At 65.7% G+C, this 54,846-nt stretch carries 57 protein-coding genes and 5 tRNA genes (1 of these 62 only partly in view); 38 read left to right on the forward strand and 24 right to left on the reverse strand.

Annotated elements, in window-relative coordinates:
- Window positions 1-167 precede the first annotated feature (167 nt).
- Window positions 168-296, reverse strand: a complete 129-nt coding sequence (locus Pla123a_RS25185; protein ID WP_261342758.1) for a hypothetical protein — start codon at window positions 294-296, stop codon at window positions 168-170.
- A gap of 351 nt (window positions 297-647) precedes the next feature.
- On the opposite strand from Pla123a_RS25185, the gene Pla123a_RS17365 reads away from it, so the two are divergent.
- Genes Pla123a_RS17365 through Pla123a_RS17375 form a run of 3 tightly spaced genes read left to right on the forward strand, consistent with a single transcriptional unit; the run spans window position 648 to window position 4,192 of the window.
- Window positions 648-1,514, forward strand: a complete 867-nt coding sequence (locus Pla123a_RS17365; RefSeq protein WP_146589305.1) for a hypothetical protein — start codon at window positions 648-650, stop codon at window positions 1,512-1,514.
- Between the two features lie 3 nt (window positions 1,515-1,517).
- Window positions 1,518-2,597: a 3-oxoacyl-[acyl-carrier-protein] synthase III C-terminal domain-containing protein gene (locus tag Pla123a_RS17370; protein ID WP_146589306.1), complete on the forward strand. Its 1,080-nt coding sequence runs from the start codon at window positions 1,518-1,520 to the stop codon at window positions 2,595-2,597.
- Window positions 2,594-4,192 (forward strand): FAD/NAD(P)-binding protein, encoded by a 1,599-nt coding sequence (locus Pla123a_RS17375; protein WP_146589308.1) that lies wholly within the window; start codon window positions 2,594-2,596, stop codon window positions 4,190-4,192. Before Pla123a_RS17370 ends, Pla123a_RS17375 begins: the two co-directional genes overlap by 4 nt.
- On the opposite strand, the gene Pla123a_RS17380 is transcribed toward Pla123a_RS17375, so the two are convergent.
- The 21 genes from Pla123a_RS17380 to Pla123a_RS17480 all read right to left on the reverse strand — a co-directional run bounded on the left by Pla123a_RS17380 (window position 4,165) and on the right by Pla123a_RS17480 (window position 25,805).
- The gene (locus Pla123a_RS17380) at window positions 4,165-5,541 is read right to left on the reverse strand and encodes a cytochrome P450 (RefSeq protein WP_146589310.1); all 1,377 of its coding nucleotides are present in this window, start codon (window positions 5,539-5,541) and stop codon (window positions 4,165-4,167) included. The two genes, Pla123a_RS17375 and Pla123a_RS17380, sit on opposite strands and share 28 nt — an antisense overlap.
- 102 nt (window positions 5,542-5,643) lie before the next feature.
- The gene (fusA, locus tag Pla123a_RS17385) at window positions 5,644-7,782 is read right to left on the reverse strand and encodes an elongation factor G (protein WP_146589312.1); all 2,139 of its coding nucleotides are present in this window, start codon (window positions 7,780-7,782) and stop codon (window positions 5,644-5,646) included.
- Window positions 7,783-7,891: 109 nt separating this feature from the next.
- Window positions 7,892-8,917, reverse strand: coding sequence for a hypothetical protein (locus Pla123a_RS17390; RefSeq protein ID WP_146589314.1), 1,026 nt, complete (start codon window positions 8,915-8,917; stop codon window positions 7,892-7,894).
- A 115-nt stretch (window positions 8,918-9,032) separates the two neighbouring features.
- Window positions 9,033-9,500 (reverse strand): putative toxin-antitoxin system toxin component, PIN family, encoded by a 468-nt coding sequence (locus Pla123a_RS17395; protein ID WP_146589316.1) that lies wholly within the window; start codon window positions 9,498-9,500, stop codon window positions 9,033-9,035.
- Window positions 9,500-9,751, reverse strand: coding sequence for a hypothetical protein (locus Pla123a_RS17400; RefSeq protein WP_146589318.1), 252 nt, complete (start codon window positions 9,749-9,751; stop codon window positions 9,500-9,502). The genes Pla123a_RS17395 and Pla123a_RS17400 overlap by 1 nt, the downstream gene beginning before the upstream one ends.
- Before the next feature lie 134 nt (window positions 9,752-9,885).
- Window positions 9,886-10,356 (reverse strand): 30S ribosomal protein S7, encoded by a 471-nt coding sequence (gene rpsG, locus Pla123a_RS17405; RefSeq protein WP_146589320.1) that lies wholly within the window; start codon window positions 10,354-10,356, stop codon window positions 9,886-9,888.
- Between the two features lie 105 nt (window positions 10,357-10,461).
- Window positions 10,462-10,851, reverse strand: coding sequence for a 30S ribosomal protein S12 (gene rpsL / locus Pla123a_RS17410; RefSeq protein ID WP_146589322.1), 390 nt, complete (start codon window positions 10,849-10,851; stop codon window positions 10,462-10,464).
- A gap of 118 nt (window positions 10,852-10,969) precedes the next feature.
- Window positions 10,970-15,358 (reverse strand): DNA-directed RNA polymerase subunit beta', encoded by a 4,389-nt coding sequence (rpoC, locus tag Pla123a_RS17415; protein WP_146589324.1) that lies wholly within the window; start codon window positions 15,356-15,358, stop codon window positions 10,970-10,972.
- 69 nt (window positions 15,359-15,427) lie between these two features.
- Window positions 15,428-19,144, reverse strand: coding sequence for a DNA-directed RNA polymerase subunit beta (rpoB, locus tag Pla123a_RS17420; RefSeq protein ID WP_146589326.1), 3,717 nt, complete (start codon window positions 19,142-19,144; stop codon window positions 15,428-15,430).
- A gap of 467 nt (window positions 19,145-19,611) precedes the next feature.
- A complete protein-coding gene (gene rplL, locus Pla123a_RS17425; RefSeq protein WP_146589328.1) occupies window positions 19,612-20,028 on the reverse strand; it encodes a 50S ribosomal protein L7/L12 in 417 nt (138 codons plus the stop codon).
- 221 nt (window positions 20,029-20,249) lie between these two features.
- Complete coding sequence (gene rplJ / locus Pla123a_RS17430) at window positions 20,250-20,774, reverse strand: 50S ribosomal protein L10 (RefSeq protein WP_146589329.1); 525 nt, start codon at window positions 20,772-20,774, stop codon at window positions 20,250-20,252.
- A 69-nt stretch (window positions 20,775-20,843) separates the two neighbouring features.
- The gene (gene rplA, locus Pla123a_RS17435; RefSeq protein WP_146589331.1) at window positions 20,844-21,524 is read right to left on the reverse strand and encodes a 50S ribosomal protein L1; all 681 of its coding nucleotides are present in this window, start codon (window positions 21,522-21,524) and stop codon (window positions 20,844-20,846) included.
- A 202-nt stretch (window positions 21,525-21,726) separates the two neighbouring features.
- Window positions 21,727-22,152: a 50S ribosomal protein L11 gene (gene rplK, locus Pla123a_RS17440; protein WP_146589333.1), complete on the reverse strand. Its 426-nt coding sequence runs from the start codon at window positions 22,150-22,152 to the stop codon at window positions 21,727-21,729.
- A gap of 51 nt (window positions 22,153-22,203) precedes the next feature.
- Complete coding sequence (gene nusG / locus Pla123a_RS17445) at window positions 22,204-23,043, reverse strand: transcription termination/antitermination protein NusG (RefSeq protein WP_146589335.1); 840 nt, start codon at window positions 23,041-23,043, stop codon at window positions 22,204-22,206.
- Between the two features lie 60 nt (window positions 23,044-23,103).
- The gene (gene secE / locus Pla123a_RS17450; protein ID WP_231956527.1) at window positions 23,104-23,526 is read right to left on the reverse strand and encodes a preprotein translocase subunit SecE; all 423 of its coding nucleotides are present in this window, start codon (window positions 23,524-23,526) and stop codon (window positions 23,104-23,106) included.
- 206 nt (window positions 23,527-23,732) lie between these two features.
- Window positions 23,733-23,805: transfer RNA gene (locus tag Pla123a_RS17455), tRNA-Trp, on the reverse strand.
- Between the two features lie 83 nt (window positions 23,806-23,888).
- The gene (gene tuf / locus Pla123a_RS17460) at window positions 23,889-25,088 is read right to left on the reverse strand and encodes an elongation factor Tu (RefSeq protein ID WP_146589337.1); all 1,200 of its coding nucleotides are present in this window, start codon (window positions 25,086-25,088) and stop codon (window positions 23,889-23,891) included.
- A gap of 90 nt (window positions 25,089-25,178) precedes the next feature.
- Window positions 25,179-25,251, reverse strand: a tRNA-Thr gene (locus Pla123a_RS17465).
- Window positions 25,252-25,336: 85 nt separating this feature from the next.
- Window positions 25,337-25,407: transfer RNA gene (locus Pla123a_RS17470), tRNA-Gly, on the reverse strand.
- Window positions 25,408-25,500: 93 nt separating this feature from the next.
- A tRNA-Tyr gene (locus Pla123a_RS17475) sits at window positions 25,501-25,582 on the reverse strand.
- A gap of 150 nt (window positions 25,583-25,732) precedes the next feature.
- Window positions 25,733-25,805 (reverse strand) — tRNA-Thr (locus Pla123a_RS17480).
- A 752-nt stretch (window positions 25,806-26,557) separates the two neighbouring features.
- Between Pla123a_RS17480 and Pla123a_RS17485 the strand changes: the two genes are divergently transcribed.
- The 3 genes from Pla123a_RS17485 (at window position 26,558) to Pla123a_RS17495 (ending at window position 31,694) form a co-directional block, all read left to right on the forward strand.
- Window positions 26,558-29,650 (forward strand): vitamin B12-dependent ribonucleotide reductase, encoded by a 3,093-nt coding sequence (locus Pla123a_RS17485; RefSeq protein ID WP_391542698.1) that lies wholly within the window; start codon window positions 26,558-26,560, stop codon window positions 29,648-29,650.
- A 308-nt stretch (window positions 29,651-29,958) separates the two neighbouring features.
- A complete protein-coding gene (locus Pla123a_RS17490) occupies window positions 29,959-30,597 on the forward strand; it encodes a lamin tail domain-containing protein (RefSeq protein ID WP_197528071.1) in 639 nt (212 codons plus the stop codon).
- A gap of 362 nt (window positions 30,598-30,959) precedes the next feature.
- Window positions 30,960-31,694: a PEP-CTERM sorting domain-containing protein gene (locus Pla123a_RS17495; protein WP_197528072.1), complete on the forward strand. Its 735-nt coding sequence runs from the start codon at window positions 30,960-30,962 to the stop codon at window positions 31,692-31,694.
- Window positions 31,695-31,775: 81 nt separating this feature from the next.
- On the opposite strand, the gene Pla123a_RS17500 is transcribed toward Pla123a_RS17495, so the two are convergent.
- Both Pla123a_RS17500 and Pla123a_RS17505 read right to left on the reverse strand, forming a co-directional pair.
- Window positions 31,776-32,108: a hypothetical protein gene (locus Pla123a_RS17500; RefSeq protein ID WP_146589344.1), complete on the reverse strand. Its 333-nt coding sequence runs from the start codon at window positions 32,106-32,108 to the stop codon at window positions 31,776-31,778.
- A gap of 55 nt (window positions 32,109-32,163) precedes the next feature.
- The gene (locus Pla123a_RS17505) at window positions 32,164-33,447 is read right to left on the reverse strand and encodes an outer membrane protein assembly factor BamB family protein (RefSeq protein ID WP_197528073.1); all 1,284 of its coding nucleotides are present in this window, start codon (window positions 33,445-33,447) and stop codon (window positions 32,164-32,166) included.
- Window positions 33,448-33,828: 381 nt separating this feature from the next.
- Between Pla123a_RS17505 and rpsJ the strand changes: the two genes are divergently transcribed.
- From rpsJ to Pla123a_RS17665, 32 genes are all read left to right on the forward strand, one after another.
- Window positions 33,829-34,152 (forward strand): 30S ribosomal protein S10, encoded by a 324-nt coding sequence (gene rpsJ / locus Pla123a_RS17510; protein ID WP_146589348.1) that lies wholly within the window; start codon window positions 33,829-33,831, stop codon window positions 34,150-34,152.
- Window positions 34,153-34,511: 359 nt separating this feature from the next.
- Window positions 34,512-35,165 carry a 50S ribosomal protein L3 gene (rplC, locus tag Pla123a_RS17515; protein WP_231956528.1) on the forward strand — a complete coding sequence of 218 codons (654 nt, stop codon included), beginning with the start codon at window positions 34,512-34,514 and terminating at the stop codon, window positions 35,163-35,165.
- 75 nt (window positions 35,166-35,240) lie between these two features.
- A complete protein-coding gene (gene rplD / locus Pla123a_RS17520; protein WP_146589352.1) occupies window positions 35,241-35,906 on the forward strand; it encodes a 50S ribosomal protein L4 in 666 nt (221 codons plus the stop codon).
- A gap of 3 nt (window positions 35,907-35,909) precedes the next feature.
- The gene (gene rplW, locus Pla123a_RS17525; protein WP_146589354.1) at window positions 35,910-36,224 is read left to right on the forward strand and encodes a 50S ribosomal protein L23; all 315 of its coding nucleotides are present in this window, start codon (window positions 35,910-35,912) and stop codon (window positions 36,222-36,224) included.
- 101 nt (window positions 36,225-36,325) lie between these two features.
- Window positions 36,326-37,189, forward strand: a complete 864-nt coding sequence (gene rplB, locus Pla123a_RS17530) for a 50S ribosomal protein L2 (RefSeq protein ID WP_146589355.1) — start codon at window positions 36,326-36,328, stop codon at window positions 37,187-37,189.
- A 75-nt stretch (window positions 37,190-37,264) separates the two neighbouring features.
- Window positions 37,265-37,534 carry a 30S ribosomal protein S19 gene (rpsS, locus tag Pla123a_RS17535; protein ID WP_146589357.1) on the forward strand — a complete coding sequence of 90 codons (270 nt, stop codon included), beginning with the start codon at window positions 37,265-37,267 and terminating at the stop codon, window positions 37,532-37,534.
- 79 nt (window positions 37,535-37,613) lie between these two features.
- Window positions 37,614-37,937 (forward strand): 50S ribosomal protein L22, encoded by a 324-nt coding sequence (rplV, locus tag Pla123a_RS17540; RefSeq protein ID WP_146589359.1) that lies wholly within the window; start codon window positions 37,614-37,616, stop codon window positions 37,935-37,937.
- Between the two features lie 72 nt (window positions 37,938-38,009).
- On the forward strand, window positions 38,010-38,705 hold the full coding sequence (gene rpsC, locus Pla123a_RS17545) for a 30S ribosomal protein S3 (protein ID WP_146589360.1): 696 nt from the start codon (window positions 38,010-38,012) through the stop codon (window positions 38,703-38,705).
- Window positions 38,644-39,063 carry a 50S ribosomal protein L16 gene (gene rplP, locus Pla123a_RS17550; RefSeq protein WP_146589362.1) on the forward strand — a complete coding sequence of 140 codons (420 nt, stop codon included), beginning with the start codon at window positions 38,644-38,646 and terminating at the stop codon, window positions 39,061-39,063. The genes rpsC and rplP overlap by 62 nt, the downstream gene beginning before the upstream one ends.
- A 92-nt stretch (window positions 39,064-39,155) precedes the next feature.
- Window positions 39,156-39,383: a 50S ribosomal protein L29 gene (rpmC, locus tag Pla123a_RS17555; RefSeq protein WP_146589364.1), complete on the forward strand. Its 228-nt coding sequence runs from the start codon at window positions 39,156-39,158 to the stop codon at window positions 39,381-39,383.
- Window positions 39,384-39,434: 51 nt separating this feature from the next.
- A complete protein-coding gene (gene rpsQ, locus Pla123a_RS17560; RefSeq protein ID WP_146589366.1) occupies window positions 39,435-39,767 on the forward strand; it encodes a 30S ribosomal protein S17 in 333 nt (110 codons plus the stop codon).
- Window positions 39,768-39,848: 81 nt separating this feature from the next.
- Window positions 39,849-40,217, forward strand: a complete 369-nt coding sequence (gene rplN, locus Pla123a_RS17565) for a 50S ribosomal protein L14 (protein ID WP_146589368.1) — start codon at window positions 39,849-39,851, stop codon at window positions 40,215-40,217.
- Between the two features lie 84 nt (window positions 40,218-40,301).
- A complete protein-coding gene (rplX, locus tag Pla123a_RS17570; protein WP_146589370.1) occupies window positions 40,302-40,649 on the forward strand; it encodes a 50S ribosomal protein L24 in 348 nt (115 codons plus the stop codon).
- A 72-nt stretch (window positions 40,650-40,721) separates the two neighbouring features.
- A complete protein-coding gene (gene rplE / locus Pla123a_RS17575) occupies window positions 40,722-41,282 on the forward strand; it encodes a 50S ribosomal protein L5 (protein ID WP_146589372.1) in 561 nt (186 codons plus the stop codon).
- A 64-nt stretch (window positions 41,283-41,346) separates the two neighbouring features.
- The gene (locus tag Pla123a_RS17580) at window positions 41,347-41,532 is read left to right on the forward strand and encodes a type Z 30S ribosomal protein S14 (RefSeq protein ID WP_146563949.1); all 186 of its coding nucleotides are present in this window, start codon (window positions 41,347-41,349) and stop codon (window positions 41,530-41,532) included.
- Between the two features lie 139 nt (window positions 41,533-41,671).
- Complete coding sequence (gene rpsH / locus Pla123a_RS17585; protein ID WP_146589374.1) at window positions 41,672-42,073, forward strand: 30S ribosomal protein S8; 402 nt, start codon at window positions 41,672-41,674, stop codon at window positions 42,071-42,073.
- 97 nt (window positions 42,074-42,170) lie between these two features.
- Window positions 42,171-42,713 carry a 50S ribosomal protein L6 gene (rplF, locus tag Pla123a_RS17590; RefSeq protein ID WP_146589376.1) on the forward strand — a complete coding sequence of 181 codons (543 nt, stop codon included), beginning with the start codon at window positions 42,171-42,173 and terminating at the stop codon, window positions 42,711-42,713.
- A gap of 105 nt (window positions 42,714-42,818) precedes the next feature.
- Entirely contained in the window at window positions 42,819-43,187 is a 369-nt protein-coding gene (rplR, locus tag Pla123a_RS17595; RefSeq protein WP_146589378.1) for a 50S ribosomal protein L18, read from the forward strand.
- Between the two features lie 62 nt (window positions 43,188-43,249).
- Window positions 43,250-43,756: a 30S ribosomal protein S5 gene (rpsE, locus tag Pla123a_RS17600; RefSeq protein ID WP_146589380.1), complete on the forward strand. Its 507-nt coding sequence runs from the start codon at window positions 43,250-43,252 to the stop codon at window positions 43,754-43,756.
- Window positions 43,753-44,262 carry a 50S ribosomal protein L15 gene (gene rplO / locus Pla123a_RS17605; protein WP_146589383.1) on the forward strand — a complete coding sequence of 170 codons (510 nt, stop codon included), beginning with the start codon at window positions 43,753-43,755 and terminating at the stop codon, window positions 44,260-44,262. Before rpsE ends, rplO begins: the two co-directional genes overlap by 4 nt.
- Before the next feature lie 277 nt (window positions 44,263-44,539).
- Entirely contained in the window at window positions 44,540-45,916 is a 1,377-nt protein-coding gene (secY, locus tag Pla123a_RS17610) for a preprotein translocase subunit SecY (RefSeq protein ID WP_146589385.1), read from the forward strand.
- Between the two features lie 90 nt (window positions 45,917-46,006).
- On the forward strand, window positions 46,007-46,579 hold the full coding sequence (locus Pla123a_RS17615; RefSeq protein ID WP_146589387.1) for an adenylate kinase: 573 nt from the start codon (window positions 46,007-46,009) through the stop codon (window positions 46,577-46,579).
- A 67-nt stretch (window positions 46,580-46,646) separates the two neighbouring features.
- Complete coding sequence (gene map / locus Pla123a_RS17620; RefSeq protein WP_146589389.1) at window positions 46,647-47,504, forward strand: type I methionyl aminopeptidase; 858 nt, start codon at window positions 46,647-46,649, stop codon at window positions 47,502-47,504.
- Window positions 47,505-47,818: 314 nt separating this feature from the next.
- On the forward strand, window positions 47,819-47,932 hold the full coding sequence (gene rpmJ, locus Pla123a_RS17625; protein WP_146563932.1) for a 50S ribosomal protein L36: 114 nt from the start codon (window positions 47,819-47,821) through the stop codon (window positions 47,930-47,932).
- Between the two features lie 159 nt (window positions 47,933-48,091).
- Window positions 48,092-48,475 (forward strand): 30S ribosomal protein S13, encoded by a 384-nt coding sequence (rpsM, locus tag Pla123a_RS17630; RefSeq protein WP_146589390.1) that lies wholly within the window; start codon window positions 48,092-48,094, stop codon window positions 48,473-48,475.
- A gap of 110 nt (window positions 48,476-48,585) precedes the next feature.
- A complete protein-coding gene (rpsK, locus tag Pla123a_RS17635) occupies window positions 48,586-48,978 on the forward strand; it encodes a 30S ribosomal protein S11 (RefSeq protein ID WP_146589392.1) in 393 nt (130 codons plus the stop codon).
- 91 nt (window positions 48,979-49,069) lie between these two features.
- Window positions 49,070-49,696 carry a 30S ribosomal protein S4 gene (gene rpsD / locus Pla123a_RS17640; RefSeq protein WP_146589394.1) on the forward strand — a complete coding sequence of 209 codons (627 nt, stop codon included), beginning with the start codon at window positions 49,070-49,072 and terminating at the stop codon, window positions 49,694-49,696.
- Window positions 49,697-49,823: 127 nt separating this feature from the next.
- Window positions 49,824-50,822: a DNA-directed RNA polymerase subunit alpha gene (locus Pla123a_RS17645; RefSeq protein ID WP_146589397.1), complete on the forward strand. Its 999-nt coding sequence runs from the start codon at window positions 49,824-49,826 to the stop codon at window positions 50,820-50,822.
- Window positions 50,823-50,929: 107 nt separating this feature from the next.
- Entirely contained in the window at window positions 50,930-51,583 is a 654-nt protein-coding gene (locus Pla123a_RS17650; RefSeq protein ID WP_146589398.1) for a bL17 family ribosomal protein, read from the forward strand.
- A gap of 132 nt (window positions 51,584-51,715) precedes the next feature.
- Entirely contained in the window at window positions 51,716-52,291 is a 576-nt protein-coding gene (locus tag Pla123a_RS17655; RefSeq protein WP_146589400.1) for a hypothetical protein, read from the forward strand.
- A 94-nt stretch (window positions 52,292-52,385) separates the two neighbouring features.
- Window positions 52,386-53,252: a hypothetical protein gene (locus tag Pla123a_RS17660; protein WP_146589402.1), complete on the forward strand. Its 867-nt coding sequence runs from the start codon at window positions 52,386-52,388 to the stop codon at window positions 53,250-53,252.
- Window positions 53,253-53,467: 215 nt separating this feature from the next.
- Window positions 53,468-54,846, forward strand: partial view of a GGDEF domain-containing protein gene (locus tag Pla123a_RS17665; RefSeq protein WP_197528074.1) — the 5' portion only. 328 nt of this gene lie beyond the right edge of the window; the window shows 1,379 of its 1,707 coding nt (coding positions 1-1,379); its start codon is at window positions 53,468-53,470; the stop codon falls past the right edge of the window.

Below are 54,846 nucleotides of genomic sequence, written 5' to 3' on the forward strand. Positions count from 1 at the left end.
GACATACGCCACCTCTACCACACACAGCCGCAATAGCGCAAGTTAAAATCGTGTGAAGGATTTACCGGACGCTACTGGGCTCCGCCAGTGCGATAGGGAGTCGAACCTTGCCCTAGCGCCGCACTGGGCAGAGCCAGTGGCACACGAGGCGGGCTTAGAGTTGTGCCCTACCTCAGCAAGGCGCCTGGATCCAACCAGAACACGCGGAACGCATCCAGAAGCGGCTGGGCCTCGTGCCGGTCGTGCTGGGCAGAGTGCTCGCCGTTGATCACCATCAGCAAATCGTGCGCTGGCACCGACCGGTCGTGTCCGTCGAAGCTGCATTCGATCGCGAGGCGACGGCAGTTCGCGGAGGCTAGGCGGCGTGGCGTTGGGCGCCCGCTCGCAAGCGCCCGCTCGGGCCCCGCTCGCGGCGTGACCGCCGGCGTGGGCAATGGGCGCCAGGCGGCTTGGCGCTGAATGTACACGCCGCCCGAGCGGTTGGGCGTCGCTGGGGTCCTGCTTACGCCTAAGACCTTTTGCCACCATACTTTCCAGCGACACCCAGGCCACTGGCGCCGGATCTGCATTCGGGTCTATGCCCCCTGAACCACCAGACGTCTATGAACGCCGCCCCCCGCGAAGCTCCGAGTCACCGGTCGCAAGCGATGCATCAGTTCCCCTACTTCACCGACTACATCAACGGCGTCTTCGCCCGCGAGAAGAAGCAGTGGGATTTCTTGCTCGTCCGGCCGCTCTTGCTGGTGCTCTACTTCTTCGTGCGGTTTGTCAGCTTCCCGCTGAAGTTTGTGTTCCACCGGTTCCCGTTGGGGTTTGAGCCGTACCTGATTGATTTCTGCATGGCGTTCGGGATGAAGTACCTCGCCCGCGCCGACGCCGCGGAGCTGTTCATGCGGCACGTCCAGATCGAGCCGCTGCTGTACCAGCACATCCTGCGGCGCCGCGACGACCCGCCAGAAGCCAATGGGATCAAGCTGAACACGATCGACGGTGACTACAGCGTCGAGGACATCCGGACGGTGCTTCAGAACCGCCTGACCATCGGGCACGACCTCTTGTCCTACGAGGTGGTCGACCGGTTCGACAAGCAGACGTTCCTCGACAACCTCGACTACATCCGCTCCGTCCAGCCGGGCGACCACGAGCTGTGGAGCAAGGCCGTGCTGGAGACCAACCGGCGGCACTCGCTGCAGTGGTTCGGCCCCACCAATATCGTGATGCTCATCGTGCTGGCGATCACGGTGTTCGGCGACCTCCGAACCACCGTCACGGCGCTGAACTCGTTCGGGTCGGACTCCGTACTGCTGTGGTGCGTCAAACGCATCTACGCCGGCAACCAAGAGGTGCAGTCCGATCTCGATTTCTTCATGCAGGAGGTGTCCAACCGCGGCCACTACAATTCGAGCGCGTTCTTCTCCAACCCCAGCCAGTACCTCTACTACCACATCGTGTTCGACGAGGTGGTGTACGACCTGCTGCGTAGGGTTCCCCCGCCCCGCAGCGAGGCGACCTAGCCAATGCCCTGCTACATCACCCGCACCGCCTCGTTCCTGCCGAATGCGCCCGTCGACAACGACGGCATCCAACGCCGCCTCGGGGTGCTTGACGGCGAGGGCGAGGTCCGAGACGCCATCCTCGCGATGAACGGGATCCGGCGGCGGCACTACGCCCAGAACGATCACCAGGAGCCGACGCACGACGTCTACGCGTTGGGCGCCGAGGCGGTGAACCGGCTGGCGACCCGCGCCGACGCTACCCGCGCGACCTTCCTGTCCGCGGGGACGACGTTCGCCCCCCTCGCCGCGCCCGGGTACTCGTCGATACTCCACTCACGGCTGAGCGAGTGCGGCGTCCTGCCGAGCCCGGTCGAGATCAGCTCCCACGCCGGGATCTGCTCTTCGGCCTCCGCGGGGTTGGTGGCGGCGGCCCGGGCGGTGGCCAGCGGCGACCACCGCACCGCGCTGTGCGTCGGGGCGGAACACGCCTCGGAGGTCCTTAAGTCAACGGCGATCCGGCCGGTCGACGACCGCAACCAGCACGGGAACCTCCGGAATAGCCAGTGGTTCATGTCGGTGTTCCTGAGGTTCATGCTCTCCGACGGTGCCGGGGCGCTGCTGCTCGAGGACCAACCCAACCGCCAGGGACTTTCGCTGAAAATCAACTGGACCCACTCGCTATCGCTGGCCAACCAAGCCCCCCTGTGCATGAAGCTGGAGAACCACAACTCGCTGCTCAGCCAGGACGTTTCGGTCCTCTCCAGGCATCTGTTCCCGGCCGCCGAGGTCTTCCTGCGGGACGCGTTCCAGCAGCACGGGGACTCGATCGACTCGCACACGGTCGTGCTGCCGCACATGTCCTCCTTCTTCTTCCGACGCAAGATGGAACGGGTGATCGCCAACAGCGGCGAGGGCGCCCCCACGCCGTACTGGACTAACCTCGCCACCGCTGGCAACACCGGCGCCGCGAGCATCTTCGTCATGCTGGACGAATTCCTGAGCGAGGACCGCGTGGCCCCTGGCGATCGCGTGCTGCTGTTCGTGCCGGAATCGGGGCAGTTCAACTTCGTGCTGATCAGCCTCACGGCGGTGGCGCCATGACCGCCGGGCGGGGCCGGCTCGCGATCGTCGGCGCCGGGAGCAGCGGGCTGATCAGCCTCAAGCACGCCCTCGACGCGCTGCCCGAATGGGAGATCGAGTGCTTCGAAGAATCGGACACCGTGACTGGGGCGTGGGGCCGCCCGTACGACGGCTTCGTCTCGACGTCGACCAAGTACACCACGCAGTTCAGCTGCCTGCCCGTCTACGACGCGTCGGTCCAGCCCGACCGGGGCGAGAGCCGCAGCGAGTTCTTCCGCGACGGCGAGTACGGCGAGTACCTCAACCGGTTCGCCGAGCATTTTGATCTGCGGCGGCACATCAAGTTTCGCCGCCGCGTGCTCTCGGTCCGCCGCCCCCAGGACGCCACCGGGTGGGAGGTAACCTTCCAATCGGACCCAGCCGCTGAAACGCAGACCAGCCGGTTCGACGCCGTCATCCTCTGTACGGGCCTGGTGGCCGAGCCTCGATCGTCGGGCGACCATCCGCACGCCATCGACCCGAGGACGCTCTTCTCGCACGAACGCACGGCGTCGATCACCGGCAAGGCCGTGGCGGTCATCGGCGGCGGAGAAATGGCCGCCGACTTCGCCAACCGCTTCGCGCGGCCCGAGCTCGGCAATCGAGTGCTGCTGTCGCTCCGCTCGGGAGTCCGCGTGAGCCCGCGGTACCACCCGATACGCGGCGTGCCGTCCGACTTCCTGCGGAACCGGCTCATGCTGTCGATCCACGAAGACATCCGCAACCGGATCGGGAACTGGTTTGTCCGCACCCGCATCCGGCGACAGGAATGGCTGGAGTGGCTCTTCCCCGACGCCAAGTCTGCGGGCGCCGCTCACGATACGCAGGCCTACGCCCGCCGCAAGCAGTGGGGGGAGATCCTCAACCGCCGCGCCCAGCACAACCTGTTCGACATGTTTCACAACAAGAGCGACGACTTCCTCACCGCCGTCGCCGAGGATCGCCTGCGCATCGTCGGCCCACCGGTCGACTCGTCGTTGACCAAGTGGGAAGGGTTCGACGACGACGGTCCCCACCACTTCACGCCGGACGTCGTGGTCCCCGCGATTGGCTTCCGTTCCAGGCTCGGCGAGGTCCTGGGCGGCGGAGCCAGCGTACGCGACTTCTACCTCGGCTGCCGGCACGCCGAGCACGACGACCTGTTTCTTGTCGGGTTCGCCCGGCCGGTGATCGGCAACATCCCCTCGATTAGCGAGATCCAGGCCAGGTACGTCAGCAGCGTGATCGCCGGCCGGACGCCGCGCCCCGACAACCTCACCGAGCTCCATCGGGCGGACGTCGAAGCCCGCACCGCACGGTACCGCGGCGTCGACACCCGACTAATCTACCCCGTTGAGATGTTCCCCTACTGCGATCGCCTGGCGGCGGCGATGGGCGAGAGCCCACGGGCGGCGTCACTCGTGGACTGGTGGACCCAGAACACGGCCCCGGCCACGACGCTCGACTACCACTGCTTCGGTGAACAACGCGGCGCCCGCCCGCGGCCCCCTACCTACATGCCGACCGTGCTGATAGCGCTGCTCCTCGCCCTGAAGCCGGTCGATTGGACTTACCGGCTGCTGCTTGCCTGTCGCTGAGCGACCCGCACCCGCAGACCGTGCTTGGGCCGCATGGTCAGCAACGCCCGGACCTCGTGGCGGTGGCGCGGGTCGACCCGGATCCTGAGCTTCCGGGCCAGGGTCGCTAGCACGACCACCAGCTCTTGCATCGCAAAATGAACGCCAACGCAAACCCGTGGCCCGCCGCCGAACGGCACGTACGCGTAGGTCGAGCGGCGGTTCTCTTCCTTGCCGGGCGAGAACCGGTTGGGGTCGAAGACCTCTGGGTCGTTCCAGAACCCCGGGTGGCGGTGGAGCGCGTAGCGGCTGAACGCCACGGTGTCGCCCGCCCGCAACGTGGCGCCCCCGAGCTCGACCTCCCGCGTGACGTTTCGGTTCTCAAACCAGAACGGCGGGTGGAGCCTGAGGGTCTCGTCGATGACCATGCGGGTGTAGGTGAGGCGGGGCACGTCGGCCGACTCGATCGGCCTGTCGCCGAGGACCGTGTCGAGCTCTTCGAGCAGCCGTTGCTCGACCGCGGGGTTGCGGTCGAGCTCGTACCACGCCCACGTGAGCGCGACCGACGAGGTCTCGTGCCCGCCCACGATCATCCCCAGCACCTCGTCTCTGATCTCAGCGTCGCTCAGCGGCGCCGCCTCGCCGTCGGGCCCGCCCCCGCAGAGCAGCGATAGCAGGCCGCCCTCCGAGCCGTCACGGCGGTTGCTGTCGAGCATCCGCTGAATGAACCCGTGGAACTCTCGGACGGTCCGCTCGAGGCGTAGGTTGAGCGGCGAGGGGAACCAGGCGCTCCGGATCACCGGCAGCGGCGCCTTGGAGCTGAAGTGATCGATCGCGTGCGTCCAGCGTTGGACCGATTCCTGCGCCCCGTCGAACCCGTCCTGGAACAAACTCCGGCCAATGATCTCTAGAGTTAGGCGATCCATCTCCGGTGCGATATCGAACGACGCGTCGCGGCGGCAGAGCGGCAGCCAGCGGGCCGCCGCCTGCTCTGCCGCACGGACCATCAGCTCGCAGTAACCCTCGACCTGCCGCGGACCCAGCACTTTCTGGGCGGCGGCGCGGCGCCGCTTCCACGACTCGCCCTCGGCGACGACAAGTCCGCTCCCGAACGCGCGCCGGAACCGGTCGTAGAGCGGGCTGTTCTTGTCGAACGTGTCGTGGGCGCCCTGCAGCACCTGCTTCACGAGCGCAGGGTGGTTGACCAGGTAGAAAGAGATGGGGCCACGGTACTCAACGAAGTCTCCGTAGTCCTGGATGAGTCGCTCGAAGAACCGCTCGCGGCTGCCGGCCAGCATCCACAGCTTGTGGGACCACGGCGGCCGGGCGGGCGTTCCTGCAAACGGCGCTGGTTCCGGGTCTGAGGTCATTGGCTGCGGTAGTCCAGGCTAGGCATCGCGTAATCGAGATTGCCCCGCGGTGCGGCGGCGATCACCGTATGCCCCCTGAGGTCGGCCGGGCGATCGCGCCGGCTAATCCTCGCCCAGGAACACCTTGAGCACTTCCTCCGGCGCGGGGGCGTAGCCGCTGGGGGCCATCGAGCAGCTCGCGCGGCCCTGCGACAGCGAGCGCATCGCCGAGCTGTAGCCGAACAGGTTCGCCAGCGGGGCCTCGGCGTGCAGCACGGTGTCCGTGCCGCGGAGCTCGGTCTTGTGGATGATCGCGCGGCGCTGCTGCAGGTCGCCCACCAGGTCGCCGACGTGCTCCTCGGGCGTCGAGAGCTCCAGCCGCATGATCGGCTCTAGCAGGACAACGCCCGCCTCGCGGAGGCCCTTGTCCACCGCCAGGTTGGCGGCCGTGCGGAAGGCGATCTCGGTGGCGTCGGTCTCGTGGACGTCGCCGCCCAAGAGCGTGACCTTCAGCCGCATCAGGGGGAAGCCGAGCGTGCCGCTGCCGGCGATCGCCGACTCGAGCTCCTCGATCACCACGCAGAGGAACTCGTTCGGCAGGCCGTGGTTCGGGTCGATCGACACGGTGACCGGCGGCAGCTTGGCTGCGAGCGGGCCGCTGGGCGTGTACGGCTCGACCTTCAGACGCACCGCGGCGGTGTGCTGCGCGCCGTTGATCAGCCGGTTGCACTCGCCGGTCACCACGGCCGGGCCGGCGATGGTCTCGCGGTAGCTGACGCGCGGCTTGTGGACCTTGATCTTGAGGCCGAAGTCACGCTCCAGCCGGTGCTGGATGACCTCCAGGTGCAGCTCGCCCATGCCGCTGATCAGCGTCTGGCCGGTCTCCTCGTTGTCCTCGAAGCGGAAGGTGGGGTCCTGCTTCTTCAGCATCTCGAGCATCTGGCCGAGCTTCTTCTTCTCGGTGGAGTTCTCGGCCTCGACCGCGACGCTGATCACGGTCTCGGGGAACTCGATCGACTCCAGCACGATCGGCGCGCGGGTGTCGCACAGGGTGTCGCCCGTGACCGACTCCCGCAGGCCCAGCAGCGCGACGATGTCGCCGGCCTGGGCATGCTGCAGCTGCTCGTCCTTCTTGGTCGCGTGGATCCGCCACAGCTGCGAGACGTTCTCCTTGAAGTTCTTGCCGGCGTTGAGCACGCGGGAGTTCGGATTGATCTCGCCCGAGTAGACGCGGACCCAGTAGAGGTCGCCGGTCTTGAACGGGAGGATCTTGAACACCAGGCCGCAGAACGGCTCGGCCGGGTCGGGCTTGCGGACCAGCTTCTTGGGCGGGGTGTCCTCGGCGGCGCCCTTGCGCTTGCCGCCCTCGACCACCGGCTCGGTCCCGACGACCGGCGGCATCTCCAGCGGGTGCGGCAGGTACGCGGCGACCGCGTCGAGCACCTGCTGGACGCCGATGCCGTGCAGGGCCGAGCCGCACAGCACCGGCTGCACCTGCAGGTGGATGGTGGCCTCGCGGACCACTTTGTGGATCAGCGCCGCGGGGATCGGCTCCTCGGAGAGGGCCAGCTCCATCAGCTCGTTGCTGTAGTCGTAGAGGGTCTCGAGCAGCTTCTCGCGCCACAGCTGGGCCTCGGGCAGCAGCTCCTCGGGCACGTCCTCGGCGACGATCTCGCGGCCCTCCTTCCCCTCCGGGAACGTGAGCAGCTTCATCGTGACCAGGTCGACGATGCCGCGGAACGGGTCGGCCACGTGCTGCGGCCCCAGCCCGGCCGGGATCTGCAGCGCCAGCGGGTGGGCGCCCAGCCGGTTCTCGATCTCGTCGAACACGTTCTCGAAGTTGGCGCCCTCGCGGTCGAGCTTGTTGATGAACGCGACCCGCGGAACCTTGTACTTGTTGGCCTGCCGCCAGACGGTCTCGCTCTGGGCCTCGACCCCCTCGCGGGCGCTGAACACCACCACGGCGCCGTCGAGCACGCGGAGGCTGCGTTCGACCTCGGCCGTGAAGTCGACGTGGCCCGGCGTGTCGATCAGGTTGATGTTGACGTCCTTCCACGGGAACTGCACGCACGCCGAGTAGATGGTGATGCCGCGTTCCTGCTCCTCGGCGTCGTCGTCGGTGGTGGTGGTGCCGCGGTCGACCTCGCCCGCCCGGTGCCGCGCGCCGCTGACGTACAGCATCCGCTCGGTGGTGGTCGTCTTGCCGGCGTCGATGTGGGCGATGACGCCAATGTTGCGGATCTTGGTAAGGTCGGTGGACATGGGAGTTGGTAACCGCCAAGACGCCCAGGGGCGTCAGGACTCAAAGGTTTCGATGGGGACAGGTAGTGGAAGCAGGGATCGGCGTAGATTGGCGAAGACGTGGCCGGGCTCACCGCCCGAAAGCGGCTCTCCGGGCGGCGATCAACGGGCGCGGATCGACCTTCCACGTTCCGTTCTGGTTGACGACCGACAGCGGCGGGTTCATCGGCTCGCCGTTGATCTCTGGCATGAGCTGAAGCTCCTGCCGGTTGACGTCGGCGTCGGTAAGGGTGCGTCGGCTGCCGCCGGGCAGCTGCAGATTCTCGCCAACCTCGCACCGATGAATCTCCGCTTTTGGCACGAGCTCTTTCATCATCGCAACAACCTCCGGCGGCGGGCCGGAGCCCTGGAAGAGGATCTTCGCGTCGGGGTGGTCAAGCATGACCTCGCTGGCGCCAGCTGGGTCTTGGGTGAGCATCGCCAACACGAACGCTCTCGCGGCGGTTTCAGCAGCGGCCCAATCCGCCTCGCGCGGCTCAATGGAGTCGTCGTCGCTTTGGCGCCGGTTCGCCTGGGACTCCTTGAGGCTGACGCGGACACGCTGACCAACACGGTCAAGCAGCTGCTGGAGCGACTCCCGCGGCTTCCTGATCGCCGAGAGGCTCACAAGAGTGAGTTCGCCGTCGTCGACCCTGACAATCACGTGCTCGGCCGGCCGCCCTTTGCTAGCGGCGGCGAGGGCGATCCCTTGGAAGTCGACGCCCGCAAACTTGACGGCCTCTCCGCGGGACCCGGCGGGCGCCAGGCGATCGATCAGGGAAGCGGCGGTCTCGGACGGCCCCGCCAATCTTCGCATCACAGCGACGCTGGTCGACGAGGCGTCGTCCACGACGATGACCGTGGTGTTTTCTTGATAGTCGCCCTTGCGTGAATCGAGCTTCAAGCGGTAGGGGTCCTTCCACGCCACCCCGAGCGGGCGGTGGACACTCCGCCACACGAACCAGTCCCCCTTCGACTCGCAGTGGTCGAATGAGATCGACTCGGCGGCCGCCGTCGACGCCGCCGCCGCCACGACGACGCACGGCAACAAGGCAATCAGCCGGTGCAATCCGGCCCCGGCACGCGCGGCGTGGATCTCGGTGGGGTCGGTAAACATAGCGGTGGACTCCCAAGGGGTCGCCGGCCACAGGGACTCAACGGCCGTCCCCTAGGGCCAGCGGCACGGCGGAACCCGGATTCTACCACGATTCGCCCCGACTGGCTGGGGCGGATCAGCCCGCGGCCAGCCGCGCGAGCAGCTCGACCGGCGTGACGACCTCGATCGTGGGGTAGGACGCCTGGAAGGCCTGGCCGACAGGGTCCCACGGATCCGCCAGGGCGAGCAGGTCGCGATCGCGGCTCACCACCAGGCTGGCAGAAGCCGCGATGGCGAGGTTGATATAGTGCTCGTCCTTAGGATCGCGCTGGAGTAAGAAGACTTCGAGAGGCTCCGGCAAGAACGTAGCGCACCGCCGAACTCCATCACAGAAATAGTCGAGGCGTTGGACTGTGATTCCGAATTTGTGGGCGATCTTGGGCCGCAGACACACGTCCCTGAGTTCGTTCAGGATGTACTGCGATATGTAGAGGCTGACCGTTCCTTCACCCCCAGCGTCTAGGCACGAACCCGCCGGCCCCGTGGGTCCGATCAGCGCCTGGAAGTAGACGTTGCAGTCGAAGACGACGCGCGGGGCTGACATCACTCGCCCCGCCGCATCGCGTGCTTCTCCTGCTCAAAGAGCTCGACCGCCTCATCCTCGGTCATGCCCGACTGCTCGAACGCCTCGCGGACGGGGCTGAGCACCTCGTTGAGGTCAGCCTGCTGAGAAGCCTTGGCCTGCGAAACAGACGCCCGCAGCTGGCTAACAACGAACGCCTCGTAGTCGACGCCGGCGGCCGAAGCCTGGTCGGCGAGCTGCTTGGCGAGGTCGTCGGGGATGTGCAGCGTCATGGCGGTTCTCCTTGAATACAAGCATATCCCGCCCCGTGGCGTGGGTCAAAAAAGCCCGCCGCCAAACAAAAAACGCCGGGCCTTGAAAACAAGGCCCGGCGTTCGATTGTCTGCGGCGTTGATAGCTTAAGCGGCTACCAAGCGAAGTGCGCGAACGCCTTGTTGGCGTCGGCCATGCGGTGGACGTTCTCGCGGCGGGTCATGGCGACGCCCTCGCGGTTGTAGGCGTTGACCAGCTCGTCGGCCAGCTTGAGGTGGGTCGGACGGCCCTTCTTCTCGCGGATCGCCATCAGCAGCCAGCGGATCGCCAGCGACTGCTGACGCGTGCGGTTGACCTGCATCGGCACCTGGTAGGCGGCGCCGCCGACGCGCTTCGAGCGGACCTCAATGGCCGGCTTCACGTTCTCCACCGCCTGGGTGAAGACCTCGATCGGCTCGACGTCCGGCACCCGCTCCTTGATCACGTCCAGGGCGTCGTAGAAGATCCGCAGCGCGGTGCTCTTCTTGCCGTCGTTCATCAGGCAATTGACAAACTTACTGGCGAGGAGCGAGCCGTGCACGGGGTCCGGCTTGAGCTGCTTGCGACTTGCGGTAATACGGGCCATAAGGGGGCTGTTAGCTAGTGGCGTTTGGCTGTTGGTAAAAACGGTTTCGAGCGTGTCCGGCGCCGGCGGTTAGCGGGGGCTAACGGCCTGGGGCCAACAGCCTCGTTACTTCTTCTTCTTGGCGCCGCCGTCACGCTTGGCGCCGTAGCGGCTGCGGGACTGCTTGCGGTCCGACACGCCGAGCGTGTCGAGCGCGCCACGCACCACCTGGTAACGCACGCCCGGCAGGTCGCGGACACGGCCGCCGCGGACCAGCACGATGCTGTGCTCCTGCAGCGTGTGGCCCTCGCCCGGGATGTACACCGTAACTTCCTTGCCGTTGGACAGGCGGACACGGGTAATCTTCCGCAGGGCAGAGTTCGGCTTCTTGGGCGTCATGGTCCGGACCTGCAGACAAACACCCCGCTTCTGGGGGCACTTGTTCAGAACCGGCGACTTGCTGAACTGCCGCTTCTTCTTGCGGTTTTTGCGGACGAGTTGATTGATTGTGGGCATGAATCAGGTTTACCTACGTGGCGTGGCTCGCTAAGGGCGAACCTCACAGGGTATCGAATTTTGCCCGGGTGTCAACCGGGGGGAGCCCCCCGGGCGACGCCCTGGCAGTGGATTTGAGTTAGCCGGCCGTTTCCTCGTCGGGATTGCCGCCATCGGCGTTACTGGCTCCGCCGTCATTGCCGAGCAGGACGTCCAGGCTGGTAGGGGCCGGCTCCGCTGCCGGGGCCGCCGGGGCGGCCTCGCCGCCGACCTGGTCGTTACCCGACTCGAGCAGCGGGAACGAACGGTCCAGCACGCTGGCGGTCTGGGCCGCCAGGGCCTCGAGGGCCTCGGGCCGAATCCGCACTTCCGACTCTTGAATCGAGCTGAATCCGGTGCCGGCCGGGATCAGGTGACCCAGCAGCACGTTCTCCTTCAGGCCGATCAGGTGGTCCGCCTTGCCGGCCAGGGCCGCCTCGGTGAGGACCTTGGTGGTCTCTTGGAACGAGGCCGCCGACAAGAAGCTGTGGCTCTGGACCGACGCCTTGGTGATGCCCAGCAGCTGGGTGGTGGAGGTCGCCTTGCTGGGCTTCTTGCCCTTGGCGATCTCGCCGCCCAGCGACTCGATCTGGGCGTTGGTCTGCTCGAGCACGTCCTTCGGCACGATCGCGTCCTCGGCGTACTCGCTGTCGCCCTTGTCGGAGATCTTCAGACACCGGTCGAGCTGCTCGTTCGCGATGCGGAAGTCGTACTTGTCGACCACGGCGCCGGGCAGCAGGTTGGTGTCGCCGGGCGACTCGATCTTCACCTTGCGGAGCATCTGGCTGACGATGATCTCGATGTGCTTGTCGTTGATCTCGACGCGCTGGCTGCGGTAGACGTTCTGGATCTCGCGGGTCAGGTACTCCTGCACCGCCTCCTCGCCCGACACCCGCAGGATGTCGTGCGGCACCAGCGGCCCGTCGACCAGCGAGTCGCCCGCCTTGACGATGTCGCCCGCGTGCACCCGGAGGTGCTTGTTGTGGGTGACCAGGTGCTCGTGCTCGATGCCGCTCTCGCTGCGGACGATGATCGCCCGCTTGCCGCGCTTCTTCTCTTGGAGGATGTCGACCGTGCCGTCGATCTCGGCGATAACGGCCGGGTCCTTTGGCTTGCGGGCCTCGAAGATCTCCGTGACGCGGGGCAGACCACCGGTGATGTCCTGGGTGCCGGCCGCCTCGCGGGGCGTCTTGGCGATCAGGGCGCCGGGGGTGATGATCTCGCCGGCCTTGACCTCGAGGTGGGCCTTCTCCGGCATGTAGTAGAAGTCCAGGATCTTGCCGTCGGCGGGGTCCTCGACCACGACCTGCGGGTGCAGGTCGCCCTTGTGCTCCATAATGACGAAGCGGGTGTGGCCGGAGGCCTCCTTCTCGCTCCGCATGGTCTCGCCCTCGACGAGGTCCTCGAAGCGGATCTTGCCGCCGGTCTCCGCGAGGATCGGGATGGAGTGCGGGTCCCACTCGCAGAGCACGGCGCCGGCCTTCGCGACGTCGTTCTCGTTGAGCATGACCTTGGCGCCCATCGGCACCTCGTACTTCTCGATCTCGCGGCCCTTCTCGTCGACCAGCGAGATCTCGCCGCTGCGCCCCAGGGCGATGACCTCGCCCTCGGTGTTCTTCACGGCGTTGAGCTTGGCGTACTTGACGATGCCGCCCTTGCGCGCCTTGGTGTCGGAGGTCTCGACGCCGCCCTGGGCCACGCCGCCGATGTGGAAGGTCCGCATCGTGAGCTGCGTGCCCGGCTCGCCGATCGATTGGGCGGCGATGATGCCGACCGCCATGCCCTCTTCGACCATGGCGCCGGTCGACATGTCCTGGCCGTAGCACTTGCGGCAGATGCCGAGCGGCGCGTCGCAGGTCATCGGGCTGCGGACCTGCAGCTTCTCGATGCCGAGCTGCTCGATCTTGCGGGCGACCTCGGCGGTGATCAGGCCGTTCTCCTCCACGATCACCTCGTCGGTGATCGGGTTGACGATGTTCGACCGGCTGACGCGGCCGCGGATGCTGTCGGCCAGGCCGACCTCCACCTTCTCGCCGCGGTAGATGATCCCCTTGGTGATGCTCTGCGTGGTGCGGCAGTCGTCCATCGTGACGACCACGTTCTGCGCCACGTCGGCCAGCTTACGCGTCAGGTAACCGGAGTCGGCCGTCTTGAGCGCGGTGTCGGCCAGACCCTTCCGGGCGCCGTGCGTGCTGGAGAAGTACTCGAGCACCGTCAGGCCTTCGCGGAAGTTGGCCTTGATCGGCGTCTCGATGATCTTGCCGGACGGCTTGGCCATCAGGCCACGCATGCCGCCGAGCTGACGCATCTGCTCCACGCCACCTCGGGCGCCGGAGTGCGCCATCAGGTAGATCGGGTTGACGTACTGGTTGCCGCGGTAGTCGGCCTCCAGGGCCTCCATCATCTCCTGCGTGATCTGCTCACGGGCGTGGGTCCACTCGTCGAGGACCTTTGCGTAACGCTCGCCCTCGGTGATCACACCACGCTGGTAGTGCTTGTTGGTCTGCAGCACCTTCTTCTCGGCCGCCGCCAGGATCTTGAACTTGCTGTCCGGCGTAACGAGGTCGTCCGTGGCGAACGACAGGCCGCTGAGCGTCGAGTGACGGAAGCCGGTCTTGTTCATGTCGTCCAGCAGCTGGATCGTGCGGGACCGCCCGAGGAACTCGTAGCAGTCGCTGATCACCTTGGACAACGCGCCCGATCGCATCGGCTCGTTGTAGTACGGCATGCCGTCGGGCAGCATCTCGTTGAAGAAGACGCGGCCGGCGGTGGTGTCGATCACGCGGCCCGCCTTGGACGGGTCGTCCATCTCCTCACGCAGGCAGCGGCCCGGACGCAGACGCAGCTTGATCTTGGCGTGGGTGTGGACCTTGCCCATCCCGTGCGCCATCTCGACCTCCTGGAAGGACGAGAACATCATGCCGTCGCCGGGGGCGTCGGGCACATTCATGGTGAGGTAGTAGCTCCCCATCACCACGTCCTGCGACGGGCTGATAATCGGGGCGCCGTTGGCCGGGCTGAAGATGTTGTGCGTCGACATCATCAGCGTGTGGGCCTCGACCTGGGCCTCGATCGACAGCGGCAGGTGGACCGCCATCTGGTCGCCGTCAAAGTCAGCGTTGAAGCCCTTGCACACCAGCGGGTGCAGGTTGATGGCGTTGCCCTCGACCAGCGTCGGCTCGAACGCCTGGATGCCCATGCGGTGCAGCGTCGGCGCCCGGTTGAGCAGCACCGGGTGGTTGGTGATCACCTCTTCGAGGATGTCCCAGACCTCTTCGTCCTTGCGCTCGAGCATCTTCTTGGCGGACTTGATCGTGTCCGCGTGCCCCAGCTCCTTGAGCCGGCGGATGATGAACGGCTGGTACAGCTCCAGCGCGATCTTCTTGGGCAGGCCGCACTGGTGCAGGTTCAGTTTCGGGCCGACCACGATCACGCTCCGCGCCGAATAGTCGACACGCTTGCCGAGCAGGTTCTCACGGAACCGGCCCTGCTTGCCCTTGATCATGTCGGTCAGCGACTTCAGCGGGCGGTTGGACGAGCCGAGCACCGGCCGCTTGCAGCGGTTGTTGTCGAACAACGCGTCGACCGACTGCTGCAGCATCCGCTTCTCGTTGCGGATGATCACTTCCGGCGCGTTGAGGTCGACCAGCTTCTTCAGCCGGTTGTTGCGGTTGATGATGCGGCGGTACAGGTCGTTCAGGTCGCTCGTGGCGAAGTTGCCGCTGTCCAGCAGCACCAGCGGACGCAGGTCGGGCGGGATCACCGGGATCACGTCCAGCACCATCCACTCCGGCTTGTTGTCCGAGTCGCGGATCGACTCGACCGTCTTGAGACGGTTGATCAGGTCCTTGGCCTTCTGCTTGCTGCCGGTGTCCCGGAGATCGATGCGCAGGTCCTCGGACAGCTGCACCAGGTCGAGCGCGCCGAGCAGCTTGCGGATGGCGTCCGCGCCCATGTCGGCCTCGAACGTGCCTTCGCCGAACTGCTCGCGGGCCTGGCGGTACTCTTCTTCGCTCAGCATCTGCTGAGGCTTAAGGCCGGTGTCGCCCGGGTTGGTGACCACGTAGTCCTGGAAGTAGATCACCTTTTCCAGGCTGGTGGTCTTCATCGCCAGCAGGCTGCCGAGGCGGCTCGGCATCGCCTTGAAGAACCAGATGTGCACGACCGGCGCGGCCAGCTCGATGTGGCCCATCCGCTTGCGGCGGACGCGGCTGTGCGTGACCTTCACGCCGCAGCGGTCGCAGATCATGCCCTTGTACTTCATCCCGCGGTACTTGCCGCAGGAGCACTCCCAGTCCTTTTCCGGGCCGAAGATCCGCTCGCAAAAGAGGCCGTCTTTTTCCGGGCGGTACGTCCGGTAGTTGATGGTCTCCGGCTTCTTGACCTCGCCGAACGACCAGCTGCGGATGTCGTGCGGGCGCGCCAGGCTGATCTTGACCGACGCGTAGTCGTTGATGCGGTCGTAGTTGGAAGTTTCGAGCAGGCTCATATTAATTCGTGCTCCAAGAGGCGACGTGATTCGAACAGCGGAAGCAAAACAACGGGGGGTGCGTCGGACCTAGATCCGTCGCTTCTCCAGCTGCATGTTCAAACCAAGTCCTCGGATTTCGTTCGTCAACACGTCGAAACTCGCGGGGGTGCCGGCCTCGAGCGTGTTCTCGCCCTTGACCATCGACTCGTAGATCTTCGTGCGCCCCTCGACGTCGTCGCTCTTGACGGTCAAGAGCTCCTGCAGGATATACGCGGCGCCGTACGCCTCCAGGGCCCACACTTCCATCTCGCCGAACCGCTGACCGCCGAACCTCGCTTTGCCGCCCAGCGGCTGCTGCGTGATCAGCGAGTACGGCCCGGTGCTGCGGGCGTGCACCTTGTCGTCCACCAGGTGGTGGAGCTTCAGCATGTAGATGAAGCCCACTGTGGTGTCCTGCTCGAACGGCTCGCCGGAGCGGCCGTCGATCAGCCGCGCCTTGCCGCTGCGGGGCAGGCCGGCCTCCTCCAGGCAGTCGTTGATCTGCTCTTCGGTGGCGCCGTCGAACACCGGCGTGCGGGCCCGGAAGCCGAGCTTCGAGCCGGCCCAGCCGAGGTGCGTCTCGAGGATCTGCCCCACGTTCATGCGGCTCGGCACGCCGAGCGGGTTCAGCATGATCTGCACCGGCGTGCCGTCCGACAGGAACGGCATGTCCTGTTCGGGCATGATCTTCGAGATCACACCCTTGTTGCCGTGGCGGCCGGCCATCTTGTCGCCGACGCTGATCACCCGCTTGGTGGCGATGTAGACCTTCACCATCTGCAGCACGCCGCTGCGGAGCTCGTCGCCCCGCTTCATGCTGTTGAGCCTGCGGTCGCGGGTGTCGATCGCCTCCTCGACGTTCGGCCACAGGGTCTTGTAGGTCTTCTCGACCGCTTTCTGGCGGTCCGGGCTGCGGATGTCGAGGGTCTCTAGACGGAACGAGGCCGCCTTCTCCGCCACGAACGACGCGTCCTGGTCGTGGACCACGGAGTTGCCGTCGTCGTCGGTCAGCTTCTTCTGCAGGGTCTCCTCGATCTCGGTCACCATGGCGGTGAACGCGGCGGCGATCGCCTCGTTGCCCTCCTTCTCGGCCGACTTGAGCTGACGCTCGAAGTCCTTGCGCTCATCTTCCGACAGGCTCATCCGGCGGGAGAACTTCTGCGTGTCGATCACGATGCCCTCGACCCCCGAGGGGACCTCCAGCGAGTCGTTCTTCACGTCCTCGCCGGCGCGGCCGAAGATGGCGTGCAGCAGCTTCTCTTCCGGGGTCAGCTCGGTCTTCGACTTCGGCGAGACCTTGCCCACCAGGATGTCGCCGGGCGAGACGAACGTGCCGATCCGCACGATGCCCGACTCGTCCAGGTTGCGGAGCATCTTCTCGCTGACATTCGGGATGTCGCGGGTGAACTCCTCGCGGCCGAGCTTGGTCTCGCGGATCTCGACGTCGAACTCCTCGATGTGGATCGACGTGTACGTGTCCTTCTTCACCAGCTCCTCGCTGATGATGATGGCGTCCTCGAAGTTGTAGCCCTCGAACGACATGAACGCGACCAGCACGTTGCGGCCCAGGGCCAGCTCGCCCTGGAAGGTCGCGGCGCCGTCGGCGATCACCTGGCCCTTCTCGACCTTGTCGCCCGGCTTCACGATTGGCTTCTGGTTCTGGCAGGTCCGCTCGTTCAGGCCGACAAACTTCCGCAGGTGGTGCACCTCCGGGCCGATCTCGATGCGAGTGGCGTCGACATAGGTCACCGTGCCCTTGTGTCCGGCGCGGACCAGCATGCCGGAGTGCCGCGCGACGTCGACCTCCAGGCCGGTGCCGACAACCGGCGGCTCGGCCACCAGCAGCGGGACCGCCTGACGCTGCATGTTGGATCCCATCAGCGCGCGGTTGGCGTCGTCGTGCTCGAGGAACGGGATCAGACCCGCCGACACGCCAATCATCTGGCTCGGCGCGACGTCGATGTACTCGATCTTGTCGACCGGGACCAGCACGAAGTCGCTGCGGTACCGGGCCACGATCGTGTCGCCGGTGATCTTGCCGTTCTCGACCGGCGAGTCCGCCGACGCGACGTACGCGTCGCTCTCCTGGTCGGCACGCAGCCAGATGACCTCGTCCATCAGCTTGCCGTTCTTGACCACCCGGTACGGCGTGATCAAGAAGCCGTAGTCGTCCACGCTGGCGTACATCGCCAGGCTGGAGATCAGGCCGATGTTCGTGCCTTCCGGCGTCTCGATCGGGCAGATGCGGCCGTAGTGCGAGATGTGCACGTCACGCACCTCGAAGCCGGCGCGCTTGCGGTTAAGACCGCCCGGGCCGAGGGCCGACAGCCGCCGCTCGTGCGTCAGCATCGACAGCGGGTTGGTCTGGTCGACAACCTGCGACAGCTCGCCGCGGCCAAAGAAGTACTCGATCGCCGCCGAGATGCTCTTCGGGTTGACCAGGCTGCGGGGGGTCATGTCCTCCGCGTCCTTTAGGCTCATCCGCTCCTGCACGGTGCGCCGGAGCTTCAGGAAGCCCTTCCGCAGCTCGTCGGCGGCCAGCTCGTCGATCGTCCGCAGACGCCGGTTGCCGAGGTGGTCGATGTCGTCCACGTAGGCCGAGTCGTCGCTGGCCGACAGCTTCAGCATGTAGTCGACCGAGTTGATCAGGTCCTCGGCCCGGAGGATCATCTCCTCCTCGGGAACGTCGAGGTTCAGCTTGCGGTTGATGCGGAAGCGTCCGACGCGGCCCAGCCGGTAGCGGTTGGTGTCGAAGAACTTCTCGTGGAACAGCGTGCGGGCCTTCTCCAGCTGCGGCGGGTTGCCGGGGCGGAGCCGCTGGTAGATGCGGAGCAGGGCCTCCTCATGGCTCGACGTCTGGTCGTCGATGATGGCGTTCATGAGGTGCATCGTCTTCGGCGGGTCCATCACCACGACGCTCTTCACGCCGGAGGTGCAGATCGTCTCGGCGATGTTCTTGGTGATCCGCTGGCCGGTCTCGAGGATGATCTCGCCCGCCCGGTCGCTGCCGACCGGGTAGACGATGTCCTCGACCGCCATCTTGCCCTCGATCTTGGCGGCGCTGCGGCCGTCGACGATCTTCTGCTTGGTGGTGTCGTAGAACGCCTTGATGATGTCCGAGTCGAGGCCGAACTCCGGACCCATCGCCCGCAGCAGCGTCACGACGCTGAACTTGCCGCTCTGGTCGATCCGGACGGTGATCGAGTCCTTCTTGGTGGTGTTGATCTCGATCCAGCTGCCACGCTCCGGGATCACCCGGCAGCTGTAGACCTTGCGGTCGCCGGCCTCGATCTCCGAGACGAAGTCGATGCCGGGGCTGCGGTGCAGCTGACTCACCACGACGCGCTCGGCGCCGTTGATGATGAACTCGCCGCCGCCCATCATGACAGGCAGGTCGCCGAGGTAGACCTCTTCCTCGATCGGCTCGTCGCGGTTCAGGCGAAGCCAGACGCGGAACGGGCGGCCGTAGGTCAGCCGCAGCTGGCGGCACTCGTCCGGCTCGTAGCGCGGCTTGCCCAACTCGTAGCGGACGTAGCTCAAGCTGATGGACTTGTCGTAGCTCTCGATCGGGAAGATCTCGCGCAGCACCGCCTCGAGACCCTCGTCCTTGCGCTTCTGCTGCGAGACGCCCGGCGCGTACTGGAGGAACCGCGCGTAGCTGGCGGTTTGGATCTCCGTCAGGTCCGGAATCTCGTAAGATTCGCGGATGCTGCCGAAGTGACGGATGTCCGGGGTATCGAGACGACGTTGGGCGGTGACAGCCATAGGGGGCGCGCTGCTCCGTTAAGACGTGAGTTGGGCCAAACCAAGCAGAAAGACGTCAGGCGGGACGACGTCGAGCATGGAAACGACGAGCGACGCAACAAGAAACCGCCCCGGCGCCGGCAGGGGAGCCGGAATCGATTGGGGAACGCCCCGGCGGTTGCCAGGGGAGATCGACGCGCAGGGGGAACCAACAGACGAGAGCGCAGCGGGGGGCGCAACTCGTCGCGCGAGGGCAGCTTTCAAGCAGGGATCGCTAGGCATCCAGTAAGACCGTGCGGTAAGAAGCTGGGGCCGGATGACGCCCGCCGGCTAGCGCCGGACAGCCGTCTCCCGGATGAGTGCACAACGACGAGCCTCCAAGCACGCGACTTGCACAACCCCCGAGCGGGCAGAGCCCACTCCTTAGAGTGTCGCACAAAGCACATTCTGTGCCAAGAGGCCGCCGCGGCACAACAGCAACCGCGCGGCTACTTGATAACCGCGGTTGCGCCAGCTTCTTCCAGCTCGGCCTTGATCTTCTCGGCGTCTTCCTTCGAGCAGCCTTCCTTGACCTTGCTCGGAACGCCTTCGACCAGGTCCTTGGCTTCCTTCAGACCCAGGCCGGTGATGCCACGGACGACCTTGATCACGCCGATCTTCTTGTCGCCGAAGCTCTCCATCACGACGTCGAACTCGGTCTGCTCTTCGGCAGCCGCCGCGCCGCCACCGTCGCCGGCGGGGCCTGCCATCATCACCGCGCCGCCACCAGCGGCCGGCTCGATGCCGTGCTCATTCTTCAGGTAATCGCTGAGTTCCTTGGCCTCCTTGAGGGTCAGGCCGACAATCTTGTCGCCCATTTCCTTGGTGGCGTCCGAGTACTCCAACACTGCTGCTTCTTCACTCATGGTCTCTTGCCTTGCCTTTCTGCAGGGTTGGCCCCCTCCCCAGGGGGCCCGTGGTCGTTGGTCGCTGAAAAACTCTCGGCTTGGCAATCGCTGCTAGGGCTGCGCCGAAACCGGATGTGACTTGGTTGCCCGCCAAACTCCGCCTCCGGGGAGACCGAGCGGCCTCTGCAGGCCGAACGCTGCAGGCCTGACACGGGCGAGGCCTGAGCGGTGGTCGCGGGCTACTCTTCGTCGCCCTCGCCCTTCTGCTTAATCTGGCTGCCTAGCGAGGCGCCAGGACCAAGCAGCTGAGCGTTGAGCGTCATGCCCGGGCCGAGGATCTGGCCCATCAGGATGCTGAGCTGCTCGCCACGGCTGGGCCACTTGCTGACCGCCGTGACGTCGTCGGCCGAGAGCTTGGCGCCGTCCATCACGCCGCCGCGCGCCTCGAACTCCTCGAAAGCCTTGTCCTTCTTGACCGCGACGATCTCTTTGGCTAGCGAGACAATATCCTCGCCGCCCCAGGCGACCGCCATCGTGCCCTCGGCGCCCTCGAACGCCGGCGCGAGGGTGGTGCCCTCGCTGGCGCGGCGGGCCAGGCTGTTCTTCACCACCATCAGGCTGATGTTCTTCTCACGCAGCCGGCGGCGGAGCACGACGGCGTCGTTCGCTTCCAGCTTGCTGACATCCACCAGCAGGGCGTCGTTGACGCCGTCCCAACGGCTTTTCAGCTCGTCGGTCATCAGTTGTTTGACGTACTTACTCATAAGAGTGACCGGGGGTCAGGGGTTAGCGGACCGGGCGATGGCCCAGGCCATAACCAAAGATCGGGAAGCTTAAACCGCGACGCGGACGCTGGGGCTCATCGTCGCGCTGAGGTGGACGCCCTTCAAGTAGACGCCCTTCACCGCTGCAGGCTTCATGCTGACGATCTTGTCCACAAACGCCTGAACGTTCTCGCTGAGCTTTTCGGGATCGAAGCTCAGCTTGCCGACCGGGGCGTGAATATTGCCACCCTTGTCGTTGCGGAACTCGACCTTGCCGGCCTTGTACTCCGAGACAGCCGTTCCGACGTCGGGCGTCACCGTGCCGGCGCGGGGCGAGGGCATCAGGCCGCGGGGGCCGAGCACCCGGCCAAGCGGGCCGACCAGCTTCATCATGTCGGGCGCCGCAATACAGACGTCGAAGTCGGTCCAGCCGCCGAGGATCTTCTTGGAGAGGTCCTCGTCGCCCACCTCGTCGGCGCCGGCCGCCTTGGCGGCTTCGGCCTGCGGGCCCTTGGCGAAGACCACCACCCGCTGCTCCTTGCCGATGCCGTGCGGCAGGACAATCGAGCCGCGGACGATCTGGTCCGCCTGCGTGTGGTCGATGCCCAAACGCATCGCGATCTCGACCATCTGGTCGAACTTGGTGCCGTCGTAGCCTTTGAGGGTCTTCACCGCATCAGAAAGCGGGAACGCCTCTTTGCTCTTCTGGTTCGCGGCGAGTGCGCGAAAACGTTTCGACTGCTTTGCCATCTTGCTTCACCCCAAAAAATGCGGGAAGTGTGGTCCAAACCGCGGGGATGCCCATCAGGCTCACCCCGCGTCCCACCTTCACTCGTGTGGCTGCGCGACTCAAACGCGATGCCGTAAACTCCTACACCACCACCACTTGCGACTCTAGGCGTGAGGCACGCACCGCCCAAAAACGCGTGGCAGACTCGTAAGTATGCCCGATTTAACCTTCGACCACTAGCCCCATGCTGCGGGCCGTGCCGGCCACCATCCGCGCGGCGTGCTCGACGTCGCGGGCGTTGAGGTCGTTCATCTTGGTCGTGGCGATCTCTTCAAGCTGGGCCTGCGTGACCTTGCCGACCTTGGTCTTGTTCGGCACGCCCGACCCCTTGGCGACGCCGGCCGCCTTTTTTAGCAGCACGGCGGCCGGGGGGCTCTTGCAGATGAAGTCGAAGGAGCGGTCGTTGTAGACGCTCACCACGACCGGGATCATCATCCCGCCGGCTTCCTTCGTGGCGTCGTTGAACGCCTGAACAAACTGGCCAAGGTTGATGCCGTGTTTACCCAGCGCGGTGCCGACAGGCGGCGCGGGGGTCGCCTGACCGCCAGGGATCTGAAACTTTTCTTGTCCGACTAACTGCTTGGCCATGACTGCTGGATGGTAGGAAGTGGTTGGTGTGGGGTGACAGGAAGAACGCCGCTACAGGTTCTCGACCTGCCAGTACTCGAGTTCCACCGGGGTCGGGCGGCCGAAGATGCTGAGCATCACGGTGACCTTGCCGTGGATGTCGTCGATCTTGCTGACCTCGCCCTCGAAACTCTCGAAGTTGCCGTCCTTGACCTTGACCTTGTCCCCCTCCTGGAACGGGATCGCCAGCTTGGGAGCCTCGTCGGTCTCGTCCTCCTCCGTGTGGAGGATCTTGGCGACGTCCTGCGACGCCATCGGAGTGGGCTTGCCGCCGGATCCGGTGAAGTCGCCGATGCCGGAGGTCTCGCGGATGGCGAACCAGGTGTCGTCGTTGACGTGCATCTGCACGGCGATGTAGCCGGGCCAGATCTTCCGCTCAACAACCTTCTTCTTGCCGGCCTTGAACTCGGTGACCTTCTCGGTCGGCACCATGATCTCGCCAAAGTAGCGGTCCAGCCCCTCGATCGAGACCTTCCGCTGCAACGCGGCCGAAATCGAGCGTTCGCGGTTGCTCTGGACCTTGAGGATGTACCAGTCCATGTCGATGTCCTCGTCCTCCTCCTCGATCAACTCGAGGGGGCCCGAGGGGGCCGCGACCGGCTCCTCTTCGTCGTCCATGGCGGCCTCGGCGGCCGCCAGCTCTGCCTCGTCCTGGGCGCTCAACCCGCTGTCGGCCTCGGCGGTCTCTTCGACCGGGACCTGGGGAGCGCCGTCAGCCGGCGCCGACTCCTGCTCGGCGCCCGCGGCGGGCCCGACATCCTGCAGAGCTTCAGCCTGGGCATCGACGGCCGCCTCCTCCGCCGGGATCGGGGCGGGGGCGTCCTCGTTCGACTTTTCAGAGCCGTCTAGCACGATTCACCAACACAAGACAAATGATTCACGACTGACAAAACTCGCGGGCAACGCCGCCTACTAGCCGCCGATCGACAGCAGCGTGTTCAGCAGGTTGCTCCACACCAGGTCGTACAGGTAGAGCAGGGCTGCCAGCACAAAGATCGTCAAGATCACGACCACCGACGCCCGCCACAACTCGCCCCGCTTCGGCCAGGTGACCTTGTTCATCTCCGCCTCGACGGAGATCAAAAAATCGGCGAACGTCGGTAGCTGCACCAGCCGGAAGGCGGCCCAGGCGCCGAGCGCAAACACGCCCACGGAAACCGGCACCGCCAACGCATTGGCGTTCTCCGAACCGTTGGCCTGCATCCAGGTCATCAACGAGTAGGAGCCGACCGCAATGGCGATCGCGATCGCGTAGAAGGTCACCTGCCGGGCGACCCTCCCTTGCGTCCGCTTGTAAAACCCGATCGAAAACAGTTGGTGTAGGTATGCGGTCACGATCCTGTGAGCCTCGTTGCTGCGGGCCGCCGCCCGCCAAACCGGCGAGCCAACCACTCCGCTCCGTACAGGGCGGGTTCGCCCCTCTTTCGACTACAGCCCTGCGGGCTACTACACCGCTGCCGAGACCCCCGCTGGGACCCCACTGGAGACCCTGCGGGCAAACCCCGCCTCGTGCACAACTCCGACGCTCGGAGGCTGCTAAGCAGGGGCGGTGGGACTCGAACTCACAACCCCCGGTTTTGGAAACCGGTGCTCTGCCAATTGAGCTACGCCCCTGTTGGAAAGCGGCAGGCAAGAGTGGAGAGGGGAACGCCTGCGGCTGCCCCCCCCCTCTCCGCCTGATGCTTTCACACGCTAACTTACTCGACAATCTTGGTCACAACACCCGACCCGACCGTCTTGCCACCCTCGCGGATAGCGAAGCGGACGCCGTCGTCCATCGCGATCGGCTTGGAGAGCTCGACGCTGATCTTGGTGTTGTCGCCGGGCATGCACATCTCGGCGTCGCCCATCAGGGCGGCGGTGCCGGTGACGTCGGTCGTGCGGAAGTAGAACTGCGGGCGGTAGCCGCTGAAGAACGGCGTGTGACGGCCGCCCTCTTCCTTGCTCAGGATGTAGACCTCACCCTCGAACTTGGTGTGCGGGGTGATGCTGCCCGGCTTGGCCAGCACCTGGCCACGCTGGATATCCTCACGCTTGACGCCACGCAGCAGGCAGCCGACGTTCTCGCCGGCCTGGCCCTGGTCCATGGTCTTGTTGAACGCCTCGACGCCGGTGCAGGTGGTCTTGGTGGGGGCCTCGGTCAGGCCGACGATCTCCACTTCCTCACCCACCTTGACGGTGCCGCGCTCGATACGGCCGGTGGCCACGGTGCCACGGCCCTCGATCGAGAACACGTCCTCGATAGCCATCATGAACGGCTTGTCGATTTCGCGGGTCGGCTCGGGGATGTAGCTGTCGATGGCGTCCATCAGCTCGCCGATGCACTTGGCGGCCTCGGGGTCGGCCGGGTTCTCAATCGCGGCCTTCGAGTTGCCGTGGATCACGGGGACCTCGTCGCCGGGGAAGCCGTGGTCGGTCAGCAGCTCGCGGACTTCCAGCTCAACCAGCTCCAGCAGCTCCTCGTCGTCGACGAGGTCGCACTTGTTGAGGTAAACCACGACCTTCGGCACGCCGACCTGACGGGCGAGCAGGATGTGCTCGCGGGTCTGCGGCATCGGGCCGTCCGGAGCGGACACCACCAGGATCGCGCCGTCCATCTGGGCGGCGCCGGTGATCATGTTCTTGATAAAGTCGGCGTGGCCCGGGCAGTCGATGTGGGCGTAGTGACGATTGGCGGTCTCGTACTCAACGTGAGCCGCCGCGATGGTGACCGTCTTGGTCTCGTCACGCACGGTGCCGCCCTTGGCGATATCCGCGTACGACTTGAACTTGGCTAGCCCCTTCTCCGACTGCACGGCGAGAATCGCGCCGGTGGTGGTGGTCTTGCCGTGGTCGATGTGACCGATAGTGCCGACGTTAACGTGCGGCTTAGTACGCTCGAAGGTGTCCTTGGCCATTTTTCTCCCTGCTTAACTTCCGGGAACCGTGTTCTGCAAATCAGAACGGAGTTTGTGTTGCTAGTAAATCGAAACCGAACTTCAAGGAAGAGCTGCTGACGAGACTTGAACTCGTGACCTCGTCCTTACCAAGGACGCGCTCTACCAACTGAGCTACAGCAGCCTGATCGACACCGGGTGAACAACGCCGGCAGGCGGCCACCGGCGGGAACCCCGCCAGACAACCCACCGCCACCTCTCGCCCTCAAAGCGGGTGAAGGGAATCGAACCCTCGTCATCAGCTTGGAAGGCTGTTGCTCTACCATTGAGCTACACCCGCGACGACGAAGCCCAAAAGGGGAACACCGCAGACCGACGACGCCAACCGCCGCACGACCGCAACCGCCTTTCCCTCTTCGCCTCTTCCTCTTAGTGGTGGGTGCAGGATTCGAACCTGCGAAGGCATAGCCAGCAGATTTACAGTCTGCCCCGTTTGACCGCTTCGGTAACCCACCGTCACTTGGGCCGGCGACCGGCGGGCCTCGCTACGCTACACACGGCGCCACACCTAGCAGTGTCCCGCTCTACGCAGCTGTTAACCAGCCCTCACCAACCGCAACCCCCACGGAGCTGCAACCGTCGGGCCAGCGGACCTCGCTCGCAAGAGCTAGCGGAGGGACTTGAACCCACAACCTGCTGATTACAAATCAGCTGCTCTGCCAATTGAGCTACGCTAGCCCGACGCTCGCAAACTCGTGCGAATCGCCTAATATAGCCGTCCTGACCACCGCCGCAAGGGCGGTATTTGGGGTATTTGTCGTCTCCCCCCCATCGCTCACGACAGCAACTTCCCAAGATCAAGGCGGATGTCCAAAGGTTCGCCTTCGATCCGCTCGCCGCATGGCGCCCAAGGCCCCCATTCATCCGCGCTTCCGCGACCAGCAGACACCCCCTTGCAGGCGTCGACCTGAACGACCTGGCGCCCCCACTGAAGGAGGGGAGAGCCGTGCGGGCAAACCAAGCTGGGGCGAGCTGGAGGAATAGGCTGGCTCAGGCCTCGCAAAGTTTTTCGAAACGCCCCACTCGCGGCGATGCCGGCCCACCATCACCGTAAGCCGCTTACTGTAAAGACCTTACGCCCTTAACCGATCCTTCACGCGGCCTTTGCTAGCACTTCACGATATGCCACAACCTGTTGTGTGCTAGCAACTTACGAAATACAAGATTGCGCGTTGACGGGCGATTCGATTGGAGTAAGATCTGGCCCCCAGCGACCCAATGCGTTGTAGGCAAGAGGGCATCGTCTACAATATATTGTGTTCAGTCGCCAGGTAGCCTCCGGTTTTCCGGGGTTTGGATCCGATGGATCCAACATATGGGTGCAGCCGAGCGGATGGAACCACCGATCGATACTGCTGCACAAAGAAGTGTATACCCGTACACTTCCAGGTAGGGATGCCCATTCTTTCTTGACCATGCAGGAGGTAGCCATGGCTACTGCTCACGTTGGCCCCGCGCCGTCGTCCGACCGCCCCTCATCCCAGCACGGCCAGCCGATGGAAAAAACTTTCCACGGGCGGCTGAAAATCGACGCCGAGTTCTGCCCGGCGGAGGTCGACAGCCCGTTCGACACGGTCGAGTGGGACACCCGCACCAGCCAGATCAAGGGCGAGGGCGGCGAAGTCCTGTTCGAGCAGACCAACTGCGAGGTCCCCACCTTCTGGAGCCAGCTGGCGACCAACGTCATCTGCAGCAAGTACTTCTACGGCGAGGTCGGCACCCCCGAACGCGAGTACAGCGTCCGCCAGCTGGTGCACCGCGTCACGCGGACCATTGCCGACTGGGGCCTGGAAGATGGCTACTTCGCTAGCAAGGAGGACGGCGAGCGGTTCTACCGCGACCTGTCTTGGCTTTGCCTGCACCAGCACGGCGCGTTCAACTCGCCGGTGTGGTTCAACGTGGGGCTCTTCCACCAGTACGGCGTGACCGGCGACAAGTGCAACTGGCGGTGGGACCCCCAGGCTCAGGACGTCGTGCAGCCAGAGAACCCGTACGAGTTCCCCCAGGGCTCGGCCTGCTTCATCCAGCACGTCGAGGACAACATGGAGAGCATCATGGACCTCGCGCAGAGCGAGGCCATGCTGTTCAAGTTCGGCAGCGGCACCGGCACCGACCTGTCGACGCTCCGCAGCAAGCGGGAGAAGCTCTCCGGCGGCGGCACGCCGTCGGGCCCGCTCAGCTTCATGCGGGTGTACGACCAGGTCGCCGCGGTGGTGAAGTCGGGCGGCAAGACCCGCCGGGCCGCCAAGATGCAGTCGATCAAGGTCTGGCACCCGGACGTGATGGAGTTCATCGAGTGCAAGTGGCGTGAGGAGCAGAAGGCCCAGACGCTGATCGCCAGCGGCAAGTACGAGTCGAACTTCAACGGCGAGGCCTACAGCTCGGTTATGTTCCAGAACGCCAACCTGAGCGTCCGCCTGACGGACGACTTCATGGCGGCGTTCGAGAAGGACGAGGCCTGGACCACCCGGTTCGTGACCGACAACCGCGTCGATGGCCCAACCTACCAGGCCCGCGAGGTGATGGAACGGATGGCCGAATGTGCGTGGCACTGCGGCGACCCAGGCGTGCAGTACGACACCACGATCAACCGCTGGCACACGTGCCCCAACAGCGGGCGCATCAACGCGTCGAACCCGTGCAGCGAGTACATGTTCCTCGACAACACGGCCTGCAACCTGTCGAGCATCAACCTGATGAAGTACCGCCTGGAGGACGGCACGTTCGACTGCCGCCGCTACCAGGCCGCGTGCCGGCTGTTCTTCATCGCCCAGGAGATCCTGGTCGACCACGCCAGCTACCCAACCCCCGAGATCGCCCGCAACAGCCACCTGTTCCGTCCGCTGGGACTGGGGTACTCGAACCTCGGCTGCCTGCTGATGTCGGGGGGCAAGCCTTACGACTCGGAGATCGGCCGCGGCACCTGCGGCGCCATCACCTCGCTGATGCACGGCATGGCGAACCTGACCAGCGCCGAGCTGGCCGAGGCGGTCGGCACGTTCGACAGCTACCAAGAGAACGCCGAGCCGATGCTCCGCGTGATGCAGATGCACCGCCAGGCGGTCAACCAGATCGATCCCTCGTGCCCCGACTACCTGGTCGAGTCGGCCCGCATGACCTGGGACCGCGTCACGCAGGCGGGCGCCGTGCACGGCTTCCGCAATGCCCAGGCGACCGTGCTCGCCCCGACCGGAACCATCAGCTTCATGATGGACTGCGACACCACCGGCATCGAGCCCGACATCGCGTTGGTTAAGTACAAGCAGCTCGCCGGCGGCGGCATGCTGAAGATCATCAACCGGACGGTTCCCCTGGCGCTCAAGACGCTTGGCTACGACCAGCCGACGATCGACGGCGTCATCGCCCACATCGACGAGTTCGACACCATCGAGGGCGCGCCCGGCCTGAAGGACGAGCACCTGCCGGTCTTCGACTGTGCGTTCACCCCGGCCGGAGGCACCCGCAGCATCGCCTGGCGTGCGCACATCACGATGATGGCCGCCGCCCAGCCGTTCCTCTCTGGCGCCATCAGCAAGACGGTCAACATGCCCCGGGACACCACGCCCGAGGAGATCGCCATGGCCTACCACGACGGCTGGAAGCTCGGCCTGAAGGCGCTGGCCATCTACCGCGACGGCTCGAAGGACAGCCAGCCGCTGAACACCAAGAAGGACAGCGGCAAGGCGAAGGAGGACGAGGCCGCCACCCCGAAGCCCCGCCGCGAGCGGCTGCCCGACACCCGCGACAGCAAGACGCACAAGTTCAGCGTTGCGGGCCACGAGGGCTACATCACGGTTGGCATGTTCGAGGACGGACGGCCGGGCGAGCTGTTCATCACGATGGCCAAAGAGGGCAGCACCATCGGCGGCCTGATGGACGCCTTCGGCACATCGGTTTCGATGAGCCTGCAGTACGGCGTGCCGCTTGAGGACTACGTGCGGAAGTTCAGCCACATGCGGTTCGAGCCGCAGGGGCACACCAAGAACCCGGACATCCGCATCGCCAAGAGCCTGATCGACTACATCTTCCGCTGGCTCGGCATCCAGTTCCTGCCAGGCTACAAGGAGGCCCAGCTGGGACTCTCGCCGGGCGAAAGTGGAGATGGCGGCGGCGGCAAGTCGGGCAACGCCCCAGCGTCCGAGGGCGAGCCCACCGAGATCAAGCCCGGCGCCACGAAGGCCGCTGGGCGCAATGAGGGGCAGGAAGCCACGGCCGGAGCCGGGGGCGGCGGGTCCGCTGCCTCCGGCGCCGCGCCCGCGTCTAGGAGGGACGCGGTCAACGGGCAGGCCAACGGGCAGAAGAACGGCTCGGCGAATGGCGCCTCGACCGGCGTTGGCTACGAGGTGAACACCGCTCTGCTGGAGCGGGCCGGAGCCTCGATGCCCAAGTCCAATAACCGCAACGACCAGTTTGCCACCTTCCAGGTTGACGCGCCGAGCTGCGACAACTGCGGCAACATCACGGTCCGCAACGGCAACTGCTACCTCTGCCACAACTGCGGCAACAGCATGGGCTGCAGCTGATTGGGCAGAGCACGTGCTCTACTGCGTGAACGCACCAGCCGCCGCGGGCAATTGCCCGCGGCGGCTTTCTTATTGCCCCCAGCCCGCCAGCGGTCAACCGCTGCAAGGCCCGCAACCAGAAGCCTGCAATAAGAAGATTGTGTGTATTTCGCCTCGATTCTCCTACCTCGGAGTGCACCTACCCGCTTACGATACCGGGCGGCGCAGCCCGTAGTACGCTCCCCCGATTCGAGGCCGCTTGTCTTGCTGCAAAGATGGCTGCGTTCGCCTTCCAGCGGCCGAACCCTACAACCAGGAGGTTTGCTCTCATGAAATCCTACCTACTGCGGTCGCTCTGCGTGGCTGCAGCGCTGTGCTTCGCCGGCGACGCCGGCGCGGCGGTTCTCATCAATGAAGTGCTGTCCGATCCCCCGACGCCGGTCGAAACGGGAGACTCGAACAACGACGGCACACGCGCGCCGCAAGAAGACGAGTTCGTCGAGCTCATCAACACTGGCGCAGCCGCGGTCGACATCGGCGGCTGGACGCTGGGCGACGACGAGGTGCCGAGCGAGGCGAACGGCGACCCGTTCGTGTTCCCCGTCGGTACGATGATCGGCCCCGGCGAGCTGCTCGTGCTGTGGGGCGGCGGCACGCCGACCGGTTTCAGCTTCCAGTACTTTGTCGACGACGGAACCATCGGCAACGGCCTTGCCAACGGCGGCGACGTGGTCCTCCTGTACGACAACAACGGCGTCCTGGTCGACGAGCTCGACTACCGCAGCACCGGGCTGGGGACGGACGTCTCGATCGCCCGCAATCAGAGCGGCGTCTTCGTCAACCAGGACACGCTGCTCTCGGGCGTGTTGTACACTCCCGGCGCCCCGAACTTCATCCCCGAGCCGGCTGCTGGCCTGCTCTCCCTGCTGGGACTGTCGTCTTGTGGGGTGCTGCTGCGTCGACGCTAACGGTCAACCGCCAAAGAGTATTCTCGGTGCCCCACGGTGGAGAAACATCCACGGTGGGGCACTTTTTTGCGGTCTGTCGCCGCCAACTGGCGACGCGGGCGAACCTCCACCGATGCCTGGTGCTCGCAGATTGTCGGCCAGCTGCGGGACACCGAGGCGGCGATTTGCGAGAAGCTTCCATGAATTAGCGGCAAACTCACTGCAATCTGCCCGCACAACGAGTACGATGAGCCCCTAACACAGGCGCGAACCCTTGATGCTGCGGCACGATGCCGCATGCGTAACCGGCACTGATGTCCCACCTAGATTCCCACCCCGTCGGCCGTTGCCGACCAAGTTCGACTCCTGAGGAGAATGTTCTAATGAAGATGTCTATGTTCCGATCGCTGTGCGCGGCCGCCCTCTTCGCGCTCGTTAGCAACGTGCAGGCCGCAACCCTCGTTGATGAAACATTCAGCTACCCGGACGGCTCGTTGGTCCCCAACGGCGGCTGGGTGAACCACAGCGGAACGCTTGGTGACCTCCTGGTCTCGGGTGGCCAGGCGGTTGTCGAGCACGGCGCGCCGTCTGAGGACGCCCACCTGATCTTCGGCGCGGTGAGCACTGGCGTCCTCACCGCCGACTTCGACATCGTCGTGAACGACGACTCTGTCATCGCCGGTAACGACTTCGAGTACTTCGCCCACTTCATGCTCGACGGCAGCTTCAACTTCGGCGCCCGCCTGGACATCGTCGCCCCCACCGACGCGGCAAGCGGCGACTTCACTCTCGGCATCGCCACCACGAGCAGCACTGCCGAATCGACCCTGCCGACCGACTTCAGCTTCGGCCAGTCGATCCCTGTGTCGCTCAGCTTCGACTTCGACGCGGGCCTCGCGTCCGTCACTGCTGGCGGGAACACTGCCACTAGCACGTCCGTCTTCCTCGGCGAGACCTACGACTCGTTCGCACTTCGTCAGTCGGACTCGTCGAACAACGAGAGCATCATGGTCGACAACCTGATCGTCAGCGGCACGCTCGACGTCCCCGAGCCCGCCTCGATCGCCCTCGCCCTGCTGGGCGTGGTCGCGATTGGCGCGCGTCGTCGCAACGGCTAGCACGTTAGCGCCAGTCTGAAAGCTAATTGGCCGGCGGCCCGATCTCGGGTCGCCGGTTTTTTCATGCGCCCACTGATTGATTCAACCGCGACGGATCAAGCCGTCACACCACTCGTCGGCACGGTGCGACAGGAGCCGCAGGTCGGTCGTCAGCAGCACCTGCGGCCGCTCGCGTCGACCGTCGTCGCGGATCAGTCCCTGCAGGGTAATCGGCTGCTTGCCGGGCGTGAGGGTCTCGACCTCAAAGCGGCGGACCTGGACCCAGCCGGGCCGCTCGATGCCGATCAGCCGGGGGCGGCGGATCTTGGCGGCGTGCACCGCGCAGCCCATCCGGCGGAGCTCTGCCTGGATCGCCCGCTCGAGCGAGCGGTCGCCGATCCAGTGGGTCCACTTGTCGAGCAGGTGTTTGATCATACAGGCATCGTAGCGCGACCGGCGCCGAGCGGCGACTCGCCCGGCCACGCCATGCCTAGGTGCGGTCGTAGTTGCCGATGGCGTACAGGTGGGTGTCGGTGCGGATGATCCATTCGTCGTCGACGATGGCGGGCGTCGCGTGGAACTCGCCGTCGAGCTGGTTCTCGTGCAGCACCTTACCGCCGGCGTCCAGGCAGGTCGCGACGCCCTCCTTGCTGAACGCGAAGCAGCAATCGCCCACCTGCAGCAGCGACGCCGAGTAGTTGCCGCCGAGCCGCTTCTTCCAGAGCAGCTTCCCCGAATTGGCATCCAGGCACTGGAAGATCCCCTGGTCGCTGACCATCAGCAGCCGCCCCGCCATCAGCAGCGGCGAGGGCTGGTGGGGCGCCTGACGCTTGTACCGCCACCGCACCTGGTCGTCGTCGAGCTTGCCGCTCTCTCCCAACGGCAGGGCGAGCACCTCGTCGCCGGCGAACCCGCTGCAGTAGTAAATAGTGCGGCCGTCGGTGACCGGCCGCGGCACCAGCGAGAAGCCGGCCCCGTGGTCGTACCGCCACAGCTCCTCCCCGTCGCTCGGCCGGTAGGCGACGATCCACTGGGCGCCCGGGGCCACGAGCTGCACCTGGCCCGCGTGCTCGACCGCCAGCGGGGTCGCAAACGACTTGAGCACATCGGGGTTGGTGGCCCGGAACGGGGGCCGGTCCTGGCGCCAGACCTCGTTGCCGGATACGGGGTCGAGGGCCACGACAAACTGCTGGTCGGCGCCGTCGCAGACCAGAATCAGCTTCCCCTCGCACATCACTGGCGAGCTGCCGGCCCCGACATAGTGCTCAACGACGTAGGCCTTTTTCCACAGCACCTCGGCGGTCTGAGCGTCGAGGCAGGCCGTGCCGTTGCGGCCGAAGTGGCAGATCAAGTGGTCTCCTGACAAGCAGCAGGTGGGCGACGCGTAGCTGTTCTGGGCGTGGATCTTCTCCGGGCTCTCGATATCGAACAGCCGCACGCGGTGGACAATCTCCCCAGAATCACGCGAGACGCACACCGCCGACAACGCGACGCGGTCCACCGCGACCGTGCCCTGCTCGCCCGGCACTTCGGGCCCCTGCTGCTCAGCGGTGGTGACCCAGATGTGGTCGCCCAACACCACCGGCGACGACCAACCTCTACCAGGCAGGGGAGTCTTCCACCGCACACCTTCGCCCTCGCCCCACGCGAGCGGCGCACGGGTTGTCCGCACGCGGCCCTGCCCGTCGGGGCCCCGGAACTGCGGCCAGAGCACCTCGGCTGCGCTCGGCCCGGTCAGAACGACGACCAGCAGCAGTGTTCCCAGAATTCGCATCGCGGACCCCATTCAAGAGTGTTCTCTGCGTCCCGCCACCGCGGCAAACACCGCCGGTGTGAACCTGGGCGCCTTATAACGCCCCGGGACCACCCGGGACAGCAACCGTTATCTTTGACTGACCGCCACAATGCCAGCTCCCCGAGCAGCAACCTTTGCCCGCTTGGAGCAACCGACAGGCCGCAAGCGAGTTCCTGCGAAAAGATGCCTGGTGTTATTGACAGTCTACCGTGACCACCATAAACTCACCGATTCCCCGCGACACGCTGGGGACACTGGTGCTGTTTGAGAATTGACGCTTTTGCACCCGCAGCGGCCCTCTGAAGGCGATTGCCCGTCAGTGGAGCGGCTCCGGCAGCTAAACCCGATAGGTACGACCCGGTGGCATCTAGTCAAGAAGTAATCCGGATCCGCATGGAAGCCTACGACCACGCGGCCCTCGATCAGAGCGCGGCGGAGATTGTCGATACGGCCAAGCGGACGAACTCCATTGTTCATGGCCCTATCCCGCTGCCGACGCGGATCGAGCGTTACACGGTCCTCCGTGGCCCGCACGTAGACAAGAAATCTCGCCAGCAGTTCGAGATCCGCACGCATAAGCGTCTGATCGACATCGTGCAGGCGACCGCCAAGACGATCGAGGCGCTCAATAAGCTGAGCCTCCCTGCTGGCGTCGATATCAAGATCAAGGCGACCACCGCCTAAGAGCGATAATACTGGCTCACGCGCAACCAACCGCCCGGCGGCTGATTGCGAGCCGACGCCCGACACCGGGCAACCGATTAAGCTTCGCGTTAAAGAACGTGATGAATTCGTAGCGAAGTGGGCAGCGGCCAACCGCCGCCCACCTACCAAGAACCCAAACTGATTCGAGCAACCATTCAAGCGTAAGCATGACTGGAAGCCTGGCGAGTAAGCCGGGGCCTGGGTCGCAAGCACTGCTAGCAACCCTTGCCGCGTGTCTCTGGCCGGCGACTTGACCTCAAATCAACTCAGACGACGGAAGGCGTGGCGGCATGGCCGGTACGGAACAAGCTATTGGGATTCTCGGCCGTAAGGTTGGGATGACCCAGGTGTTCGACGAATCGGGGGCGGTAGTCCCCGTCACGGTTGTTCAGGCTGGTCCCTGCAGCGTGCTGCAGGTTCGCACCCCCGAGCGTGACGGCTACCAGGGCGTGCAACTCGGGTACCTCGACAAGCCCCGCCGTCTTGCCCGTCGCAGTGAGAGAGGTCACGTCGCTAAGCTCGACAGCAAGCGGTCCAAAAAGCGTTCCGCCGCCGGCGTCGCCGTGGTCGAGAAGGCCGGCTGCGAGCCGAAGCGTTGGGTCCGCGAGTTCCGCGGCGAGCCGGTCGGCCTAGAAGTCGGCGGCCAAGTCACCGTTGACGCCTTCGGCGAGATCGAGGCGGTCGACGTCACCGCGACCAGCAAGGGACGCGGCTTCTCGGGCGCTATGAAGCGTCACAACTTCTCTGGCCAGCGCGCCACCCACGGCGTCAAGAAGTGCCACCGCCACCTCGGCGGCACCGGCTGCAGCGCCTACCCGAGCCGCCTGTTCAAGGGCGTCAAGATGCCGGGTCAGTACGGCGCCGCCCGCTGCACCATCCTCAACCAGAAGGTGGTGAGCGTCGACCCCGAGAACAACCTGATCGTCATCCGCGGAGCCGTCCCCGGCCCGAACGGCGGTTACGTAGCGATCCGCAAGACCAACATATTGTAAGAAAAGGCAACCGCAACGCCGCCGTGTCAGCCTTGTCGCTGACCCCCGGCCGCCTGCCGCTGACAGCAACCAATCATGCCAAAACTCACTGTCCACGATCGTAAGGGCAATAAGGTCGGCACCTTGAATCTCGAGGTCGAGGACTTCGCGCCCAGCATCAACAAGCAGCTGCTGCACGATGCGGTCGTGATGTACCAGGCCAACCTTCGCCAAGGCTCGCACCAGACCAAGAGCCGTGCCGACGTGTCCGGGACGACCAAGAAGCTGTACCGCCAAAAGGGCACCGGCAACGCCCGCGCCGGCAGCCGCCGCAGCGGCGTGCGTCGCGGCGGTGGCCACATCTTCGCGATTAAGCCGCGCGACTACTCGTACCGCCTGCCGAAGAAGGCCCTCAGGCTCGCCACCCGCATGGCGCTCGCCTCGAAGGTGCAGGACGACGAGCTGATCATCATCGACGACCTCAAGTTCGACGCTCCCAAGACCAAGGACATGGCCCAGGTCATCAAGAACCTTGGCTGCGACGGCGGCTCGCTGCTGGTCACGACCGCCGAGCACGACGCCAACGTCTACAAGAGCGCCCGCAACATCGCTAAGGTGAGCGTCTCCCGGGCGAGCGACCTCAACGCCCTGAATCTGCTTTCGTCTCGCCGGGTGCTGGTCACCAAGGCCGCCATCGAGGCCCTCAAGGCCAACGCCAGCAGCAACGGCAAGGCGAACACCACTACCGACGGTGAGGAGTAAAGCATGCCACGGCATATCCCGCAGACCACCTCGCTCACGCTCGAACCGCACCAGGTCATCCTGCGTCCGCTGGTTACCGAGAAGGGCGTGCACCGCTCGAGCCGCAACAACGCGTACTCCTTCGAGGTCAGCCGGCTGGCGACCAAGGAAGACATCCGTCGCGCGGTCGAGGCCCTGTTCGACGTGAAGGTCGAAAAGGTCGCGACCCAGAACCGCAAGGGCAAGCTGCGGCGGACCAAGTTCCGCCTCGGCCGCACCAGCGACTGGAAGAAGGCAATCGTGACGCTCAACGAAGAGCACCGCATCGACTTCTTCTAGGCCGCGCCGCACAACCAACAGCCAACCGACCAACACAAAAACTTGACAGCCGATAGCTGACAGCCGCACGCTGGCAGCCTACAGCCGAAAGCCTCGCCATCATGGGCATCCGAAAATACAAGCCGACCTCCGCCGGCCGCCGCAACGCGTCGGTGAGCGATTTCAAGGAGCTGACCAAGGGCGCCAAGCCCGAGAAGTCGCTGCTGCGTCCGCTCACCAAGACCGGTGGCCGCAACAACCAGGGCAAGATCACCTGCCGCCACCGCGGCGGCGGCCACAAGCGTCGGTACCGCCTGATCGACTTCCGTCGCAACAAGGACGGCATGCTGGCGACCGTCGACTCGATCCAGTACGACCCGAACCGCTCCGCCCGTATCGCCCTGCTGGTGTACGCGGACGGCGAGCGCCGGTACATCATCGCACCGCACGGCCTGAAGGCCGGCGACCAGGTCCAGAGCGGCCCGGACGCCCCGGCGGCGGTCGGCAACTGCCTGCCGCTCAGCAAGATCCCGCTGGCGACTCAGGTGTACAACGTCGAGCTGCAGGCCGGACGCGGCGGCGTGCTTTGCCGCTCGGCCGGGACCAGCGCCACGCTGATGGCCCGCGAGGCCGGTTGGGCACAGATCTCGCTGCCGAGCGGTGAGATCCGCCGTATCCCGTCGACCTGCCGGGCGACCATCGGCTCCACCAGCAACCCGGACCACAGCGCGGTCGAGCTCGGCAAGGCCGGTCGCCGCCGCTGGCTGGGTCGCCGCCCGCACGTCCGCGGCACGGCTATGAACCCGATCGACCACCCGCACGGTGGTGGCGAGGGCCGCACCAAGGGCGGTCGCCACCCCGTCAGTCCGACCGGCAAGAGCGCCAAGGGCGGCATGACCCGGCAGCGTCGCAAGGCGTCGAACAAGGCGATCGTCCGCCGCCGTAAGTCGCGTCGCTACGGCGTCCAGAAGCTCATTACCAAATAGCGTTAGACCCGCGGCCGGTGGGGCCCACCCCGGCTCCGACCCGACAGCACACCGTCACCAGCGAACAGCCAATTCATGAGTCGCTCCACCAAAAAAGGCCCGTACGTCGACCCAAAGCTCTACCTGAAGGTAGAGCGTCAGAACGACGTCGGCAGCAAGAACCCAATCACTACTTGGGCCCGCGCCTGCACGATTGTGCCTGAGTTTGTCGGCCACACGTTCATGGTGCACAACGGCAAAGTGCACGTGAAGGTGCTGGTCACCGAAGACATGGTGGGCCACAAGCTAGGCGAGTTTTCCCCGACCCGCACCTTCCGCGGCCACAGCGGCAAGGGCAAGAAGTAGGAGAGGCATTCGGCCGCCAGCCGTCCGCAACCAGGGCACGCCCTAGCGGACCAACGGTGGTCAACGGCCGACAGGCAACATGTACCGAGCAACCCACAAGCACGCACGAATCAGCGCCACCAAGGTGCGGCCGCTGGCGGACCTGATCCGCGGCAAGCGGGCCGACGAGGCGCTCTCGATCCTCCGCTTCCAGCCCCACCGCGGAGCTCGGCTCCTCGAGAAGGTGCTGCAGAGCGCACTGGGCAACGCCGAGGACCAACGGGCGCCAAACCTGGCCGGCCTGACGGTTGTCGACGCCCGCGTCGACGGCGGGCCGATGTTCAAGCGTCTGCGCCCCCGTGCCCGCGGCATGGCCCACGTGATCAAGAAGCGGTTCAGTCACATCACCGTGGCGGTTGAATAGCCACCCCGGACCAGCGGCGCCGCCCGGCGAGCGTCACCACCCCCAACAAGCCACCAACCACACACCATTATTATGGGTCAAAAGGTCAACCCAATCGGATTCCGCACCGGCGTCATGCTCGATTGGAAGAGCCGCTGGTACGCTCCGAAGAAGGAGTTCGCGGACCTGCTTCTGGAAGACAAGAAGCTCCGCGACTACGTGACCAAGAAGTACAAGTTCGCCGGGATCCCCAAGGTGGAGATCGAGCGGACCCGCGACGAGGTCAAGGTCGTCCTGCACGCGGCCCGGCCCGGCGTGATCATTGGCCGCAAGGGCCAGCAGGTCGAGCAGCTGCAGGACGAGCTGCAGAACCTGATCGGCCGTCGGATCAACATCAAGATTGAGGAGATCAGCCGCCCGGAGATCCAGGCCCACCTAGTGGCCGAGGACATCGCCGAGCAGCTGATCAAGCGGGCCCCATTCCGCCGCGCTATCAAGCGTGCGTTGGAGCAGACCATGGAAGCGGGAGCCAAGGGCATCAAGGTGCAGTTGGCGGGCCGGCTGGGCGGGGCTGAAATGGCCCGCCGCGAGAAGCAGATTGCCGGCAGCATCCCGCTGAGCACGCTGCGAGCGAAGATTGATTACGGATTTGTTGAAGCAAAAACCGCACAGGGCCACATTGGCATCCAGGTGTGGGTAAACCAAGGCGAGTACGAGGACCAAGCCGATGGCGCTGATGCCCAAGAGGGTCAAGCATCGAAAAAGCCAAAGAGGTCGTATAAGAGGTAACGCGACCCGCGGCAACCGCGTGGTCTTTGGCGAGTTCGGATTGCAGGCAATAGAGGGCGGCTGGATCAGCGCCCAAACGATTGAAGCGGGTCGTATCGCGGCACAGCAGTATGTGCGCGGCGAGGGCAAGCTTTACATCCGCATCTTCCCGGACAAGTCGATTACCTCCATCCCGCTCGAAACCCGCATGGGTAAGGGCAAGGGTGAACCCGACTACTGGGCTGCCGTGGTGCGCCCTGGCACTGTGCTGTACGAGGTGGCCGGCATCACCGAGCAGGCGGCGAAGATCTGCTTCGCGCGTCTGGCTCACAAGATGCCGATCCGCGTTCGTTTGGTGCACCGCGACCCGCAGCTGTAAGAAGCCGCTGGAAAATGAAACCATCGGGGCCCAACCGCCCCGAGACACACGAGTCCAACGACCCGCAAGTCCACGACCCAACTGCGATAACGATGAAGATTGCCGAACTAAAAGACATGAGCGACGAGCAGCTCGAGTTGACCGCTAAAGAGGCGGCCGACAACCTGTTCCGGCTCCGCATCCAATCGCAGACCGAGCGTCTGGACGCCCCCAGCGAGCTCCGCCGCAACCGGCGGTTGATCGCCCGGGTCAAGACGCTGCAGACGCAGCGTGCGACGGCCGCCGGCGGAGCCGAAACCGAAGCCGAGAAGACCGCTTAAACCAGAGTCGGCCCGCTTGCAGGGTCACACCACCCCCAACAGCTAGCTGTTATGCCTAAGAAAATCGTCATTGGCGTTGTGACCAGCGACAAGATGGACAAGAGCCGTCGGGTCGAGATCGGCCGTTCGGTCCGCCACCCGAAGTACGGCAAGTTCATCCAGCGCCGCACCGTCTGCCACGTGCACGACGAGAACAACGAGTCCCACGAGGGCGACACGGTGGAAATCATCGAGTGCCCACCGAAGTCCAAGACCAAGCGTTGGGAGCTGGTTAAGGTGCTGGCGAAGAGCCAGATTGTCGACCTGGCCGCCCTGCGGGCCGCCCGCAAGGCGCAGCAGGAAGAGGACGCGACCACCGTCGGCGCCGAGGCCTCGGCCGAGTAGCGGCCTGCGTAACCAGGCGGGCACAACCGCCGCCCAATCCATTCCAACCACCGCGACACCCGTAACTGTTTAGACGCCGCCATGATCCAGATGCAGTCCAGGCTGAACGTCGCCGACAACACCGGCGCCAAAGAGGTGATGTGCATCAAGGTGCTCGGTGGCAGCCGCCGTCGGTTCGCCAACGTGGGCGACGTGATCGTCTGCAGCGTGAAGAGCGTGATCCCGGGCAGCGACCTGAAGAAGAAGACGGTCGTCCGCGCCGTGATCGTGCGGGTCAAGAGCCCGACCCGCCGCCCCGACGGCAGCTACGTCCGCTTTGACTCGAACGCGGTCGTGATCATCGACAAGGACAACAACCCGCGAGGCACCCGCATCTTCGGAGCGGTCGCCCGTGAGCTGCGTGACCGCAAGTTCATGAAGATCGTCAGCCTCGCCAACGAAGTCATTTAGTCGCTCCGGCCGGCCCCTTCGAACCGGGGCCTCCACCGACCGGACCGCCGACCACCGCACAGCCGACCAGCCAACACTACTGCCATGCTTATTAAAACCGGGGACACCGTTCAGATCATCACCGGCGCGGACAAAGGGGTCCGCAGCCGCGTGACGTCCATCGACCGCACCGCTGGCAAGGCGCTCGTCGAGGGGGTCAACATGGTCCTGAAGCACGTCCGCCGCAGCCAGAAGTACCCGCAGGGCGGGCGGCTGAACAAAGAGATGCCGGTTCAGGTGTCGAACATCGCGTACTTCTGCGAGTCGTGCTCGAAGCCGACCCGCCTGGGCGCCCGGTACCTGGACGACGGCTCGAAGGAGCGGTTCTGCAAGAAGTGCGGAACCGCCCACGGCCAGATCGCCCCGGCCAAGGCGGCCCACGCCAAGAAGTAGGCGCCACCAACATAACCAACGCCGCACGCCGGCCCGTAACCACCTCCACCTGTTCCCGAACGACCGCGACCCATGTCCGCCCGTCTCCAAGAACGATTTGAAAAAGAGATCCTGCCCCAGCTGGCGGAGAAGCTCGGCCGCAAGAACGTGCTGTCGCTTCCGCGCCTGGATAAGATCGTTGTGAGCATGGGCGTGGGCAGCGCCATCGCCGACAAGAAACACATCGAAGAGGCGGTCGCCGCCCTCACGGAGATCAGTGGCCAGAAGGCTGTGATCTGCAGGGCCCGCAAGTCGGTTGCCGGCTTCAAGCTCCGCGAGGGGATGCCGATCGGCGCCAAGGTGACGATCCGCGGCGTGCGGATGTACGAGTTCCTGGACCGGCTGATCTCGATGGCCCTGCCGCGTGTCCGCGACTTCCGCGGCTGCAAGCGGAACGCGTTCGACGGCAACGGCAACTACAGCCTGGGCCTGACCGAGCAGCTGGTCTTCCCGGAGCTCAACCCGGACAAGTTCCTGCGTCCGCAGGGCATGAACATCGCGATCTGCTGCCGCGGCGGGTCGGACGACGACTCGCGTCAGATGCTCGAGATGTTTGGCTTCCCGTTCCAGCGTGAAGAGGAGCAGGCGGCGTAACCGGCACGTCAGTGAATGTCGACCGCCCCGCGGCCGACGACCGAAAACCGACCAGACAAGAACTATGGCAAGCAAATCCAAAATCGCCAAAGCCGAGAAGACGCCGAAGTACAGCAGCCGGCGTGAAAACCGCTGCAAGATCTGCGGCCGCCCCCGTGCTGTGTACCGGAAGTTCGGCATCTGCCGGATCTGCTTCCGGAACCTGGCCGACAAGGGGCAGATCCCCGGCGTCCGCAAGGCGAGCTGGTAACGACCCCGCGGTGGGACCAAGCCCCTACGCGTCGCGAATACTGGTCAGAGCCTGCACCCCCAGCCGCCGGACAAAACCCGCTGCGGCACTCTGACCCGAAACCCTAACAAACCTCTGACCCCGACATCGTAAACCCCTCATGATGACTGACCCCATCGCCGACATGCTGACCCGCATCCGCAACGCGGTGCGTGTTGAGCGGCCGAATGTGCTGATGCCGGTTTCCAAGGTGAAGCGCGGAGTCGCCGAGGTCCTCAAGCGCGAAGGCTACATCTGGGACTGGCACGAGGAAGAGCTCGAAGACTCCCCGGCCAAGCAGCTGTACATCGACCTGAAGTACGGGCCCAACGGCGAACGCGTGATCCGGCACATCAAGCGGGTCAGCTCGCCGGGTCGCCGCGTGTACTCGCAGGCCCGCCGCCTGCGTCCGGTGCTCAACGGCCTGGGCATCTCGATCATCAGCACAAGCCGCGGCGTGATCAGCGACCGCGAGGCGCGGCAGCGGAACCTGGGCGGTGAGGTCCTCTGCGAGCTGTGGTGATTTTGCGTCCGGTCGCCGGCGCCAAAACCGTCGGCCCGTCCCCCTACACACAAAACAAAGCTGAACGCTGGAAGCTGACTGCCGACAGCCCTGAATCATGTCCCGAATTGGAAAAAAGCCGGTCTCGATCCCCGACGGCGTGAAGGTCAACCTCAGCGGCCGTGAGCTCTCGGTGGAAGGCAAGCTCGGCAAGCTAACCTACGAGCACCGCCCCGAGATCACCGTCAAGGTCGACGACGACGCCAAGGAAGTCGTCTGCTCCCGCGACTCCGAGGACCGCGAGAGTCGGGCCTTCCACGGCCTGACCCGCGCCCTGGTTCAGAACATGATCGAGGGCGTGACAAACGGCTACGAGAAGAAGCTCGAGATCCACGGGGTCGGTTACCTCGGCGCGATCGACGGCGACACGCTGCAGCTGCGGGTCGGCTTCGCCAACGAGATCCACAAGAAGATCCCCAAGGAACTGGACGTCACCTGCCCCGATCAGACGCACATCGTGGTGAAGGGCTCTGACAAGCAGAAGGTGGGCCAGTTCGCCGCCGAGGTGCGTGCGGTCCGCAAGCCTGAGCCGTACAAGGGCAAGGGCATCCGTTACGAGGGCGAGCAGGTCCGCCGCAAGGCGGGCAAGGCTGCCAAGTAGGGGCAGCAGAGCTTCCGATAATTCACCGCGTGGCCGGCGGCCAGCGGCTGGTGTTTGGTTCACCAGCGACGCCGCCAACCACCGAACACCAACTACGACACGACCATGGACCATTCCAAAGCTATCGGCCGGCAGCGTAAGCGTCGCTCGTTCCGCGTGCGCAAGCGCCTGCGTGGCACCGCCGAACGCCCGCGTCTGAGCGTCTCGCGGAGCCACAAGAACATCGCCGTTCAATTGATCGACGACGACGCCGGCAAGACGATCGCCTCGGCCTCGACGCTTGAGAAGTCGATCGCCGACCAGGTCAAGTTCGGCGGCAACCGCGACGCCGCGGCCGCCGTCGGCAAGGCGATCGCCGAGCGGGCCGCCGCGGCCGGCGTCAACGCCGTCTGCTTCGACCGCGGACCCTACAAGTACCACGGCCGCGTCGCCGATCTGGCGGGCGCCGCCCGCGAGGCCGGCCTGCAGTTCTAGGCCCGGCCACCAAGCCGCGGCGCCCCAAGCCACCAACGAACACCCCAACTTCCCAGTCGAACATGGCCAAGACCAAATCGAGAGAACCCCGCGAGAAGCAACGCGGCGAGCTGAACGAGAGCATCGTGAAGATCAAGCGTTGCTCAGCGGTCGTTAAGGGCGGTCGCCGCTTCAGCTTCGCCGCGATGATTGTCGTCGGCGACGGCAAGGGCAAGGTCGGCTGGGGCTACGGCAAGGCCAACGAGGTCCCGCCGAGCGTGGAGAAGGCCCGCAAGGAGGGCATGCGGAGCATGATCACCGTGCCGATGGAAGGCTCGACCATCCCGCATGTGGTGAAGGGTCGCTTCGGCGGCTCGGAGGTGATCCTGGTGCCGGCGTCCGAGGGCACCGGCGTGATCGCCGGCAGCGCGGTCCGCGCCGTCTGCGAGGCGGCCGGCATCCACAACATCCTGACCAAGAGCTTCGGCTCCAATAATCCTATCCCGCTCGTCAAGGCGACGATGGCCGCTCTGCAAGAGCTCCGCCCGAAGAGCGAGATTGAACGCCTCCGTGGAGTGACCCTGTCATGATTCTGGACGACGTCCATCGCGGTATAAACAAGAACAAGAAGCGCAAGCGGATCGGCCGCGGCCCGGGCTCCGGGCACGGCAAGACCTCCGGCCGTGGCCACAAGGGCCAGGGTTCGCGCGCGGGCAACTCGTCGCACCCCACATTCGCGGGCGGGTCGATGCCGATGGTCCGCCGCGTGCCGAAGCGCGGCTTCAACAACCGCTTCGCCGACACGGTCGTGGTGGTCAACGTCGGTCAGATCGACGCGGTCTTTGAGGCCGGCGAAGAGGTGACCCTCGAGGCGCTGGCCACCAAGAACCTGGCCAAGGGGCGGTTCGACCTGCTCAAGGTGCTGGGCGACGGCGAGCTGACCAAGAAGCTCAAGATCTCCGCGCACCGGTTCAGCAAGTCGGCGGTCGAGAAGATCGAGAAGTCCGGCGGCGAGATGGTGACCCTGCCCGGCAAGACCCCGGTCGCCCAGAAGCAGCGTGAGGCCCGGGCCAAGAAGCAGGCCGCCAAGTCGTAGCGACCTGGTTGCTAGCGAGCGGCGTCCTCGCAGGCGTCCTCGCGACTGGCCCGCCGCAGAACGCTGTTATTCGGCGCCACGACGGGCCTCCGACGCCGCCGAGTGGCTGCGGGAGCTGGCGTTAAACGATTGGCCCGCAGAGGTTACACTGGTCCGCGGGGCGGCCGAAGCCGCTCCCCCCGACGCCGCTTCCCCGGCAACCGGGCCTGCAGACGACCGGGCCCGCCAGACGACTACCGGCCAACCCCGCACAGCCGCCCGGAGCGGTGTAAGCAAGATGCTCGAAAAACTCCGCGTTGTCTTCCAGATCCCCGAGCTGCGCCGGAAGATCGCCCTCACGCTGCTGATGCTGGCGATCTACCGCGTCGGCTTCCAGGTCAGCCTGCCGGTGATCGACCTCGAGCAGGTCAAGATCAACCAGTCGCAGGGCGGCGGAATCAACGACATCCTGCAGCAGGTCGCGGTGCTCAGCGCCAGCAACCTGACCACGGTCACGATCTTCGGTCTGGGGATCATGCCGTACATCTCGGCCTCGATTATCTTCCAGCTGCTGGGGAGCGTCATCCCGAAGCTCGAGCAGCTGCAGAAGGAGGGTGAGGCGGGTCGCAAGAAGATCAACGAGTACACACGGTACGCAACCGTGGTGCTCTGCCTAATACAAAGCTGGTTCTACGTCACGCAGTTCGCGGAGGGGCAGGGCCTGGTTGCGCCCGAGTTCGCCTACGACGCGGGGGGCGTGCCGAGGATGTTCCTGGGGTGGAAGATCGTCTCGGTGCTGACAATGACCTGCGGCACCGTGTTCCTGATGTGGCTCGGCGAGCAGATCGACGAGTACGGCATCGGCAACGGGATCAGCCTGCTGATCATGGCGGGCATCCTGGCCTCGATGCCGGCGGCCGGCCTGCAGCTGATCGACATGTCCACCCTGACGCTCGGCGCCCAGGGCGGCAAGCTCGACCCGCCGAAGCTCATCCTGCTAGCGGCGATGTTTATCGGGGTGGTGGTGGGCGTGGTGTTTATCACGCTCGGCCAGCGGCGGATCGCGATGCAGAGCGCCAAGCACATGCGGGGACGCCGCATGACCGCGGGCGGCCGCTCGTACCTGCCGCTGAAGGTCAACCAGGCCGGCGTGATGCCGATCATCTTCGCGAGCAGCCTGATGATGTTCCCGCTGATCATCTTCGGCGACTCAGGACTGGGCCGGCTGGCGCAGAGCTGGGACCCCGGTTTCTTCAAGTCGTTGTTCACCGGCATCTCGGCCGCGTTCAGCCGAGAGTCGTTCTTCTACAACGTCTGCTTCCTGCTGATGATCTACTTCTTCTGCTTCTTCTGGACCGCCATCACCTTCAACCCGAAGGACATGGCCGACAACCTAAAGAACTACGGCTCGTTCATCCCGGGGTACCGCCCCGGCAAGCGGACGGCCGATTACCTGGAGAAGGTGATGTTCCGCATCACCTACGTGGGGGCCGGGTTCCTGGCGTTGATCGCCATCATCCCAACCCTGATCGTCATGTGGCTCGGCATCCCGTGGGGGGTCGCGATGTTCTACGGTGGCACCAGCCTGCTGATCGCCGTGAGCGTGGCGTTCGACCTGGTGCAGAAGATCGACAGCCACCTGGTGATGCGAAACTACAAGGGCCTGCTGGAGTAGGATCGGGCGAGGGGCCCCAGGCCGCGCCGCGGGCTCGCGTTTGTCTGCTGGTTCGCTGCCGTTAGAACCGCGAAGACTCGGGCGCCGCTGATGAGAATCGTCTTGATAGGACCGCCCGGCGCCGGCAAGGGGACCCAGTCCCTCAGCTTGGCAGAGAAGCTGGGGATCAAGCACCTCTCGACCGGCGATGTGCTCCGCGAGGCCCGCGAGCTCGGGACCCCCCTCGGCCGGCAGGCCGGCGGGTTCCTGGACCAGGGACAGCTGGTGCCGGACGATGTCGTGGTGCAGCTGGTGGCCGAGCGGCTGAACGGGCCGGACTGCGAGCAGGGGTACCTGTTTGACGGGTTCCCCCGCACGCTGCCCCAGGCCGAGGCGCTCGACAAGCTCCTGCAGGAGCACGGCGGCAAGCCGCTGAACCTGGCGGTGGAGTTCGTCATCCCTGAGGAAGAACTGATGAACCGGCTGTGGAAACGCGGCCGTTCTGACGACAAGGAAGAAACCGTCCGCGAGCGGCTCCGGATCTACGCCGATCTGACCAAGCCACTCGCGGCGTACTACGAGCAGCGGGGCGTGCTGCGACGCATTGATGCGGTCGGCGCCCTGGAGGAGGTCTTTGCTCGGTTGTGGGACGCGGTAGAGAGCGTCCGTCCGCAAACCCCGTAGCTGCCGAACAACCGCTCGCCGCCCGGCCGAGCCTCACGAAGACCGTCCCCCTGCCACCGGCCCAGCCATGATCCAGCTCAAAAGCGACCGAGAAATCGCCAAGATGCGGCTGGCGGGCCTGGCGGTCTGGCGGGCGCACCAGATCGCCGCGGAGATGATGCAGCCGGGGGCGACCACCCGCGAGATCGACGCGGCGCTCGACGACTACTTCGCCAAGATCGGCGCGACGCCGCTGTTCAAGAACTACCCGCACCACGAAAAGGGCAAGCCCGCCTTCCCGGCCGTGACCTGCATGTCACGCAACGAGGTCGTGGTGCACGGCATCCCGGACGACGTGCCGCTGGCCGAGGGGGACATCCTCTCGATTGACACCGGCGTGCGGCTCGGTGGTTGGTGCGGCGACGCCGCGGTAACCCACGCGATCGGAGAAATCGACCCCGTAACCCAACGGCTGCTGGACGTCACCCAGGGCGCCCTGCAGCTGGCGTTTGACCTGCTGCACACCAAGGACCGCTGGAGCCAGATCGCCGACGAGATGGCCCGGTACGTCAAGGACCACGGCTTTGCGACCGTCGAGGACTTCGTCGGGCACGGCATCGGCCGCAAGATGCACGAGGACCCCCAGGTCCCCAACTTCGTCAGCCGTTCGCTCCGTGGCCGGGCCGACTTTTTCATCGAGCCGGGCCTGGTGCTGGCGATCGAGCCGATGGTAAACGTCGGCACCGCCAAGGTGCGGCTGCTGCGGGACGCCTGGACGCAGGTCACCAAGGACGGCAAGCCGAGCGCCCACTTCGAACACACGATTGCGATAACCAAGGACGGCCCGGTCCGATTGACCGTGGCCCCCTCAGCGGACGAGGAAGCGTTGATGGAGGACTTGATGGCGGTCTCCAGCCCCGGGCTGGAGCGGCTGATCGAGTGGTAAACCGACCCAATCGCCCCATTTTGCCTGCTATTGCGAGATTGGGGCCCCGTTCTCTGGAGATTTCTCCTTGACGGGCTTGCTAGGTTTCGAACTTCAATGGTATCATCACCGGTTTTCCAGGTCTCCCGAGACCTGTACCGGTCAGGTTCTGCCCAAGCCCAGCAGCCACCGAACAATCGGGCCGCCGGGAGTAGTAGGCAGAATCAGCGGCAAGACGACTGGCTCCGCGGATCGGCGTTCACTGAATGCCTGGTTCGCCAGTGAGCCGCGTTTTCGAGCGGTTTAAGTTTCTCAGTTAATCAGGAAGCGGTCGGATGAAGGTTCGCGCGAGCGTCAAACGTATCTGCGACAAGTGCAAGGTGGTCCGCCGCAAAGGGGTGGTCCGCGTTGTGTGTGACAACCCGCGCCACAAGCAGCGGCAGGGTTAGCCAAGGCAGGCTAGCCGCCACGTTTAGCCGCCACGGCGGTGCTCGCAGGCTTGCCGCCGCGGGCAATCTCGGCGGCCCTGAGTTGCTCCCTTCGTCGTGTATCGCACCGACATACATCCCAACGTCCAAATCCCCCGTCTGTAGTCCAGCAGTAACGCTATGCCACGTCTCCTCGGTGTTGATATCCCGCCCGATCGGCCCACGGCCATCTCGCTGACGTACCTGTACGGCGTCGGTCCGAAGACCGCCCGGGAACTCTGCCACAAGGCGGGGATCGACCCGCACGTGCGGGCGCGTGAGCTGCACGAGGACGAGGTCGCCCGCATCGCGGCGCTGCTCGACAAGGACTACGTCGTCGAGGGTCAGCTGCGTCGGCAGACGAGCCAGAACATCTCGCGTCTGCGTGACATCGCCTGCTACCGCGGGCTGCGTCACCGCCGCGGCCTGCCGGTGCGTGGCCAGCGCACCAAGACCAACGCCCGCACCCGCAAGGGCGCCAAGAAGACGGTCGCTGGCAAGAAGGGCGTCAAGGACCTGCGTTAGCGTACAACCAGCTGCTAATCATCAACCAAACGGGCGCCGCCCGGCCGAGCGAAGCCCCGGCCCACTAGCGGGCCAAGGCATTCCTCCCAACGTCAAACGGGTAATAAGAAGTGGCGAAAACTCGCGACAAGAGCGCAAAGAAGAAGACACGCCGGAGCGTGGCGGTGGGCATCGCCTACGTCACGGCGACGTTCAACAACACCACGGTGACCATCACGGACACCAAGGGCGACACCCTCTGCTGGGCGAGCGCCGGCACGAGCGGCTTCAAGGGGAGCCGCAAGAGCACGCCGTTCGCCGGCCAGTGCGCCGCGCAGCAGGCCGCCGAGAAGGCCAAGAAGTTTGGCGTGCGTGACGTCGAGGTCCGCGTGCGTGGGCCAGGCAGCGGCCGCGAGAGCGCCATCACGGCCCTGGAGGCCGCTGGCCTGAAGGTGAAGTCGATCGAGGACATCACGCCGCTGCCGCACAACGGCTGCCGCCCCCGCAAGAAGCGTCGCGTCTAGGCCGTCGCTCCGAGAACAACCACGGGCCCTCCCCACCGGGGCAAGGCCGCTATCAATCCAACGCCCCACTCTCTTTCAGCTACTTACACTAATGGCACGATACACTGGCCCCGCCTGCCGACTTTGCCGTCGCGACGGCCTGAAGCTCTTCCTCAAGGGCACCCGCTGCGACACGTCCAAGTGCGCGTTCGAGCGTCGTGACACCCCGCCGGGTCAGGTGCATGGCCGCCGCCCGAAGGTCACCGACTACGGCGTGCACCTCCGTGAGAAGCAGAAGGTGAAGCACTATTACGGCGTGCTGGAGAAGCAGTTCCGCCGCTACTTCGCCAAGGCCGAGCGGGCCAAGGGCAACACCGGCGACGTGCTGATGAGCCTGCTGGAGCGTCGCCTCGACAACGTCGTGCACCGGCTTGGCTTCGGCTCGAGCCGCGCCCAGGCGCGTCAGATGATCAACCACGGCCACATCACGGTCAACGGCCGCCGCGTGACCATCGCCAGCTACGAGGTCCGCGCCGGCGACGTGGTCCGCGTGATGAACAAGGCCAAGAGCCTGGACTACATCCGTGGCGCCCAGGCCGAGAGCGACCGTTCGGTGCCGGACTACCTGGCCGTGACCGAGAGCGTGATCCCCGAGGGCATCATCGGTCGGCTGCCCGGCCCGGAAGACGTTTCTGTCCCGGTCCAGACGCAGTTGATCGTGGAGCTCTGCTCACGGTAACCACGCGGTAACCACTGGGGAGCCCGGCTCCCTCCGACGCCCCGCGGCGGCCCGAACCGGCGCCCCCACGGGCGACCCACTCAGCCCATAATTTCCCCACCTGCATCACCTTAGTGGGAGACGATAAATGCACATCCGATGGCGCGGTCTAGAACTCCCGAGCATGGTTTCCTGTGACCAGGAGACCCTCTCGGCAACGTACGGCAAGTTTTACGCCGAGCCGTTCGAGCGTGGCTTCGGCGCCACGGTCGGCAACGGCCTGCGCCGGGTGCTGCTGTCGAGCCTCGAGGGCAGCGCGGTCACGCAGATCAAGATCCACAACGCCCAGCACGAGTTCACGACCATCACCGGCGTGCTCGAGGACGTGACGGACATTGTGCTCAACATCAAGTCGCTGGTGGTCAAGAACCACTCGGAGACCACCCGCGTGCTGCGGGTCGAGCGCAACGAGGCCGGCGTCATCACCGCCGGCGACATCGAAACCGACGATTCGGTCGAGGTGCTCAACAAGGACCACGTGCTCGCCACGCTGACCGACGACGTGCCGTTTGTCATGGAGATGGTGGTTGAGAACGGCCGCGGGTACGTCCCGTCGACCGAGCACAGCCAGAACATCCAGGAGATCGGCATCATCCCGATCGACGCGATCTTCAGCCCGGTCGCCCGGGTCCGCTTCGCCGTCGACGAGACCCGCGTCGGCCAAAAGACCAACTACGACAAGCTGACCCTCGAGATTTGGACCGACGGCTCGGTCAACCCCGAGATGGCGATGGTCGAGGCCGCCAAGATCCTCCGCAAGCACCTCAACCCGTTTGTGCAGTACTCGGAGCTGGGCCCGCAGGTCCGCTCGCCGGCCCGCGCCGCCCCGGCGGCGCCCGGCGTCGACCCGGCGATGGAGCAGAAGCTCAGCATGCCGATCTCCGAGCTGAACCTGTCGGTCCGGGCAAGCAACTGCCTGGAGTCGGAGCACATCATGACCGTCCGGGACCTGGTGTCCCGCTCGGAGGACGCGCTGTTGGAGGTCCGCAACTTTGGCGAGACCACCCTCACCGAGGTCCAGGAGAAGCTCAGCGAACTCGGCCTGCACCTCGGGATGCGTGTCCCGCCGGCGCCGGTCGGAGTCTGACGCAGACCCCTTCGCGGGGCCGCGGCGTCACTGCATTCATTTTCAATCAACCGTAACGTTTCAAACCATGTAGGGGCCCGCCGGCAGCCGCCGACGGCACAACTCCCATGCGACACCGACGCAAAGGCCGTAAGCTCGGCCGCAACCCGAACCACCAACGCGCCCTGCTCCGCAACCTGGCCAGCGCGTTGATCCTCACCGAGCGTGACACCGAGGACCTGCGGTACATCGAGCTGGAGTCGGAGCCCAACGTTAAGGGCCGCATCGTCACGACCGTCAGCAAGGCCAAGGAGGTCCGCCCGCTGGTCGAGAAGTGCGTGACCATCGCCAAGCGTTCGATCCCCGCGCAGCGGGCCGCCGAGGAGTTCGCTCCGGACTCGCCCCGCGGCAGCGACTCCTGGAAGTCGTGGCGCACGAGCGACCGCTGGCAGCAGTGGAACCAGGCGATCGCGCCGGTCGTTTCCGCCCGCCGCCGCTGCCTGCAGCTGCTCGGCGACAAGAAGGCCGTCAGCGTGCTGTTCGAAGAGATCGCCCCCCGCTTCGAGGAGCGTCCGGGCGGCTACACCCGCGTCCTCAAGATCGCCAAGCCGCGTCTGGGCGACGCCGGCCATCAGGCGATCCTGGAGTTCGTCGGCGTGCGTGACCGCGTGCGGGTGAAGAGCGAGAAGCCGGCGTTCGACGCCCCCGAGGACGAGGCGCCCGCCGCCGCGGCTCCGCAGTCGGAAGAGGCGCCAGCAGCCGAAGAGAAGAAGGAAGATTAAGCTTCCCTCCGATCGGCCCAATCGATTATCAAACAGGGGCGTTCCTCCCACGAGGAACGCCCCTGTTTTTTTGCTTGCGTCCCGCGTCGGGCGCGCGGCTCTCTCGGCGACAGCGTCCCCGCTCCGACACCAATGGCTTTCGACCTCACCCACGCCGTGCGGCTGCTCACCCGCGACATGACCATGCGTGTCGACGAGCTCGCTCACATCGACACCGAGCGCGTCGCGTTCGGCTTCTGCCAGACCCGCAAGCGGGTGTCCCACGGCATCCAGGCGTCGCTGACGCCGCTGCGGTTCGAGGGGGGCGCGAAGACCAAGCGGGTGCGGGGGCGGCTGTACGGCTGCCAGCGGCTCGAGGACGGGTCGGGGCGCGACTACCTGTACCTGCTCAACCTGTACGTGCCGCGGCTGCTCGACCAGCCGTTCGAGGAGAAGCTCACCACCCTGGTGCACGAGCTGTGGCACATCTCGCCCGACTTCAACGGCGACCTCCGCCGCCACGAGGGCCGCTGCTACGTCCACGGACGGTCGCAGCGGAAATTCGACGAACTGTCGGCCTCGATCGCCAGGGCGTGGCTCGCCCAGGACCCGCCGCGCGGGCTGTACGCGTTCCTCGAGCCGAGCTTCAGCGAGCTGTCGGCCATGCACAACGGCGTCCGCGGCCAGCGGTTCCCGACGCCCAAGCTGGTGCTAGCAGAGGCGGCGTAGCCGTCGCGCCGAACGGCGTTGACCCACGGCGCTAGCGTGCGTATGCTCCGCCGCCGGCTTTTCTCGCCCACGGCCTCACGCCCGCAGACAACGGATGCCCCGCAACGCACAAACGGTGATCGGACGCACGCTGGCGCTCGCGCTGTTGGCGCTGGCCGGGTGCCACCTTATCGACTCCCCGGAGCTTGCCACGGAGGCGTCGCTGCTGCAGGCGGCCAACTCGGCCCCGCAGGCCGCGACGCTCGAGATCTACTGGGCGACGCTCCCCGAGCCCGACAACGAGGCCGAGGAGGCCCTGTGGGGACAGCTGCAAGAGAACCGCTTCTCGCCCGACCTGCGGCGGCGCCTCGCCATCAACGGCCTGCGGGCCGGTGTCCTCAGCGGCGTCATGCCCGACGAGATCCATGAGCTGCTGAACCCCGGCGGCGGCGCGGGCGAGGGCCCTGCGCAGACCAACGCGATCCTGCAGCAGACCGGCGTCTGGCGGCGGACGCGGCAGCTCCGCCAGGGCGACCACCTGGAGCTCAAGGCGTGCGAACCAAAGGCGTCCTCGCCGCTGCTGGTCGCCCGAGACGGTGAGCTTGTCGGCGAGACCCTCAGCAACGCCCAGGCGTTCTACAAGCTGAAGGCCGAGGACCTCAGCGGCGGCCGGTGCGTGCTGTCGCTGACTCCCGAGGTCCGGCACGGTGTGGCCAAGCCGCGCTGGACCCCCGACGAGACCGGCGTGATCTCGCAGGCGACGCCCTCGCAGGATGCAACGGTTTTTTCGGATTTGTCGATCGAGGCCTCGCTGTCTGCCGGCGAGGCGTTGCTGGTCACCAGCCTGCGGGACGCCCCCTCGCTGCTGGGTGGGTACTTCCACCAGAGCGCCGCCGACTCCGAGGGCCGCCGCAAGGCGATCCTGATCCGGGTGGTGCAGGCCCCTCGATCAGCGGATTTCCCGCCGATCGACAAGCTCTAGACGCGGCCGGCACGAAACCCACTCCGTCCCGGAGGTGGTTCCTGAGCTAGATTTCAATAGGGCGGCAGTGCCGTTTCTTTTCTAGCAAAGCAAGAACCACCTAACCTGGGGAGCGCACCCTGATCCCCCCTGTCTGGGTCATCGATCTCTCGTTCGGACTGTTCTGCACCGCGATCGGCGTGACCGGCGCGATGTGGCTACGGACCCGCAAGCCGTTGGACGAGCGCCTTCGCGAGGCCGAGAAGACGCGGTCGTTTGCCGAAGAGGCGGTCCAGGGACTGCACGCCGCGGTGGAGAGCGTGCAGAGCTGCGTGCTGCAGCACAGCGAGTGCCTGACCGAGATCAACGCCAGCCTCAAGGGGGGCGACGCGGCCGACGCGGCGGCCTCGATCGTCGAGGCCAACCTGCTGGCCGAGCACCAGTTCCTCGAGCTCAAGGGCGACCTCGACGCGCACGCCGTGCAGGTCCGGGGAGGGTCGGGCGCCAGCGGTGTGCTGCAGCTCACCAGCCTCGCGCTCGATCGCCAGAAGCACGCGTACGAGCGGGTGCTGAGCTCGCTCGAGGCGCTCGCGGTCGAGATGTCCAACGAGCTCGACGGCTGCGGCCAGAAGCTGCGGCACGTCTCGGCGGGGCTCGAGTCCCGCACCACCAATTCATCGACCGAGGTCCGCCACGCGATTGGCGAGATCCTCGACGCGGTCGACGAGCTCGGGCAGAGCGCCGACGACGCCGAGGTACGGCTCGAGCAGTCGGCCCAGAAGGTCTGCATGCAGGCGGTGCTGTCGCACGCGGACCTGCTGACCTCGCTGCCCAACCGCCGCGCGCTCGAGGAGCAGCTCGCCACGATCACCGCGTCCAACGGCAAGCGGCCGACGCCGTGCTCGCTGCTGCTGATGGACCTCGACAACTTCGGCGACGTCAACAAGAAGTACGGCTACACCGGCGGCGACACCGTGCTGCGGCAGGCGGCGATGCTGCTCAAACGCGCCTCGCGCGGTCAGGACACCGCGTCGCGGTTCGGCGGCGACTGCCTGGCGATGACGCTCTCGGGCTCGACCCTCTCGCAGGCGATGCCGATGGCCGAGCGCGTGCGGGAGCTGGTCTCGACCGCCAAGTTCAGCGAGGGGGGCCGCCGCCTGCAGCTGACCGCCAGCGTCGGCGTCGTGCAGCTGCAGCAGGGCGAACGGCCCAACCAGGCGATCGTCCGGGCCACGATGGCGGTGAAGGAGGCCGACCAGGCGGGCGGCAACGCCGCCTACTACAACGACGGCCAGCAGTGCTTCCCGATCTCGCTCGCGCACCGCAAGCGGGACGAAGAGGCCCGCGCGAACGACGCGCCCGAGTACCCGACCGCCGCCTCGCTCGGCGTGGACTCGACCGAGCCCGCCGCGGCCCAGGACGATCTCCCACACGAGGGGGAACCGAGTCTGTGCGGCCGCTCGATCTTTGTGGCGAACGTCAAGCGGCGGCTCGCCGAGTGGAGCCGCGGCGGCCCGATCGTGTCGGTGCTGCTGATGCGGGTCGACCAGGTCGACGAGCTCGCCCGACGGCGGCCGCCCGAGACGCTCAACTTCCTGCGCCGCGTGCTCGGCCG

The sequence above is a fragment of the Posidoniimonas polymericola genome, from assembly GCF_007859935.1.
Classification (GTDB): Bacteria; Planctomycetota; Planctomycetia; order Pirellulales; family Lacipirellulaceae; genus Posidoniimonas; species Posidoniimonas polymericola.

What these genes read in the sequence shown, in the direction of transcription:
- rpmC (WP_146589364.1), top strand. Translation starts at nt 39,156, where the DNA reads ATGAAGATTGCCGAACTAAAAGACATGAGCGACGAGCAGCTCGAGTTG.
- rplR (WP_146589378.1), top strand. Translation starts at nt 42,819, where the DNA reads ATGGACCATTCCAAAGCTATCGGCCGGCAGCGTAAGCGTCGCTCGTTC.
- rplV (WP_146589359.1), top strand. Translation starts at nt 37,614, where the DNA reads ATGTACCGAGCAACCCACAAGCACGCACGAATCAGCGCCACCAAGGTG.
- Pla123a_RS17495 (WP_197528072.1), top strand. Translation starts at nt 30,960, where the DNA reads ATGAAGATGTCTATGTTCCGATCGCTGTGCGCGGCCGCCCTCTTCGCG.
- rplL (WP_146589328.1), bottom strand. Translation starts at nt 20,028, where the DNA reads ATGAGTGAAGAAGCAGCAGTGTTGGAGTACTCGGACGCCACCAAGGAA.
- tuf (WP_146589337.1), bottom strand. Translation starts at nt 25,088, where the DNA reads ATGGCCAAGGACACCTTCGAGCGTACTAAGCCGCACGTTAACGTCGGC.
- rplE (WP_146589372.1), top strand. Translation starts at nt 40,722, where the DNA reads ATGTCCGCCCGTCTCCAAGAACGATTTGAAAAAGAGATCCTGCCCCAG.
- Pla123a_RS17365 (WP_146589305.1), top strand. Translation starts at nt 648, where the DNA reads ATGCATCAGTTCCCCTACTTCACCGACTACATCAACGGCGTCTTCGCC.
- Pla123a_RS17400 (WP_146589318.1), bottom strand. Translation starts at nt 9,751, where the DNA reads ATGACGCTGCACATCCCCGACGACCTCGCCAAGCAGCTCGCCGACCAG.
- Pla123a_RS17395 (WP_146589316.1), bottom strand. Translation starts at nt 9,500, where the DNA reads ATGTCAGCCCCGCGCGTCGTCTTCGACTGCAACGTCTACTTCCAGGCG.
- rplJ (WP_146589329.1), bottom strand. Translation starts at nt 20,774, where the DNA reads ATGAGTAAGTACGTCAAACAACTGATGACCGACGAGCTGAAAAGCCGT.
- rpsC (WP_146589360.1), top strand. Translation starts at nt 38,010, where the DNA reads ATGGGTCAAAAGGTCAACCCAATCGGATTCCGCACCGGCGTCATGCTC.
- fusA (WP_146589312.1), bottom strand. Translation starts at nt 7,782, where the DNA reads ATGTCCACCGACCTTACCAAGATCCGCAACATTGGCGTCATCGCCCAC.
- Pla123a_RS17615 (WP_146589387.1), top strand. Translation starts at nt 46,007, where the DNA reads ATGAGAATCGTCTTGATAGGACCGCCCGGCGCCGGCAAGGGGACCCAG.
- Pla123a_RS17375 (WP_146589308.1), top strand. Translation starts at nt 2,594, where the DNA reads ATGACCGCCGGGCGGGGCCGGCTCGCGATCGTCGGCGCCGGGAGCAGC.
- rpsM (WP_146589390.1), top strand. Translation starts at nt 48,092, where the DNA reads ATGCCACGTCTCCTCGGTGTTGATATCCCGCCCGATCGGCCCACGGCC.
- Pla123a_RS17655 (WP_146589400.1), top strand. Translation starts at nt 51,716, where the DNA reads ATGGCTTTCGACCTCACCCACGCCGTGCGGCTGCTCACCCGCGACATG.
- Pla123a_RS17380 (WP_146589310.1), bottom strand. Translation starts at nt 5,541, where the DNA reads ATGACCTCAGACCCGGAACCAGCGCCGTTTGCAGGAACGCCCGCCCGG.
- rpoC (WP_146589324.1), bottom strand. Translation starts at nt 15,358, where the DNA reads ATGAGCCTGCTCGAAACTTCCAACTACGACCGCATCAACGACTACGCG.
- rplN (WP_146589368.1), top strand. Translation starts at nt 39,849, where the DNA reads ATGATCCAGATGCAGTCCAGGCTGAACGTCGCCGACAACACCGGCGCC.
- rpsD (WP_146589394.1), top strand. Translation starts at nt 49,070, where the DNA reads ATGGCACGATACACTGGCCCCGCCTGCCGACTTTGCCGTCGCGACGGC.
- Pla123a_RS17390 (WP_146589314.1), bottom strand. Translation starts at nt 8,917, where the DNA reads ATGTTTACCGACCCCACCGAGATCCACGCCGCGCGTGCCGGGGCCGGA.
- rplA (WP_146589331.1), bottom strand. Translation starts at nt 21,524, where the DNA reads ATGGCAAAGCAGTCGAAACGTTTTCGCGCACTCGCCGCGAACCAGAAG.
- rpsQ (WP_146589366.1), top strand. Translation starts at nt 39,435, where the DNA reads ATGCCTAAGAAAATCGTCATTGGCGTTGTGACCAGCGACAAGATGGAC.
- rplF (WP_146589376.1), top strand. Translation starts at nt 42,171, where the DNA reads ATGTCCCGAATTGGAAAAAAGCCGGTCTCGATCCCCGACGGCGTGAAG.
- rplW (WP_146589354.1), top strand. Translation starts at nt 35,910, where the DNA reads ATGCCACGGCATATCCCGCAGACCACCTCGCTCACGCTCGAACCGCAC.
- Pla123a_RS17505 (WP_197528073.1), bottom strand. Translation starts at nt 33,447, where the DNA reads ATGCGAATTCTGGGAACACTGCTGCTGGTCGTCGTTCTGACCGGGCCG.
- Pla123a_RS17660 (WP_146589402.1), top strand. Translation starts at nt 52,386, where the DNA reads ATGCCCCGCAACGCACAAACGGTGATCGGACGCACGCTGGCGCTCGCG.
- rplC (WP_231956528.1), top strand. Translation starts at nt 34,512, where the DNA reads ATGACCCAGGTGTTCGACGAATCGGGGGCGGTAGTCCCCGTCACGGTT.
- Pla123a_RS17580 (WP_146563949.1), top strand. Translation starts at nt 41,347, where the DNA reads ATGGCAAGCAAATCCAAAATCGCCAAAGCCGAGAAGACGCCGAAGTAC.
- Pla123a_RS17370 (WP_146589306.1), top strand. Translation starts at nt 1,518, where the DNA reads ATGCCCTGCTACATCACCCGCACCGCCTCGTTCCTGCCGAATGCGCCC.
- rpsH (WP_146589374.1), top strand. Translation starts at nt 41,672, where the DNA reads ATGATGACTGACCCCATCGCCGACATGCTGACCCGCATCCGCAACGCG.
- rplD (WP_146589352.1), top strand. Translation starts at nt 35,241, where the DNA reads ATGCCAAAACTCACTGTCCACGATCGTAAGGGCAATAAGGTCGGCACC.
- rplX (WP_146589370.1), top strand. Translation starts at nt 40,302, where the DNA reads ATGCTTATTAAAACCGGGGACACCGTTCAGATCATCACCGGCGCGGAC.
- Pla123a_RS17650 (WP_146589398.1), top strand. Translation starts at nt 50,930, where the DNA reads ATGCGACACCGACGCAAAGGCCGTAAGCTCGGCCGCAACCCGAACCAC.
- rpmJ (WP_146563932.1), top strand. Translation starts at nt 47,819, where the DNA reads ATGAAGGTTCGCGCGAGCGTCAAACGTATCTGCGACAAGTGCAAGGTG.
- rpoB (WP_146589326.1), bottom strand. Translation starts at nt 19,144, where the DNA reads ATGGCTGTCACCGCCCAACGTCGTCTCGATACCCCGGACATCCGTCAC.
- Pla123a_RS17490 (WP_197528071.1), top strand. Translation starts at nt 29,959, where the DNA reads ATGAAATCCTACCTACTGCGGTCGCTCTGCGTGGCTGCAGCGCTGTGC.
- rplK (WP_146589333.1), bottom strand. Translation starts at nt 22,152, where the DNA reads ATGGCCAAGCAGTTAGTCGGACAAGAAAAGTTTCAGATCCCTGGCGGT.
- Pla123a_RS17485 (WP_391542698.1), top strand. Translation starts at nt 26,558, where the DNA reads ATGGCTACTGCTCACGTTGGCCCCGCGCCGTCGTCCGACCGCCCCTCA.
- Pla123a_RS17500 (WP_146589344.1), bottom strand. Translation starts at nt 32,108, where the DNA reads ATGATCAAACACCTGCTCGACAAGTGGACCCACTGGATCGGCGACCGC.
- map (WP_146589389.1), top strand. Translation starts at nt 46,647, where the DNA reads ATGATCCAGCTCAAAAGCGACCGAGAAATCGCCAAGATGCGGCTGGCG.
- Pla123a_RS17645 (WP_146589397.1), top strand. Translation starts at nt 49,824, where the DNA reads ATGCACATCCGATGGCGCGGTCTAGAACTCCCGAGCATGGTTTCCTGT.
- rpsL (WP_146589322.1), bottom strand. Translation starts at nt 10,851, where the DNA reads ATGCCCACAATCAATCAACTCGTCCGCAAAAACCGCAAGAAGAAGCGG.
- rplB (WP_146589355.1), top strand. Translation starts at nt 36,326, where the DNA reads ATGGGCATCCGAAAATACAAGCCGACCTCCGCCGGCCGCCGCAACGCG.
- rplP (WP_146589362.1), top strand. Translation starts at nt 38,644, where the DNA reads ATGGCGCTGATGCCCAAGAGGGTCAAGCATCGAAAAAGCCAAAGAGGT.
- rpsE (WP_146589380.1), top strand. Translation starts at nt 43,250, where the DNA reads ATGGCCAAGACCAAATCGAGAGAACCCCGCGAGAAGCAACGCGGCGAG.
- rpsS (WP_146589357.1), top strand. Translation starts at nt 37,265, where the DNA reads ATGAGTCGCTCCACCAAAAAAGGCCCGTACGTCGACCCAAAGCTCTAC.
- rplO (WP_146589383.1), top strand. Translation starts at nt 43,753, where the DNA reads ATGATTCTGGACGACGTCCATCGCGGTATAAACAAGAACAAGAAGCGC.
- rpsG (WP_146589320.1), bottom strand. Translation starts at nt 10,356, where the DNA reads ATGGCCCGTATTACCGCAAGTCGCAAGCAGCTCAAGCCGGACCCCGTG.
- secY (WP_146589385.1), top strand. Translation starts at nt 44,540, where the DNA reads ATGCTCGAAAAACTCCGCGTTGTCTTCCAGATCCCCGAGCTGCGCCGG.